This is a genomic window from Pseudomonas sp. I8001 (assembly GCF_013385345.1).
Classification (GTDB): Bacteria; Pseudomonadota; Gammaproteobacteria; order Pseudomonadales; family Pseudomonadaceae; genus Aquipseudomonas.
In genome coordinates, this window is the sequence record NZ_JACAQC010000038.1 from 38,416 (window position 1) to 95,565 (window position 57,150).

At 62.0% G+C, this 57,150-nt stretch carries 51 protein-coding genes (1 of these 51 only partly in view); 13 read left to right on the forward strand and 38 right to left on the reverse strand.

From position 1 onward, the window contains the following. Positions 1-5: 5 nt before the first annotated feature. The 8 genes from HX839_RS24355 to HX839_RS24390 all read right to left on the reverse strand — a co-directional run bounded on the left by HX839_RS24355 (position 6) and on the right by HX839_RS24390 (position 12,417). Positions 6-2,963, reverse strand: coding sequence for an autotransporter serine protease (locus HX839_RS24355; RefSeq protein WP_177067811.1), 2,958 nt, complete (start codon positions 2,961-2,963; stop codon positions 6-8). A gap of 196 nt (positions 2,964-3,159) precedes the next feature. Then, on the reverse strand, positions 3,160-4,497 hold the full coding sequence (locus HX839_RS24360) for a TolC family outer membrane protein (protein ID WP_003217106.1): 1,338 nt from the start codon (positions 4,495-4,497) through the stop codon (positions 3,160-3,162). 2 nt (positions 4,498-4,499) lie between these two features. Further along, positions 4,500-5,834, reverse strand: a complete 1,335-nt coding sequence (locus HX839_RS24365; RefSeq protein WP_177067812.1) for an HlyD family type I secretion periplasmic adaptor subunit — start codon at positions 5,832-5,834, stop codon at positions 4,500-4,502. Further along, positions 5,831-7,582, reverse strand: a complete 1,752-nt coding sequence (locus HX839_RS24370; protein ID WP_003217110.1) for a type I secretion system permease/ATPase — start codon at positions 7,580-7,582, stop codon at positions 5,831-5,833. Before HX839_RS24370 ends, HX839_RS24365 begins: the two co-directional genes overlap by 4 nt. 104 nt (positions 7,583-7,686) lie before the next feature. Further along, positions 7,687-8,055 (reverse strand): AprI/Inh family metalloprotease inhibitor, encoded by a 369-nt coding sequence (locus HX839_RS24375; RefSeq protein WP_158213549.1) that lies wholly within the window; start codon positions 8,053-8,055, stop codon positions 7,687-7,689. Between the two features lie 74 nt (positions 8,056-8,129). Continuing rightward, positions 8,130-9,578 (reverse strand): serralysin family metalloprotease, encoded by a 1,449-nt coding sequence (locus HX839_RS24380; protein WP_003217113.1) that lies wholly within the window; start codon positions 9,576-9,578, stop codon positions 8,130-8,132. A gap of 364 nt (positions 9,579-9,942) precedes the next feature. Continuing rightward, the gene (locus tag HX839_RS24385; RefSeq protein ID WP_003217115.1) at positions 9,943-11,043 is read right to left on the reverse strand and encodes a P1 family peptidase; all 1,101 of its coding nucleotides are present in this window, start codon (positions 11,041-11,043) and stop codon (positions 9,943-9,945) included. 9 nt (positions 11,044-11,052) lie between these two features. Then, positions 11,053-12,417: an APC family permease gene (locus HX839_RS24390; RefSeq protein ID WP_177021716.1), complete on the reverse strand. Its 1,365-nt coding sequence runs from the start codon at positions 12,415-12,417 to the stop codon at positions 11,053-11,055. A 197-nt stretch (positions 12,418-12,614) separates the two neighbouring features. Between HX839_RS24390 and HX839_RS24395 the strand changes: the two genes are divergently transcribed. After that, positions 12,615-13,409 (forward strand): helix-turn-helix transcriptional regulator, encoded by a 795-nt coding sequence (locus HX839_RS24395; protein WP_008433783.1) that lies wholly within the window; start codon positions 12,615-12,617, stop codon positions 13,407-13,409. Positions 13,410-13,513: 104 nt separating this feature from the next. Here HX839_RS24395 and HX839_RS24400 read toward each other — a convergent pair whose 3' ends face one another. The 4 genes from HX839_RS24400 to HX839_RS24415 are packed head-to-tail and all read right to left on the reverse strand — an operon-like array spanning position 13,514 to position 17,294. After that, positions 13,514-14,593 carry a polyamine ABC transporter substrate-binding protein gene (locus tag HX839_RS24400; protein WP_003217120.1) on the reverse strand — a complete coding sequence of 360 codons (1,080 nt, stop codon included), beginning with the start codon at positions 14,591-14,593 and terminating at the stop codon, positions 13,514-13,516. Positions 14,594-14,653: 60 nt separating this feature from the next. Further along, positions 14,654-14,995, reverse strand: coding sequence for a cupin domain-containing protein (locus HX839_RS24405; RefSeq protein ID WP_003217122.1), 342 nt, complete (start codon positions 14,993-14,995; stop codon positions 14,654-14,656). A 27-nt stretch (positions 14,996-15,022) separates the two neighbouring features. Continuing rightward, entirely contained in the window at positions 15,023-16,429 is a 1,407-nt protein-coding gene (locus tag HX839_RS24410; protein WP_177067813.1) for an FAD-binding oxidoreductase, read from the reverse strand. Between the two features lie 49 nt (positions 16,430-16,478). Then, complete coding sequence (locus tag HX839_RS24415; protein WP_003217127.1) at positions 16,479-17,294, reverse strand: AraC family transcriptional regulator; 816 nt, start codon at positions 17,292-17,294, stop codon at positions 16,479-16,481. A 261-nt stretch (positions 17,295-17,555) separates the two neighbouring features. On the opposite strand from HX839_RS24415, the gene HX839_RS24420 reads away from it, so the two are divergent. Next, positions 17,556-17,828: a DUF1652 domain-containing protein gene (locus tag HX839_RS24420; RefSeq protein ID WP_003217129.1), complete on the forward strand. Its 273-nt coding sequence runs from the start codon at positions 17,556-17,558 to the stop codon at positions 17,826-17,828. A gap of 148 nt (positions 17,829-17,976) precedes the next feature. Here the strand turns inward: HX839_RS24420 and HX839_RS24425 are convergent, their stop codons facing one another. Beyond that, positions 17,977-20,445: a UvrD-helicase domain-containing protein gene (locus HX839_RS24425; RefSeq protein ID WP_177067814.1), complete on the reverse strand. Its 2,469-nt coding sequence runs from the start codon at positions 20,443-20,445 to the stop codon at positions 17,977-17,979. Between the two features lie 218 nt (positions 20,446-20,663). Between HX839_RS24425 and HX839_RS24430 the strand changes: the two genes are divergently transcribed. Beyond that, on the forward strand, positions 20,664-21,359 hold the full coding sequence (locus HX839_RS24430; RefSeq protein WP_003217133.1) for a pirin family protein: 696 nt from the start codon (positions 20,664-20,666) through the stop codon (positions 21,357-21,359). A gap of 124 nt (positions 21,360-21,483) precedes the next feature. Here HX839_RS24430 and pgm read toward each other — a convergent pair whose 3' ends face one another. The 4 genes from pgm to HX839_RS24450 all read right to left on the reverse strand — a co-directional run bounded on the left by pgm (position 21,484) and on the right by HX839_RS24450 (position 27,762). Next, positions 21,484-23,130, reverse strand: coding sequence for a phosphoglucomutase (alpha-D-glucose-1,6-bisphosphate-dependent) (gene pgm / locus HX839_RS24435; RefSeq protein ID WP_087694418.1), 1,647 nt, complete (start codon positions 23,128-23,130; stop codon positions 21,484-21,486). A 99-nt stretch (positions 23,131-23,229) separates the two neighbouring features. Then, positions 23,230-24,642 (reverse strand): PLP-dependent aminotransferase family protein, encoded by a 1,413-nt coding sequence (locus tag HX839_RS24440; protein WP_177067815.1) that lies wholly within the window; start codon positions 24,640-24,642, stop codon positions 23,230-23,232. 24 nt (positions 24,643-24,666) lie between these two features. Further along, on the reverse strand, positions 24,667-26,088 hold the full coding sequence (locus tag HX839_RS24445; RefSeq protein WP_177067816.1) for a hypothetical protein: 1,422 nt from the start codon (positions 26,086-26,088) through the stop codon (positions 24,667-24,669). Between the two features lie 651 nt (positions 26,089-26,739). Continuing rightward, positions 26,740-27,762 carry a zinc-dependent alcohol dehydrogenase family protein gene (locus HX839_RS24450; protein WP_003217140.1) on the reverse strand — a complete coding sequence of 341 codons (1,023 nt, stop codon included), beginning with the start codon at positions 27,760-27,762 and terminating at the stop codon, positions 26,740-26,742. A 248-nt stretch (positions 27,763-28,010) separates the two neighbouring features. On the opposite strand from HX839_RS24450, the gene HX839_RS24455 reads away from it, so the two are divergent. Further along, entirely contained in the window at positions 28,011-28,925 is a 915-nt protein-coding gene (locus HX839_RS24455) for a LysR family transcriptional regulator (RefSeq protein WP_003217142.1), read from the forward strand. A gap of 75 nt (positions 28,926-29,000) precedes the next feature. On the opposite strand, the gene HX839_RS24460 is transcribed toward HX839_RS24455, so the two are convergent. Genes HX839_RS24460 through HX839_RS31920 form a run of 4 tightly spaced genes read right to left on the reverse strand, consistent with a single transcriptional unit; the run spans position 29,001 to position 32,182 of the window. Then, a complete protein-coding gene (locus tag HX839_RS24460) occupies positions 29,001-29,186 on the reverse strand; it encodes a hypothetical protein (RefSeq protein ID WP_003217145.1) in 186 nt (61 codons plus the stop codon). Further along, positions 29,183-31,075: an FUSC family protein gene (locus HX839_RS24465; protein ID WP_177067817.1), complete on the reverse strand. Its 1,893-nt coding sequence runs from the start codon at positions 31,073-31,075 to the stop codon at positions 29,183-29,185. Before HX839_RS24465 ends, HX839_RS24460 begins: the two co-directional genes overlap by 4 nt. Beyond that, on the reverse strand, positions 31,075-31,983 hold the full coding sequence (locus HX839_RS24470; protein WP_177067818.1) for an HlyD family secretion protein: 909 nt from the start codon (positions 31,981-31,983) through the stop codon (positions 31,075-31,077). Before HX839_RS24470 ends, HX839_RS24465 begins: the two co-directional genes overlap by 1 nt. 10 nt (positions 31,984-31,993) lie before the next feature. Further along, positions 31,994-32,182: a DUF1656 domain-containing protein gene (locus HX839_RS31920; protein ID WP_032899212.1), complete on the reverse strand. Its 189-nt coding sequence runs from the start codon at positions 32,180-32,182 to the stop codon at positions 31,994-31,996. 127 nt (positions 32,183-32,309) lie between these two features. On the opposite strand from HX839_RS31920, the gene HX839_RS24480 reads away from it, so the two are divergent. Beyond that, a complete protein-coding gene (locus HX839_RS24480; protein WP_003217152.1) occupies positions 32,310-33,104 on the forward strand; it encodes a helix-turn-helix domain-containing protein in 795 nt (264 codons plus the stop codon). 2 nt (positions 33,105-33,106) lie between these two features. On the opposite strand, the gene HX839_RS24485 is transcribed toward HX839_RS24480, so the two are convergent. Then, positions 33,107-34,024 carry a LysR family transcriptional regulator gene (locus HX839_RS24485; RefSeq protein WP_177067819.1) on the reverse strand — a complete coding sequence of 306 codons (918 nt, stop codon included), beginning with the start codon at positions 34,022-34,024 and terminating at the stop codon, positions 33,107-33,109. Positions 34,025-34,134: 110 nt separating this feature from the next. Here HX839_RS24485 and HX839_RS24490 point away from each other — a divergent pair, with 110 nt between their 5' ends. Further along, on the forward strand, positions 34,135-34,353 hold the full coding sequence (locus HX839_RS24490; RefSeq protein WP_177067820.1) for a DUF2790 domain-containing protein: 219 nt from the start codon (positions 34,135-34,137) through the stop codon (positions 34,351-34,353). Here HX839_RS24490 and HX839_RS24495 read toward each other — a convergent pair. The 8 genes from HX839_RS24495 to HX839_RS24530 all read right to left on the reverse strand — a co-directional run bounded on the left by HX839_RS24495 (position 34,350) and on the right by HX839_RS24530 (position 43,248). After that, positions 34,350-35,597, reverse strand: coding sequence for an OprD family porin (locus tag HX839_RS24495; protein WP_177067821.1), 1,248 nt, complete (start codon positions 35,595-35,597; stop codon positions 34,350-34,352). The genes HX839_RS24490 and HX839_RS24495 overlap by 4 nt on opposite strands. 30 nt (positions 35,598-35,627) lie before the next feature. Continuing rightward, positions 35,628-36,962 carry an MFS transporter gene (locus HX839_RS24500; RefSeq protein WP_008433830.1) on the reverse strand — a complete coding sequence of 445 codons (1,335 nt, stop codon included), beginning with the start codon at positions 36,960-36,962 and terminating at the stop codon, positions 35,628-35,630. A 55-nt stretch (positions 36,963-37,017) separates the two neighbouring features. Continuing rightward, positions 37,018-37,779 carry a 1,6-dihydroxycyclohexa-2,4-diene-1-carboxylate dehydrogenase gene (locus HX839_RS24505; protein ID WP_177067822.1) on the reverse strand — a complete coding sequence of 254 codons (762 nt, stop codon included), beginning with the start codon at positions 37,777-37,779 and terminating at the stop codon, positions 37,018-37,020. Between the two features lie 10 nt (positions 37,780-37,789). Further along, complete coding sequence (gene benC / locus HX839_RS24510; protein WP_177067823.1) at positions 37,790-38,812, reverse strand: benzoate 1,2-dioxygenase electron transfer component BenC; 1,023 nt, start codon at positions 38,810-38,812, stop codon at positions 37,790-37,792. Positions 38,813-38,822: 10 nt separating this feature from the next. Next, positions 38,823-39,311 (reverse strand): benzoate 1,2-dioxygenase small subunit, encoded by a 489-nt coding sequence (gene benB / locus HX839_RS24515; protein ID WP_102604627.1) that lies wholly within the window; start codon positions 39,309-39,311, stop codon positions 38,823-38,825. Beyond that, positions 39,308-40,684: a Rieske 2Fe-2S domain-containing protein gene (locus HX839_RS24520; RefSeq protein WP_177067824.1), complete on the reverse strand. Its 1,377-nt coding sequence runs from the start codon at positions 40,682-40,684 to the stop codon at positions 39,308-39,310. Before HX839_RS24520 ends, benB begins: the two co-directional genes overlap by 4 nt. A gap of 85 nt (positions 40,685-40,769) precedes the next feature. Then, entirely contained in the window at positions 40,770-41,729 is a 960-nt protein-coding gene (locus HX839_RS24525; RefSeq protein WP_008433834.1) for an AraC family transcriptional regulator, read from the reverse strand. A 118-nt stretch (positions 41,730-41,847) separates the two neighbouring features. Beyond that, entirely contained in the window at positions 41,848-43,248 is a 1,401-nt protein-coding gene (locus tag HX839_RS24530; RefSeq protein WP_177067825.1) for a DHA2 family efflux MFS transporter permease subunit, read from the reverse strand. A gap of 263 nt (positions 43,249-43,511) precedes the next feature. Between HX839_RS24530 and HX839_RS24535 the strand changes: the two genes are divergently transcribed. Genes HX839_RS24535 through HX839_RS24550 form a run of 4 tightly spaced genes read left to right on the forward strand, consistent with a single transcriptional unit; the run spans position 43,512 to position 47,431 of the window. After that, entirely contained in the window at positions 43,512-44,357 is an 846-nt protein-coding gene (locus HX839_RS24535) for an ABC transporter substrate-binding protein (protein WP_177067826.1), read from the forward strand. A 16-nt stretch (positions 44,358-44,373) separates the two neighbouring features. After that, a complete protein-coding gene (locus HX839_RS24540; RefSeq protein ID WP_177020814.1) occupies positions 44,374-45,882 on the forward strand; it encodes an amino acid ABC transporter permease/ATP-binding protein in 1,509 nt (502 codons plus the stop codon). Positions 45,883-45,899: 17 nt separating this feature from the next. Further along, positions 45,900-46,565, forward strand: a complete 666-nt coding sequence (locus HX839_RS24545) for a GntR family transcriptional regulator (RefSeq protein ID WP_003210850.1) — start codon at positions 45,900-45,902, stop codon at positions 46,563-46,565. A gap of 14 nt (positions 46,566-46,579) precedes the next feature. Further along, complete coding sequence (locus HX839_RS24550; protein WP_008433843.1) at positions 46,580-47,431, forward strand: DUF1989 domain-containing protein; 852 nt, start codon at positions 46,580-46,582, stop codon at positions 47,429-47,431. A 30-nt stretch (positions 47,432-47,461) separates the two neighbouring features. On the opposite strand, the gene HX839_RS24555 is transcribed toward HX839_RS24550, so the two are convergent. The 8 genes from HX839_RS24555 to HX839_RS24590 form a co-directional block, all read right to left on the reverse strand. Beyond that, positions 47,462-48,436 (reverse strand): ABC transporter permease, encoded by a 975-nt coding sequence (locus tag HX839_RS24555; protein ID WP_177021728.1) that lies wholly within the window; start codon positions 48,434-48,436, stop codon positions 47,462-47,464. Beyond that, entirely contained in the window at positions 48,433-49,425 is a 993-nt protein-coding gene (locus HX839_RS24560) for an ABC transporter permease (protein WP_177067827.1), read from the reverse strand. Before HX839_RS24560 ends, HX839_RS24555 begins: the two co-directional genes overlap by 4 nt. Then, positions 49,412-50,947 (reverse strand): sugar ABC transporter ATP-binding protein, encoded by a 1,536-nt coding sequence (locus HX839_RS24565; RefSeq protein WP_177067828.1) that lies wholly within the window; start codon positions 50,945-50,947, stop codon positions 49,412-49,414. The genes HX839_RS24560 and HX839_RS24565 overlap by 14 nt, the downstream gene beginning before the upstream one ends. Further along, entirely contained in the window at positions 50,947-51,933 is a 987-nt protein-coding gene (locus tag HX839_RS24570; protein WP_003210861.1) for a sugar ABC transporter substrate-binding protein, read from the reverse strand. Before HX839_RS24570 ends, HX839_RS24565 begins: the two co-directional genes overlap by 1 nt. Positions 51,934-52,121: 188 nt before the next feature. Beyond that, positions 52,122-52,532: a VOC family protein gene (locus tag HX839_RS24575; RefSeq protein ID WP_177021731.1), complete on the reverse strand. Its 411-nt coding sequence runs from the start codon at positions 52,530-52,532 to the stop codon at positions 52,122-52,124. Between the two features lie 16 nt (positions 52,533-52,548). Then, positions 52,549-53,079, reverse strand: a complete 531-nt coding sequence (locus HX839_RS24580; RefSeq protein ID WP_177021732.1) for an ester cyclase — start codon at positions 53,077-53,079, stop codon at positions 52,549-52,551. Positions 53,080-53,113: 34 nt separating this feature from the next. After that, positions 53,114-54,130, reverse strand: coding sequence for a polysaccharide deacetylase family protein (locus HX839_RS24585; RefSeq protein WP_177021733.1), 1,017 nt, complete (start codon positions 54,128-54,130; stop codon positions 53,114-53,116). A 30-nt stretch (positions 54,131-54,160) separates the two neighbouring features. Then, on the reverse strand, positions 54,161-55,345 hold the full coding sequence (locus HX839_RS24590) for an MFS transporter (protein ID WP_177067829.1): 1,185 nt from the start codon (positions 55,343-55,345) through the stop codon (positions 54,161-54,163). 101 nt (positions 55,346-55,446) lie between these two features. Here HX839_RS24590 and HX839_RS24595 point away from each other — a divergent pair, with 101 nt between their 5' ends. The 3 genes from HX839_RS24595 to HX839_RS24605 form a co-directional block, all read left to right on the forward strand. Beyond that, positions 55,447-56,370 carry a LysR family transcriptional regulator gene (locus HX839_RS24595; RefSeq protein WP_177009927.1) on the forward strand — a complete coding sequence of 308 codons (924 nt, stop codon included), beginning with the start codon at positions 55,447-55,449 and terminating at the stop codon, positions 56,368-56,370. Between the two features lie 32 nt (positions 56,371-56,402). Continuing rightward, positions 56,403-56,789, forward strand: a complete 387-nt coding sequence (locus HX839_RS24600) for a cupin domain-containing protein (protein ID WP_177067830.1) — start codon at positions 56,403-56,405, stop codon at positions 56,787-56,789. A gap of 68 nt (positions 56,790-56,857) precedes the next feature. After that, a protein-coding gene (locus HX839_RS24605; protein ID WP_177067831.1) for a DUF3757 domain-containing protein crosses the window boundary here: on the forward strand, positions 56,858-57,150 show its 5' portion. The gene runs 118 nt beyond the window's last position; 293 of the gene's 411 nt are visible here — the first part of the coding sequence; the start codon lies at positions 56,858-56,860; its stop codon lies off the right edge, out of view.

The window sequence follows — 57,150 nt, forward strand, 5'->3', positions numbered from 1 at the left end:
CTTGCTCAGAACTGCCAGTTCAGGCTCAACCCCACGCCCTGGATTTTTTCCCGGCCAGCCAATTGGCCGGTGTAGTCGAGGTTGACCCGTGTGCTTTTGCTCAACGCCAGGCTCGCCTGCACGCCCACCAATGCCGCGTCGCGCATCAACGGCGAGCTTTGCACCGCAAACGACGGCCCTCCGGCGACAAACGCCAGGTGCTCTTCGGATTCAACGGCACTCAGGCTGTGCTGCCAGCCCAGCGAGCCGGAAACGTCCAGTTGCTGGCGGTCGTTGAGAGGGAACGTTTTTGCCGCCCGCAGGCCCAGGGTGCTCAGCACTGCATCGCGGCTATCGCTGCCACGCTCCAGCGCGGCGGCGTCGCCTTTCTCGTGAAAGCGCTCGTTGTCCAGATGCACGTAAGCCAGGTTGGCGAACGGCTCCAGCGCCACCGAGGACACGTTCAAACGGTAGGCCGCTTCGGTAAATACCTGGGCACTGCGCGCATCCAGCTTGGTCTTCTGCTTGCCGCTGACTTCGCCGTACTGCAAGTCGCGTTTCACGTCGCCGCGATGCGAGCTGTAGGCACCGCCGACGCTCAAGCGCCAATTGCCCAGCTCATGCCCGGCGTAGGCGCCGAGGTGGTAGCTGTCGATGGACGCCGATGAATGCGTGCCGCTGCCCATGTTCAGCGAGCTGTCGCTGTAACCGGCCACGAGACCGGCACGGGTCTGCTCGTCCAGCGCGCCGTCGACACCGGCCAGCATGCCGCCCAGTGAGCTGGTGTAGCCTGCCGTGTCGCTGCGGCTGTCGGTCTTGCCCCAACTGCCGAGCGCCTTGACCCACACGTTGCTCTCACCGGTAACCGGCGTATGGCGCAGGCGCTCGCCCACGGCATCGCGTAGCTGGCGGCTGTCATTGATCAGCATTGTGCCGATGGCCGGGTAGATTTCTCCCGATAGCTGCTGGAAACCCGACTGCGCCGTGGCTGCCGAGTCTGACCGCAGGATGCTTTCGTACACCGGATTACCGGCGTCCAACTGCTCGGCGGCCGCCGCCACCGAACGCTGGTTACGAGTGGCACCGACACTGGCGAAACTCGCATCACTGCGGGCAATGCCCAGTTGCACACCGTTGGCGGCATAGTCGAGGGTACCGCCGAGGAACAGGTAGTTGGGCAACACGGCACCGAACTGGCCCTGGATCCCGCCAGCCGCCTGGAGGATGTTGTACTGGCGCCCCACCAGGCTTTCCGCCTGTTGCAGGCTGAGCAGGGTCGGGCTGTTTTCCAGGGCCAGGGTCACGGTGCCGCCGCCGAGGATTGCCTTGCCCGTGGCGACAATCCGGTCGCTGGTGGTGGGGGTGAGTTCGACCGCATAGGTGGAGCCGGCGGCGAGGTTTACATCCCCGGCCACCTGCAAGGTGCCCACGGAATTGCCCGGCGCCACGGTGCCGCCGCTATTGACCTGTAACGCCGCGATGCGACCGGAGCCGCCCAACGTGCCGCTGTCATTGACCGTCACCGCGGACGTCAGCGAGCCATTCACCGCCAACCGGCCGCCATTCACGGTAGTCGGGCCACGGTAGGTGTTGTCGCCCGCCAGGATCAGGCTGCCCGCACCGGATTTGGTCAGGCTGCCTTCGTAGATACGCTGGGCCGCGGCTGCAGCGCGGGCAGTGCCAACGGCATAGTCCGTCTGGTCCTGCTGACTCGCGCCGGCGCCCACGCCGTTCTCCCAGCCCTTGTCGCGCAGGGTTTGCTGCCAGGCCAGGGTTTCGGCGCTGTCTTCGGCCTGACGCTGGATCAGCGCCTTGTCGGAGATCGCATTGCTCCACACATCGCCCTGCCCGGCCGCCAACGTGACATTCATCGGCCCGAGCAATTGCCCGGGCCCGTGCATTGCTCGGCCAAGGTCCGGCACGCCCCAGCCCACCTGGGTGGTCGGTGCATCGGTGACCGCGCCATTGAGCTGGGTGGCCGTGGTCAACAGCACCTGCAAGGCCTGTTCGTTGTTCAGGTATGGATAGCGTTCCATCACCAGCGCCAGTGCGCCGGTGGCATGGGGCGCCGACATCGAGGTGCCGGATTTCACCCCATAACCGCCATCGGGAATGGTGCTGTTGATCAACGCCCCGGGGGTGGAAATGCACCAGTACTTGGCGATGCCGCACTGGTTGTATTTCTGGTTGTTCGCCTTGTCCAGGCCCGATACCGCCAGCCAGTGGCCTTCCAGCTCCGGCTGGAAATAAGGCAAGGCCGAACGCACGCTGGCGTTGGCGTAGCCGCTGTTGCCAGCACTGAACACGTTGATCACCCCGGCCTTGGCCACCTCCGCAGCGGCATCCAGCCAGGTGTTCTGGTTGTAGTGCTGGGCATAGGCAGCGTGCAGGTCGCCAATGGTCTGGTAGCTGACATCCTTGGGTTGGCTGCCCCAACTGTTATTGATCGCGCGCACGCCGGAATCCACCAGCGCGCTGTACACTGCCTTGAAGTACTTGGGGTCTGGCGTGGGGCCGAACAGGAAGCTGTCGCTGGCGTTGGTGTTGCCGACGTAGATCTGCGCGTTGTACGCCACGCCGTGCATGCCCACGCCATCGCGGGCCGCGCCCATGGTGCCGGTGACGTGGGTGCCGTGGGCGTCATTGTTTGGGTTGAGCGCGCCGGTGGTCGTGAAGGGGCTGCCATCGACATAGGTGCCACTGGCGGTGACCGCGTGATAGCGGTCTTTTGAGGCTTCGGGATGGTTGGGGTCGAAACCCGAGTCCAGGGCGCCGATCTTCACGCCACTGCCGGTGATGCCGCTCGCATAGGCCTCGTTGGCTTTCATCCGCTCCAGGCCCCAGTCGCTCTGGAACTCGGCGGTGCGCCAACTGCCGGGGTCGCCGACTTTTCCGGCTTCGATGTACTGCCCGTGGGCCGCCACTGACAGCAGCAGCAAGGAGCCTGCGGTGAGAGGTTTGAAGCGAGGTGAACCAGTGATCATGAAGAGTCCCTTTTCTTATTGTTGAGATACCTGTGGCGAGGGAGCTTGCTCCCGCTGGAGTGCGCAGCGCTCCCAAGATCTTGGGGCCGCTACGTAGCCCAGCGGGAGCAAGCTCCCTCGCCACAACAAGCGCCCTTGCCAAAACAAGCGCCCATGCCACCAAGCTCCCTTGCACCAAGTACCACTCGTCCAGGCATCAGCGGCTCTCAGGACCAAACGCCTCGTCCACCTTGGCCAGGTCGGTGTCACGCAAGTTGCCCGCGTAGTAATGCAATTTGGTCCAGGCCATCAGGTAGTCGTACCGTGCCTGGGCCAGGTCGCGACGGGTGCTGTACAGCTGCTGCTCGGCGTTCAGCGCATCGAGGTTGACCCGCTCGCCGCCGAGGATGCTTTGCTTGGTCGAGACCACCAGCGCTTCAGCCGAAGTCAGCGCCTTTTGATACGCCCGCAACTTGCTGACGCCCGACAGGCAAGCACTGAACTGGCGTCGCAGTTCGATCAGGGTTTCGCGAGTCTTGCCTTCCAGTTCGTACTCGGCCTGCTCCATGGCGCGGCTGGCCTGGCGGGTGGAAGCCGAGACGCCGCCACCGGCATACAACGGCATGCTGACTTCGATGCCGATGGTGTTGGTGTCGTAGCGCTGGTTGTAGGTGTTGCCGCTGTCGGATTCCTGCTGGCGCGAGCTGGCATACGCCGTGATGCGTGGCAGGTGCCCCGAACGGTTGCGCTCCACTTCATAACGCGCCACTTCCACGGACTGGCGTTGCGAGGCCAGGTTGGGGTTGTTGGTCAGCGCCAGTTCGTGCCAGGTGTCGTAATTGGCCGGGGTCAGGGTGAAGGCGGCAAACCCCGGGTTCAGCGGCGCCAGGTCGTTGATATTGACGCTCTGCACGCCAATCAGCGCCCCGAGTTCGCGCAGCGAGGCGTCCTGTTCATCCAGCGCCTGGATTTCCTCGGCAGTCGCCAGCTCATAACGCGACTCGGCTTCCAGGATGTCGGTGCGGGTGCCCTCACCCTGCTGGAACAGATGCTGGTTCTGCTGGAACTGCTGCTCGTAGGCCTTTTTCTTGGCGCGGGCAATGTCGATCTGGTCCTGGGCAAACAACGCCTGGGTGTAATAGGTCAGCACCCGCACCAGCAGCGCCTGGCTCTTGTCGCGGAAACTCTCGTCGGCAAACAGTGCCTGGGCCACGCCCTTGCGGTAGTTGGCATAGGCTTCGTAGTCGAACAGCGGCTGTTGCAGGGTGAACGTGGAGCCATAGCTGTTGTAGTTGCGGTCATCGTGATAATTGCCGCCGCGCCCGTCGGGCAAGGTGGCCTGGGAGTTGTTGCGGCCCTTGTTGTAGTTGTACGAGAGCTTGGGCAGCAGGCCGGCGCGGCCGATGGTGCGGTTTTCCAGGCCGGCGTCGCGCTCCTTGATGGCACCAAGGAATACCGGGTCGTTGCGCAGGGCCTGTTCGTAGACATCGAACGGGCCCATGGCGGCCTGGGCGCTGCCGCAGGCGAGCAGCAAGGCGATGAACATCGGCTTCATGCTCATTCCTCGGTCAACGCCGAGCCGGCGCGGTCCAGCAGCGGCTTGAACAGGTAATTGAGCAAGGAGCGCTCGCCGGTGCGGATGAACATCTCGGCGGGCATCCCCGGCTTGATCACCAGGCCATGGAGTTTCTCCAGGGCGCTGCTGCTGACGGTGGTGCGCAGCACGTAGTAAGGCATGCCGGTTTTTTCGTCGAGCATCTGGTCGGCGGAGATCAGGCTCACCTCCCCCGGCACCCGCGGCGTGCGGCTCTGATTGAAGGCGGTGAAGAGAATGTCCACCGGCAAGTGCGCACCGACCTTGTCCACCAGGTGCACCGGCAGGCGCCCTTCGACTTCCAGGCGGGTGTCCTGGGGCACGATTTCCAGCAGGGTTTCACCGGCACGCACCACGGCGCCTTCGGTGTGCACGCCCAGGTTGACCGCGATGCCATCGGCGGGCGCGTTGATCTCGCTGTGCTGCAGGTCGAAACCGGCGGAGGTCAGTTGTTGTTCCAGGGTCAGGCTGCGCAGCTGCGCGTCGGCCAGTTGGCTGCGCACTTCCTTCTGGTACTCCTCGCTGTGCTGCTGCAACTTGAGGCGCGACTCGAGGATGCCCTGCTCCACCCGCCCGCTTTCGCCGGTGTTCTGCGCCAGGTCCTGTTGCACCTGGGACAGTTGCCGCTGGTATTCCATCAGCCGGTTGCGCGGGATGTAGCCGTTGTCGGCCAGGGGTTGCAGGTTGTTCAACTGGTCTCGCAGGGATTGCGCCTGGGCGGTCAGGTCACTGCGGGCGCGGCGCATGCCGTTCAGTTGCGCCATAGCGCCTTCGATACTGGCGCGAATCCCGGCCTGTTCCCGGGCAAAGGCTTCGCGGCGGCTGCTGAACAGTTGACGCTGGCCTTCGAGGACCAGTGCCAGGGCTTGGTCCGGGTTGCCGCTCAATTGCGCCGGAAAGGTGATCGTCGACTGGTTATCCCGCTCGCTCTGCCACCGTGCCACGCTGGCCCACGCCATGCGGTACTGGGCTTGCAGCGAGTGCACGTCGGCCTGGTTCTGCGTCTGGTCGAGACGGAACAGCGGCTGGCCCTGCTTCACCGCCTCGCCCTCACGCACCAGGATCCGGCTGACCACGCCGGGGCTCAGGGTTTGCACCGCCTTGCGCTTGCCCGATACCACCACCGTGCCTTGTACCGGGATCCCCTGGTCCAGCGGCGCCAGACTGGCCCAGAGGAAAAACCCGCCGGCGCCGACCACCGTCAGCAGCCAGCCCATGCGGGCGAAGAAACGCGCGTCGTGCTCGGGGTGGGTCTGTTCGTAATCGCGGTTGATTTGAATGCTGCTGTCGCTGCTCATGCGCCTGGATTCCTTCCGGCTTGATACTGACGGCTGAGGCTGACCCCGGCCTTTTCTCGTGGTGCTTCCTGCTGGCCGGACAGTGCGCGCAGCACGTCCTGGCTCGGACCAAATGCCTGCAAACGACCTTCGTTCAGCACCAGCAGCTTGTCGGCCTGGGCCAACGCCGAGGAACGGTGAGTCACCAGCACCACCGTGCTGCCCTGGGCTTTCATCTGCATGATCGCGCTGGCCAGGGCGGCTTCACCCACGGTGTCGAGGTTGGAGTTGGGCTCGTCGAGCACGATCAGGCGTGGCCCGCCGTACAGCGCGCGGGCCAGGGCGACCCGTTGTTTCTGTCCACCGGACAGGCCGCTGCCCTCGTCACCGAGCACGGTGTCGTAGCCGTGGGGCAAGCGCAGGATCAATTCGTGCACGCCTGCCTGTTGGGCGGCCTGCACCACCAAATCCGGGTCGGCTTCGCGAAAGCGCGCGATGTTGTCGGCGATGCTGCCGCTGAACAGTTCGATGTCCTGGGGCAGATAACCGATATGCGGTCCGAGGTCGTCGCGGTCCCAGCGATGAATGTCGGCTCCGTCCAGGCGCACGGTGCCTGCCAGGGTTGGCCATACGCCCACGAGCACGCGGGCCAGGGTTGATTTGCCGGAGCCGGAAGCACCCAGCACGCCGAGCACTTCGCCCGCAGTCAGGTTGAAGCTGACTTGATGCAAGGTCGGCACACGTCGCCCCGGCGGGCCTGCGCTGACTTGCTCGAAACTCACATTGCCCTTGGGCGCCGGCAAGGCCATCTGCTCGCCCTGGGGCGGAAACTCGCGCATCAGGTTGTCCAGGCGCTGGTAGGCCAGCTTGGCCGAACTCCATTGCTTCCACACGGCAATCAACTGGTCGATGGGGCTCAACACCCGGCCCATCAAAATGGAGCCTGCGATCATCATCCCGGCGGTCATGTCGCCCTTGATCACCAATAGCGCACCCAGGCCCAGCACCAACGATTGCAGGCACAGGCGCAGGGATTTACTCAGGGAACTGATGATCGAGCCGGTGTCGCTGGCCTTGTTCTGCAGGCCCAGGAACTGCGAATGCACCTTGAACCAGCGCTTGCGCAATGCACCCAGCATGCCCATGGCCTGGATGGTTTCGGCGTTGTGCAGGTGGCTGGTGGCCAATTGGGTGGATTGCTGGGAATAACCGCTGGCTTCACCCAGAGGCTTTTTGGTCAGGTATTCGTTAAGGCACGCCAGGGCTATCAGCAGCACGGCACCGGCACTGGCCAGCACCCCAAGCCATACGTTGAACAGGAAAATCACGAACAGATAGATCGGAAACCACGGCGCGTCAAAAAACGCGAACAGCGCAGGCCCGGTGATGAATTGGCGGATGTGGGTCAGGTCCCCCAGGGATTGCCCGCCATGGCCTTCGCCCCGTTGCAGGTTGCGCTCGAAAGCGGCCTTGTAGACCCGCAGGTTGAAACGCCGCTCCAGCTGGCTGCCGATGCGAATCACGATAAAGCTGCGGATCACCTCCAGCACACCGATAAAGGCGAAGAACCCCACCACCATCAGCGTCAGCATCACCAGGGTGGTTTCGTTCTGTGAAGACAGCACGCGGTCGTAGACTTGCAACATATAAATCGACGGCACCAACATCAATACGTTAATCAATGCCGTGAAACAGCCAATACTGATCAGAATACTTTTGTAGTCGCCGAGTGCCTTGAACAGTGGTGCAACGGGAGTGGTCTTCGCCATGTTGCCTGATCTTCCCTGAGCCGAATGACGCGCAATAGTTTACCGAGCGCCCCAATAAGGGGCGGGCAAACATTAAAATCGGGTTATATCGTTATAACGAACTATTACGGTGCACGTTGCAATATCAATACCGCGCCGGTTTTTGCGCGACCTTCATATTCGCCTTCTTTCTGGCGATTCAAATGGGTTATGCCGGTGCCTTCGGCATTCATCAGCCAAATACCATCGGGAGTAGGCGTCCAACTAACGGGGGCTTCCCCCAGCCATTGTCCGGCGCACTCCACATCGCCCCCTAACGCGTTAGCCTGCTCAATCAAGTCCAGTGCGCACACCTGCTCTTGCTGGTGCAGCGCCCAATGCCCGGCCAACTGCGCGGAAGTAGGTAAAACCAGACTGCTTGCCATTGCTGTGGCTCCTGCCGACATAAGCAACACCTGGAAACTCCAGGCCACGGTACTGCGAAATAGCGTCATCACCTTCGCCCGTTCATGGGGTGGATGCAAGGGCAGAGGGCGGCGCGTGTGCGCCACCCTCCTTTACGCGTGTATCAGGCCACGATGTCGCTGACGGCTGCCTGGCCAACGGTGGTGACGAGGAAATCCGCCACGCCGTGCCCGGAGAAGTCCACGGCCAATGTGCCCAGGTTGGTACCCGAAGCGTAGGACAGCACCGCGTCGCCGGCATGACCGGTAAACGCGTTGACGAAGGTCAGGCCTGCACCTTTGGTGATGCCGGTGAGGTCGATCTTGTCGGAACCCGAGGTGAAGTCGAAGATCTTGTCCGCCGCACCCGGCTTGGAGTCGGAGCTGGCGCCGAACACGAAGGTGTCGTTGCCTGAGCCGCCCCACAGCTGGTCTGCACCGCCGCCGCCGAAGATGATGTCGTTGCCGGCACCGCCCTTGAGGACGTTGGCGGCTGCGTTACCGATCAGCAGGTCGTTGCCCGAACCGCCGATGGCGTTCTCCACGGTCACACCCTTGGCGATGGAAACGTTGCCCACCAGGCCGCCAACGTCGGAGAACGAGGTTTCATTGAGGTTGATCTTCTGGTTCTGGGTAAAACCGGAGAAGTCCAGGGTGTCGTTGCCGCCACCGTCCCACACCGAGAACACCAGCTTGTCGGCCGATGAAGTGGCGCTGAGGAAATCACGCCCGGTGTTGGAGTTGAAGCCATAGGTGGTGTCACCGGCACGGGTGTTGTAGTTGGCGCCGTAGAGCTTCTGGATCGCGGCGATGTCGTCGATCAGCGGGCCGGACGAGTAGGCTTCTACCCCGCCTTTGCTGAAGTTCTGGTTGGTGTTGCTCTCGCTCCAGTAACTCATGACGCTGTAGCCACGCGTGTCCTGTCCATAGTCCGCGTCTTTGTACGAAGGGTTGCCGGTCCCGGCGTTGTAGTCGCCAGGGTGGTCCAGGCCCAGGGTGTGGCCGATTTCGTGGGTCAGGGTCTGCCGGCCATAGTTGTTCAGGTCCGGGGTCTTGTTCGGCGTGTAACTGTTGTTCGTCAGGTACCAGGAAGTGCCGTCAAGGCCGCTTTCGTTGTACTTGGCGTTGGTGCCTGGCAGGTAGGCAAAGGCCGCTGCGCCGTCCTGGCCGCCGCTGTAGTTGCCGAAGGTCATGTGGAAGTCACCGCCCGAGGCTTTCTCGGTGAAGGTGACATTGGCCACATCGGCCCAGGATTGCATGGCCAGTACGGCCTGTGCTTTCTGCTGGGTGTTGAACTGGCTGAACCCGGTGATCCCATGCTTGTTCATGGTCGCGTTCGAAGCCGAAGTCAGGAAGGTGTAGGTGAGATCGATCTTGCCGTTGCCATCCACGTCCCGGTACGCGGCGTTCTCACGCAGCAGGTGGTCGGCGGCCTGGTCAACGGTGAACGAGGGTTTGCCATTGACCGTGAGGTTGCCACCGCGGTCGTATTGATGGCTAAAGCTATCGATCTGGGTGTAAGCGGTACTTGCTTGAGCCGCCGACACAATAGCTTTGTCTTTTACTTTTGACATAAACGTACTTCCTTGTTTGCAAGTGGAACAGTTTTTGTCCGACCGGACCCACTCTGGCGAGTAAGTCCGATCACTCGCCCCTTTTGAAGGCGAAAGAAAACTGACACAACCTGAAATCATTCGTCCAGCGGTTTTTATCCAAGGATAAAGTTGGGCCGGTGAACAAAACCTGCAAACACTGGTAAATAGCGCGTTATTAAAATCCAGCTATTTAAATATTAAATACTCCTAAAGACATTTAGCCACGAATGGATCCAAAGTATTGACTGAGGTGCACTAAGAAAGTGTCACCGTGTCATTGTTAGTATTGATTGGCCACTATTTAAGTGTTTGTCCCGTATTACCGGGACAAGACTTAGTTTACTTACTGGCCGCGCCAGCCGGTTTGGCGCAATGCCTGCAGGAGCGTGTGGGCATCCAGCGCGGGCACCCGCACACCCTGGTCGGTGGTCATGTCTTCGCCGGCCACTATGGCATTAATGATCGCCTCTTCCACGGCCTCCGCCGCCGCGCTGAACAGCGGTGAAATGTGGTCGTTATTGACCATTTGCAGGGCTGTGCTGAGGGGCGAGCCCTTGCGCCCGTAGTCGGCCACCGGCAAATCCTGATTGCCGGTGGCGAACGCCAGGAACAGGTCCCCGCTGGAGTCCTCGGTACCGCCACCCGTGCGCGCGATCCCGATGGACGCGCGTTGTGCCAGGCGCTGGCATTGATGGGGCAGCAACGGCGCATCGGTGGCGATGATCACCACGATGGAGCCCATGCCGGGTGTGCCGCGATCGGCAAAGGGTGACGGGATGTCCATCAATTGCCGGCCTACCGGGTAACCATCCACGCGCAGTTCCTGGCGCTTGCCATGGTTGGCCTGCACCAGCACACCGACGGTCCATCCACCCTGCTCCGCCGGCAAGCGCCGTGACGCGGTACCGATGCCCCCCTTGAACTCATGGCAGATCATCCCGGTGCCGCCGCCCACGGCGCCCTCCGCCACCGGCCCGGATTCGGCGTTGGCCAGCGCCTCGCGCACATGCTCCGGGCCGACGTGCTGGCCCCAGATATCGTTGAGCAAGCCGTCGTAGGTTTCCATCACCACCGGCATGCACCAGTACACGGCGGGGTCTTCGAGGCTTTCGCGCTCCAGGGCGATCAGCGTGTCGCGCACAATCCCGATGCTGTGGGTGTTGGTGATCGCCAGCGGCGTGGTCAGCAACCCCGATTCGCTGATCCACTCAAGGCCCGTGGCGTCGCCATTGCCGTTGAGCACGTGGTAGCCGGCAAAACACGGCTGATACCGCGCGGCACCGGCCCGGGGCTGGATCGCCGTCACGCCGGTACGTACCTGTTTGCCGTCGATGCGGGTCTTGATCGTACTGTGGCCGACCCGAACCCCTGGAACGTCGGTGATGGCATTCAACTCACCGGGCGTACCCAGTCCCAAGGTGATGCCCAATTGACGTGCACGCATAACCACTCCTTACAATTTCTGAAACGCCGGACTCAACCGGCCACTGATGCAATACAGGATCACCGACAGTGCCAACAGGCCGATGATAATCATGATGTCGCGAACCGAGGCGGCAATCGCCAGGGTCACCAACAGGTAGCCGGCGCCCAGCACCGCCAGCAAGGCCGGCACCGGCCACAACGGCATGCGATACGGGTGCTCGCGGTCACGCAGCAACACCCGGCTCATCAACGCGCTCAACGCCACGATCAGGTACACCAGCATGATCAGCAGCACGCTGAAAGACGTCAGGTCCGCCAGGTTGGAGCTGAAGCTGAGCAATGCCGAAGGGACCGCCAGGAACAGCGTAGCCAACCACGGGGAATCCCAGCGTGGATGAATCCGGGTGAAGAGTTTGTTGATGGTGGGTGTCCACAGCGCATCGCGGCCGCTGCTGAACACCACCCGGCCAATCTGGATGACGATGGCGACGATGGCGTTGAATACCGACAGGAAGATCCCGGCGCTGACCAGCCGCGACAGGGTTTCGTTACCGTGGCTGGTCAGCAGGTAGCCGATCGGGTCGGGGCTGCTGATCATCGCGCTGAGGGATGGCGCACCGATCAGCAAGGCGGTGATCGGCACCAGCTCGATGACCACCACCAGGCCCAGGGACCACAACACCGCCTTGTGCACGCCCTTGCCGCCGCATTTCATGTCTTCGGCCAGCAAGACGGCGGGACCGTAGCCATTGAACGAGAACAGGCCGATGCCCACCGCGCCGATGACCAGCGCCCAGGGCGCCAGGTGCAGCACGCCGTTCTCGACGATTTGCGGTTGCAACAGCACGCTGACCGGCTGCACCGGGTTGCCGAAGCCGATAAACACGATCACCAGCAACGCCGCCACTTCCAGCAGCAGGCAGGTGCCGGTGATCCAGGCATTCAGCTTGATATTGAGGATACCCAGGGCGTAGCTGCACACCACAATCACCAGGGCCACGGTTTGCGAATCGAATTGGGTGCCGAGGGCGTTATTCAGGTAAGTCGCCGCCCCGGTGGCCAGTACCGGCGGGATAAACAGCAGCATCACCAGTACCGTGAGGAACGTCGCGTAGCCGGCCATGCCGCCGAACACCCGCTTGGCATACACGTATTCGCCGCCGGCGCTGTTGTGGGCACGCCCGAGTTCGGCGTAGCAAAAGGCGAACATCAGCGCGAGCAAGGCGGCCATCACAAAGGCCAGGAACACCCCGCTGCCGGCCTGCTGGATGGCAAACGGCGCAATCACGAACACTGAACTGGCCGGGGTGACCGCCGAGACGGTGATGGCCACTACATCGAATACGCTCAGGGTGGGTTTCAGCACGCCGTCGGGCGTGGAAGGAGCACTCATATCGTTATCCTCTTGATTGTTCTTGGTTTGAGGCAGAAACGAAAAGGTGAAGCGGCGCAGGGTATGTTCCCCACTGACTGACGGCCAACTTAAACACTCTGTGTAGATCGGCCAATTCCCCTATTGGAGTACTCCCCTTGACGCCGCCGGGCAAAAGTCGAACCCTTGCGGCCTGAATCCTTAGCGTGGAGCTGCACATGAGCCTGTTCAGGGAAGTCGGCATGCACGCGGGCCTGGGGCGTACCGTCGCACAGATCGGCACCGGGCGTTTCTGGAAGCAACTGGTGCTGTTGCTGCACCAATGCCTGCCCTTCGACAATGCCCTGGCGATCTTCTACCCCGCCGATGGCCCGCCCGAAGCGCTGGAAGAATACGACGCACAACCGAGCAGCAAACCGGCGTCGATGCTGGTTTATCTGAATGGCTTGTACCTGTTGGACCCGTTTTTCCAGGCGTGTCGCGAGGGGTATGCCAGTGGCGTGTACCGCCTTGAGGAAGTGGCGCCGGATCATTTTCGCCAGAGTGAATACTTCCTCAATTACTTCCACGACAACGTGCTGGAAGACGAGGTGCAATTCATCCTGCAATTGCCGGGTGCGGGGACGTTATCGCTGTCGTTGGGAATGCAGCGGTTGTTTACCGGCGAGGAAACGGGGTTGATGACCATGCTCGCGGCCTGGGTGTTGCCGTTGATGCAGCAGCATTGGCAGCAAAGCACCCAGCGAGTGGCCGCGCCGGCGGAAATGGCCAGCCAGATACGGGACGCGTTGAGTCATTTCGGCTGTGGCGTGTTGTCGGAACGGGAGCTGGAAATAGCGCGATTGGTGTTGCGCGGGTTTTCGTCAAAAGCCATGGCCGAACGGCTGAATATCTCGCCGGATACGGTCAAGGTTCACCGCCGGCACCTGTATGCCAAGCTGGATATCTCGTCGCAGCCGGAGCTGTTTTCGTTGTTTATCCAGTCGTTGGGGCATGACTTGGAGAATCCTTGATTCCGCGGCGTGGGAACGCCGCTCTGGACGCTCCGCATGCGCTTTTGAAGTCGTGACGCGGAGCGTCACAGGATGCATTCCCACGCGGAGCGTGGGAACGATCATCAACGCCCGGTACGAATGGTGTTCCACACCCGCGTACGAATCCGGTCGATGTTCAGTGGCATTGCTTCCAGTGCGAACAACTTGCCCATCATTTCCGGACTTGGGTACACCTTGGTGTCGCTCTTGATTGCCGGGTCCACCAGGCTGTCCGCCGCGGCATTGCCGTTGGCGTAGTGCACGTAGTTGGTGATGCTGGCCATCACTTCCGGGCGTAGCAGGTAGTTCATGAAGGCATAGCCGGCTTTTTCATCCGGGGCATCGGCGGGCATGGCGACCATGTCGAACCAGATCGCGGCGCCTTCCTTGGGAATGTTGTAGCCGATATTCACGCCATTCTTGGCTTCCTTGGCGCGGCTTTCGGCCTGGAGGATGTCGCCGGAGAAGCCGACGGCCACGCAGATGTCGCCGTTGGCCAGGTCGGCGGTGTATTTCGAGGAGTGGAAATACGCCACGTACGGCCGCACTTTCATCAGCAGGTCCTCGGCCTTTTTGTAGTCTTCCGCCTTTTTGCTGTGGTGCGGCAGGCCCAGGTAGTTGAGCGCCGCCGGCAGCAGCTCCGGGCCGTTGTCGAGGATGGCGACGCCACACTTCTGCAGTTTTTGCATGTTCTCGGGCTTGAAGATCAGGTCCCAGGAATCCACTGGGGCGTTGTCGCCGAGTACCGCCTTGACCTTGTCGATGTTGTAGCCGATACCGGTGCTGCCCCACAGGTACGGAAAGCCGTGGGCATTGCCCGGGTCGTTGTTTTCCAGGGCCTTGAGCAGCACCGGGTTGAGGTTCTTCCAGTTGGGCAACTGGCTCTTGTCGAGTTTCTTCAGCGCCCCGCCCTGGATCTGCCGGGCCATGAAGTGGTTGGAGGGGAACACCACGTCATAGCCGGATTTGCCGGTCATCAACTTGCCGTCGAGGGTTTCGTTGCTGTCGTACACGTCGTAGGTGAAACCGATGCCGGTTTCTTTCTGGAAGTTCCTGGTGGTGTCGGGGGCGATATAGTCCGACCAGTTGTAGATCTTCACCGTCTCGGCGGCTTGGCTGAGGGTGGCGACGAATACCAGCGGCAACAGGGCAATGGGTCTCATGGTTCGATTTCCTGGCGGTTTTAGGGCTGTTTTTATGGCAGGCGATCAAAGATCAAAGAATCAGAGGATCAGTACATAGGTCTTGCGCACGGTTTCCTGGATGTCCCAGATACCGGTGCTGTTGGCCGGCAACATCAGTGCGTCGCCGGCTTCTATGTGGAGCATTTCCCCGTTGTCGGGGGTGAAGGTGCACCGTCCCTGGATAAAGTGGCAAAACTCCTGGGCTTTGATCTGCCGGCGCCAGCGCCCGGGCGTGCATTCCCAGATGCCGGTTTCGACGCCGTCGCTACGTTCCACGCTCAAGGTCGAGGCCACCGCGACCGGTGTGCCCAGCGGCACGGCGACGGGCGAGGAATCCGGCAAATGGGCGCTGAGTGTGTCTTTGAACTGGGTAATGCTCATGTTCATACCTGTGGTGATTGAAACGACTTAGTGCATGAAACCTTCCATGAACCCGGCAACCCCGCTGGCCAGTTTGCGGCGCCACGGGGCGGTATTGGGGTTGGCCAACACCTGGTCCTCATGCACAAAACTGCGGATGATCGCGTTGTAGCCCAGCCAGCGGCAGGGTTCCGGTTCCCAGGCCTTGAGCCCGTCCAGCCGGCCCGGCTGAATCACCCATGGCTGGAGAACCAACGGCGTATCGAGTCCCAGGATCAAGTCCGCCAGGGTGCGGCCACCGAGGTTGCTGGCGCCTACACCCTCGCCGCCGTAACCACCGGCCAGGGCGATGCCTGCCGCGTGATCGCAGAGCATGTGCGGCTTGAAGCGCCGGGACATGCCCAGGTTGCCGCCCCAGGCGTGGGTGATCCGGACTTTCTTGAGCTGCGGGAACAGTTCGCCGAACAGGTAGCGACGCAGTTCGACTTCGCTGTCGGTGAGCTCGAAGTTGTGCCGCAACTTGCCGGCAAACTGATAACCCCCGCGAGCGCCGAACACCAGGCGGTTGTCCGCCGAACGCTGGCCGTAAGTCACTTGCCGGCTGCTCTCGCCGAACGCCTGGCCACGATTCAGGCCGATCTCGTCCCAAGTGCTGGCCGGCAACGGCTCGGTGGCAACGATCAGGCTTTGCACCGGCAACTGATAGCGCCCCAGCGGAGCCAGCGTGGTGGCATACCCTTCCACTGCCGGCACCACCCAGGAGGCGCGCACCGAAGCTTTGTCCGTGCGCAGGCTGCCGGACTGCCAATGAGTGACGGGACTGTTTTCGTAGATCTTGACGCCCATCCGCTCCACCAACCGCGCCAGGCCGCGCACCAGCTTGGCCGGGTGAATCGTGGCAACGTGGGGTGCATAGATGCCGCCATAAGACTTGGCGATACGGATCTGCTCGGCCAGTTGTTGCGGGCCAAGCCAACGGTAATCGTCGTCGGTCAGGCCCTGGCTGTGAAGTTTGGCCAGGTACGCACGCAGGGTGGCTTCCTGTTCGGGGTAGCGCGCGGCGCAATACAGCACACCACCCTTGCGGTAGTCGCAGTCAATGCCTTCGCGCTCGATCACTTGCGCGACTTCGTCGGGGATGGCGTGCAGCAGGTCGAACGAGGCCCGGCGCTGTTCCGGGGTCAGGCCGGCCAACAGGCGGTCCTCTCCCAGCAGGTTGCCCATCAGCCAGCCGCCGTTACGGCCCGAGGCACCGAACCCGGCGGTTTGCGCCTCGATGATTGCGATTTTCAGCTCGGGCGCCTGGCGCTTCAGGTAATACGCGGTCCAGAGCCCGGTGTAGCCGGCGCCGATGATGGCCACGTTGACGTCCAGGTCCTGCTCCAGGGACGCGCGTGCCAGCAGCGGCTCGTCCAGCTGGTCCATCCATAAACTGATATTGCGCCATGCAGGCATGCCAAGCTCCACCACCACACTTCGATGGCAGTGATCCTAGAGCCTGGCCTCAGGGGCTGTCTTGCGCGCGTGCACGCAGGGAAATTTGTTTGACGTAGGCCTTGGGCGACTGGCCGGTGTGCTGGCGGAAGCTGCTGTAGAACGCCGACGTCGAATTGAAGCCGGCGGCAAACGCCAGTTCGTCGATGCGGATCGGCGGCGCGGCCATTTCCAGTGCAGCCAGCAGATGCTGGAGGCGTGCCTGGTTGACGTAGCGATAAAAACTTTGCCCCAGCACCTGGTTCAACAGGTAGGAAATCTGGTTGCGGCTATACCCGCACTCCTTCGCCACCCGTTGCAGGTCCAGCTCGGGGTCCAGATAGGGTTGCTGGCGCTCGAAGTACTGTTGCAGGTCGTTGGCCATGTAGCTCAGTTGCTGCGGCGACAAACCCAGGCGGCTGACGGTCGGGCGTGTGGTCTCGCGGCGGCTGGCAGACTGCTCGTGGACCAGGGAGGCGTACTCGTTGACCCGCCAGATCAAGCCATCGCGCACGGTAATCGCTTCGCTGGTGCGAAACGACACCAGGCCCTGGCCGCCACGCAAGGTGATGCGGTATTGGATGAACGCGGTGTCGCCGTCGGCGCGGATGCGGTCGGTGTGTTCGATCGCTTCGTCGGCGCCACGGGGCATGCTGGCTTGCAGGTATTCGCGCAGCTCGCCGGCACCCACCACGCGGTTCTGGAAGAAATCGTGGTACTGGATGTCCGGATGGTAGTACGACATCACTCCATCCAGGTCCCGATCCCGCCAGCACAGATGGTGACGCAGTACCAGCTTGGCCGTAGCTTGGGTTTTCTGGGAGTCATCCGGAATGATGTCTTGCATTGAGCGCTCTACGCCGGTGAAAAAAGAGGCAGCTTGCCCAACTGCCCGTACCCGCTCAACGGCCATTTGATATTTCCGACTAATGGCCTTTCGCTTAATACCACGCAGCACGTGACCCATATCAACGTTATTGAAAACAACTGCCGGACGGGACGAAAAAACTCCCATGCCCGATGCGAACGAATGCTATTTTTAGTGCTCACGACGGCCAGGACCAGTGACGGTCATGGCGCCCCTGCAGCGAGCTAAAGGAAGCGCTCAATGAACAAGGTGGGCAACATGAACAAAGTGACATTCCCCAATGCCTGCCAGTTGATGCGCTGGCACTTTCATCCCATGGGCTTTGAGGCGAGCATGGATGCTCCCGGCAGTATGATCGCCCGCCTGTTCGACCGCGCCAGCGGGGAAACCCTGATTGCAATTGCCGGTATCCCTTGCGCCACGGTGATGAACGCTGCTGACGTGGAGCGGATCATCGAGGCGGTTGAGGATGAACTGGAGTCGTTTGTGCCGCCGCTGTCGCTACGGGCTTGATCTGGCAACGCAGGTATCCTGTGGCGAGGGAGCTTGCTCCCGCTGGGTTGCGTAGCAGCCCCAAAATCCTGGGAGCGCTGCGCACTCCAGCGGGAGCAAGCTCCCTCGCCACAGCAAGCTCCCTCACCACAGGATTCAACGTCACCCCTTATGATTTGCTGATGCGCTGGTCGTCAAAAAACGGTTTGTCCCCGGCAACCCGGTCCGAAGCCTTTGGCACATTCACCCCTTGGCCATCCTGGCCGTCGACATACCAATAGCAATGGCTCACCGCCCGGGTAATGCCCACGTAGGCCAGGCGCAGCACTTCGTCTTTCTGCGCGCTGTCGTAAGCTTCGGTATCGCCGTCCTTGCCCAGTCCTGCCATGCGGTAGACCTGGTTCTTGTACGGCGAACTGGTCAAGTGCTGGCAGTCGCCCAGCAGGAATACCGCATCCGCCTGCAGGCCCTTGGCGCTGTGATAAGTCAGTTGCTTGAGCCGGCGGCTGTCGTACGGCAAACTAGAATCCACATTAACTACCGACTGAATATGCTCTTGCATCAATGACTTATCGCTGCTTTTTCGATACAGCATTAACACCGAATCACCCTTTTGATAGTGCGCCAGCAGTTGTTGGCCCAGCGCCGCATCGTCACGGTCACGCACCGTGACCGGCACCAACTCCTTCGCGGTTCCACTGGCCTTGGCTTTCTTGCCGCTGATGGCCGGGGCCGCCCGCACAATGTGCTCGGCAGCATCGATCACGTGCTGATGGCTGCGGTAGTTCTCGCCCAGCATCACCCGGGTGGTCGTGGGTGACGGGAACTCCTTGTTGAACTCCATGAAATACTTGGGCGAACTGCCACGCCAGCCATAGATCGACTGCCAGTCATCGCCCACGCACAACAGCGAAGAGCGCTGGGCCCCACGCCCCACGTGCATGGCCGGCCCGCGGCTGCGGATCTCCCGCAGGCTGGCCCGGATCCACGAGACGATCTGCGGCGATACGTCCTGGAATTCGTCGATCATCAGGTGCGACATCGGCCGTAGCAGCGGGTCGCTGAGCAACTTCAGGTTCTCCGGGGTGTTTTCGCCAAACAGCGAGAACATCCGGTTGTAGGTCATGACCGGTGGCGACTGGTCCAGCAAGTGATCTTCGAGGGCCTTCCAGAAAATGCTCAGTGCCTCGAAGTAAAAACGGTCTGGATCATCCTTGGCAAAACTCATCTTGCCCACGGCGGTGGGCACATCCAGCCCGAGGTTCTCGATGAACCCGGCGGCGGCAACAAAGCTGTCCAGCAACGGTGCCGAACCCAGCTCGCCCTTGACCTTGTAATCGAAGCCCGGGCCCGATGTTGCGTCACCTGCCAGGCTGCTTAAAAGCCGCTTGGAGGACTCGTAGCTTTCTAGCCATATCAATGGCTTACGGCAGAAAGCTTGAAATAGGGTTCGCTTTACCGCCCATTCGGCACGTACTGACAGCTTGGACCCGGGTCGACTGACCTGGGCATTTTCCCGCGGGTCGAAGCCCAGTACGACCCAGGCATCCAGTTCGGCAATGTAGCCATGGCAGTGAAACTTCGCGCCGTTGATATCGAACGTCTGGCGATTGGGCTCGATGCCCTTGATCGGCCAGGCGCCGGCACGAAACCACAGGTCTTCGATCACATCGCAGAGTTCTTCATCGCGCTTGGCCGCCAGTTCGGTCACCGCCACGCGTTTTTGCACGTCCGGGTGATCGCGCTCCAGCTCCTTGAGTTGCAGGGCATGGCGCGCCAGCGGGGCGATCAGTTCGCGGAAGCGTTCATGGCGGCCATGCAGCCGGTGATAGCAGGCATTCAGTTGCTGGCGCTGGGCGTCGTTGATCCGCAATTCGAAGGGGTTGCTGTCGGCCTCATCAAAGCCCGCTTCGGTCCGCGCATTGAGGTTCTCGAACGCCTGCAGCCGTTCAAGGCCCGGCAGGCTGCGCACCATTGGCAGGATGCGTGAGTGAAAGGTCCGCACCACCGCTTGCGCGTCTTTCATACCAAGGGGTTGGCCCCACAAGGCGAGAATTTCCATGAGCTTGTTGATGAAGTCCTTGCGCGACTCACGGGTGAAGGTCACCACCGTCATCGAGCTCAGCTCGAAGCCCAGGTAATGGGTCAGCAGCAGGATACGCAGCACCAGCGAGGTGGATTTACCCGCGCCGGCGCCGGCGATCACCGAGGTGGACGGCGTATCGCTGAAAATCATCTTCCATTGCGCCGCACTCGGCTGGGCATGGGCCGGCAGCAGGCGCGCCACATCAGCCTTGATGCGTTTTTTCAACTCGGCGGTCAGCGGCAGGCGCCAATCATCGAACAGATTGTCGTCAACACCCGGCGCAGTGTGCTCATCCGGCCGGAAGTCACGAATCAGCAGGACCTGGCGGCCTTCTTCGATACCATCCGCCTTGCCTTCCTTATAGCCATACTCCACGCCGGCCGTGTGGCCACTGCGAAAGCCGTCGGCCTGGCCATGCAGCCATGAGAAACGGTGCTGTGCCCGCAGGCGCGTCAGGCCGTGACCGAATAATCGGGCGGCGAGCCGTTTCAACAGGGGCATTTCGGCCAGTGGCCGCAGTTCGGGAGGCAGATCGGGGGTGTGTTGCGGCACGCGGACTCCTGCGATGCTTTAACTCGGACAAGAGCCCTATGGTCGCCGCAAATGCCCCACAGTTCCAGCCAATTGCTTTGCGCTCATGCAGTTAGGCGATGAAGTGAAGACAAGTCCTGAGCATCGGCATCGAAGCATTCGATAGGAATCCAGCATTTTTTACGCTTTTTATCGATCTGGCGCTGCTGGATGATGGCTCCCATCCACAGGAGACGATCATGCTTGAACTTCGACCTTTCAACACCCTGGGCGGCGCCAATCACGGTTGGCTGGACGCTCACCACCACTTCTCGTTTGCCGAATACCATGACCCCAAGCGCATGCACTGGGGCAACCTGCGGGTGTGGAACGATGACCTCATCGCACCGGGCACCGGCTTCCCGCAGCACCCGCACCGGGACATGGAAATCATCACCTATGTGCGTGAAGGCGCCATCAGCCATGCCGACAACCTGGGCAACCAGGGCCGCACCGAGGCCGGCGACGTCCAGGTAATGAGCGCCGGCACCGGGATCGCCCACAGCGAGTACAACCTGGAAGCTACGCCGACCAAGATTTTCCAGATCTGGATCATTCCCAATGAGGCCGGTTTGCCGCCGTCGTGGGGCGCTAAGCCGTTTCCGAAGGGTGACCGCGAAGGGTTTGTGACCCTGGCCAGTGGCAAGGCCGGAGACAGCGAAAGCCTGCGGATTCGGGCCGATGCACGCTTGGTAGCGGCAAACCTGAAAGCCGGTGAAAGTGCCGAGTATCGGCTGGACAACGGACGCCGGGCGTACCTGGTACCGGCCACCGGGGTGATTGAAGTCAATGGCTTGCGTGCACAAGCTCGAGACGGTGTGGCGGTTGAGGATGAGCAGGTACTGCGGGTGACAGCGGTTGAGGACAGCGAGATCGTCTTGGTCGACCTCGCCTGACCGAGCTTGAATGTGGTGAGGGAGCTTGCTCCCGCTGGGGTGCGAAGCGCGCCCAAAAATGGGACTGCTGCGCAGTCCGGCGGGAGCAAGCTCCCTCGCCACAGGTTAATCAGTCACTTTGGTATCAGTTAGCCGAGATCGCCCCGTCCACCAACACCTGGGCCTCTTCCACCAGTTGCTTGAGGTGATCTTCGCCGATAAAGCTCTCTGCGTAGATCTTGTAGATGTCCTCGGTGCCCGATGGCCGTGCGGCGAACCAGCCGTTTTCAGTCATGACTTTCAGCCCGCCGATCGCCTGGTCATTGCCCGGCGCGTGGCTGAGGATCTGCTGGATGCTTTCCCCCGCCAACTGCGTGGACGTCACCTGGTCTGGCGACAGCTTGCCCAACAAGGCCTTCTGCGCCGGAGTCGCCTTGGCATCCACCCGAATGGCGAACGGCTCGCCCAGTGCATCGGTCAGCCCGCGATAAATCTGGCTTGGGTCCTGGCCTTTGCGCGAGGTCATTTCCGCCGCCAGCAGCGCCGGGATCAAACCGTCCTTGTCAGTGCTCCACACGCTGCCGTCCTTGCGCAGGAACGAGGCGCCGGCACTTTCTTCGCCACCAAAACCCAGCGAACCGTCAAACAGGCCATCGGCAAACCACTTGAAGCCCACCGGCACTTCGTACAGGCGACGGCCAATGCGCTTGGCCACGCGATCAATCAAGCCGCTGCTGACCACGGTCTTGCCCACCGCAGCATCAGCGCGCCATTCGGGGCGGTTCTGGAACAGGTAGTCGATGGACACGGCCAAGTAGTTGTTCGGCGCCAGCAAGCCACCGGACGGCGTCACGATGCCATGGCGGTCGTGGTCCGGGTCGCAGGCGAATGCCACGTCATAACGGTCCTTGAGGCCGATCAACCCCTGCATGGCGTAGCTGGAGGACGGGTCCATGCGGATCTGGCCGTCCCAGTCGACGCTCATGAAGCGGAAGGTCGAATCCACTTCGGTGTTCACCACGTCGAGGTTCAGGCGGTGATGCTCGGCGATGGCCGACCAGTAGCGCACCCCTGCTCCGCCCAGCGGATCGACGCCCAGGCGCAAGCCAGCGTTGCGGATGGCATCGAAGTCGATGACGTTGACCAGGTCGGCCACGTAGGTGTTGAGGTAGTCGTGGCGATGAGTGGTGTCGGCCTTCAGCGCCTGGGCATGGGTGATGCGCTTGACCCCGGCCAGCTTATTGGCCAGCAGTTCGTTAGCCTTGGCTTCGATCCACTTGGTGATGTGGGTGTCGGCCGGGCCGCCGTTGGGCGGGTTGTACTTGTAGCCGCCGCTTTGTGGCGGGTTGTGGGACGGCGTGATCACGATGCCGTCGGCCAAACCACTGGTGCGGCCGCGGTTGTAGCAAATGATGGCGTGGGAAATCGCCGGTGTCGGGGTGTACTCATCGCCTTCGGCGAGCATCACGTGCACGCCATTGGCGGCCAGCACTTCCAGCGCACTGGCGCCGGCCGGGGTGGACAACGCGTGGGTGTCGAGGCCGACAAACAGCGGGCCGTTGATGCCCTGGGCTTCACGGTACAGGCAAATGGCCTGGCTGATGGCAAGCACGTGCCATTCATTGAAGCTGAGGTCGAACGAGCTGCCGCGGTGCCCGGAGGTACCAAAGGCGACGCGCTGGGTGGAGATCGCTGCATCAGGCTGGCCGGTGTAATAGGCCGTTACCAGTCGCGGGATGTCTACCAGCAATTGAGCTGGTGCCGGCTTGCCCGCAAAAGGACTGAGAGTCATGCATAAACCTCGGAAAGAGAAGGATTCGGAAAAAAGTGCAGTTTACTGGGACTTGGACTGCTCCGCGACGTTATAAATCCTACAGCAATCAGCGAAATTTCATTCAGCGCCGGTCTGTGCCTGCCTGAGCGCCAGAGCCAGTTCATCCAGGGCGTTCTCCAGGTTATGGGCGCCGTCAACGGCATGGCTCAGCCGCAGATGCTGGCAGTGCAGGCCACTGAGGCTGAACAACTCCCCCGGCGCAATCACCACCTGCCGGGTGAGCAGGCGCTGGAACACCTGGCGCATATCCACCGGGGCCTCTGAGCGCAACCAGAAGGTCGCGCCAGCGGCGGGCATTCGGTAGCTCACCTGGTTGCCCAGATGCGTGTCCAGCCGCAGGCCCATGAGCCGGGCCTGCTCTTTGAGTTGCGGTCGCAACTCCCGCAGATGCTGGTCGATGCGCCCGCTTTGATAGAGCCGCGCAATCGCGCGCTGGCGGATAGAGGACAACCGGAATGCGCGCAACAGGAACTGGCGCTGCAGCTCGCCGCTGAGGTGGCGCGACAGCAAATAGCCAAACGGCGCTTCCGGCCCGAGCATCTTCTCGAACGTGGAAAACACCATCAGCCGCTCGGGATTGGCCAGGTCCCGTAACGCGGTGATTGGCTGCCCGAAGCCGAGGTCACCATGGCTGTCATTTTCTAACAACCAACAGCCATGCTGGTCCAGCAATCGCACTAGCTGCAGGCGGTCATGGGTGGACAGGACTACGCCGGACGGCAGGCTGACACCGGATGACAGCAACGCCAGCTGCACCGGCTCGGTGCTGAGCAATTGCTCGAACAACGCCAGGTCCAGGCCGTCGTCCGCCGTGAATGGCAATTCGAGAACCCTCACGCCTGCCCCCTGCAACAACCGCAGGATCAGCCAGTCACACGGGGATTCGACGATGATCGCAGCGCCCTTGAGACCCAGCACCTCGATCAGGATTTCCAGTACCCCGCGCAAGTCGGCGCCGATGTATACCTCGTCCGCCTGCCAGCAACGGGTCGGCGACGAGGTATAGCGCGCCGCGAGCGTCGCCCGCAGTTCCCACACGCCACAGGGCTGCGACCATGGCTGCAGATGATGCGGGTAATGCCGCAACAGTTCGCGCTCGAGCAGCAACAGCGCTGCGTCCAGTGACGCCGCAAGTGCCGGCTCATCGGCGCTGAGCACGCGCATTCCCGGACGTCGCGCACTGGCATAGAGGCGCTCCAGCAGGTCGCCACCGCTGCTGCCTGGCGGTTTATTCAACACCGGCCAGGCGTAGTAGCCCGACTTGGGCACCGAGTACACCCGGCCCTCCTTCTCGAGCAACGAATAAGCGTATTGAATGGTCGAAATCGACACATTCAGGCGCTCCGCCAGCTGCCGCAATGATGGCAGTTTTACCCGGGCATCCGTGCCCACCTCGCCGATGAGGTTGATCATGTAGCGATACACCGCCTGGTAGGCGAAGTCGGTTTGCCGGTCGTCCCTGAGGTTCATCGCTGGTCACCCGCCGCCACCCGCTTAACGCCCCGCCAGTTGGTAGGCTGCCAGGGCGGGAGCATCTTGCTGTGGCGTCTCGGCCATGCCCGGCACGCCGGTGGCTGGCCGCTTGCGATAGAGATGTTGCAGCAGGTCGATCGGCAACCCGCTGATGTCGATGGCCCATTGCACCAGCATCTCGGCCACCGGCTTACCTTGCAGCGCCTTGTGCAGCTCGGGGAGCGCCACCAGCATGCCGGGGTGGCATTGGCGCAAAAAGCTTTCGAGACGCTCGCCGTGACGGATAAACGGCGAAAACATCAGGCAGTTCAGTTGGCTTTCATCCAATCGGAACATCGCCTGGGCGTAGTCGGCCGCCAGCGCTCGGCCATCCTGGGTCGCTGCCTGGGCAATCAGGTGTTCGGGAATCTGCTTGCGCCGCATGAACAGCGCGGCCTGCTGCATGAAGCCCTGTGCGCCCTCCTCGTAATCCAGTTCCCGCAGGCACTCGGCCTGCAAGCCCCGCAGATGGGCCATCAGCAACGGGTTCGCATAGCTCGCGTGGCTGAAATGAAAGCCAAACTCGTCCGGTTCATAGCCCATGAACTGACGCAACAGCGGCCCGGAGGAGTATTCGGCCGCGTCCTTAAGGTCGGCAGCGCCGATATAGGCCAAGTGGCGATGGTTGTCCGTGTCGGACTTATCGGCGACGGCGTAACGCTCGCCGTAAAGGTCGCAGTAATAGGCGTTGCTCCACTCATCCATGCGCGCGAACAGTCCGCTGAGCACCAGAGGCTGGCGCGGCGGGACCTCTGCACCGCTCGCCAGCGCAGCCTTCTTCAGCCACGCCAGGTACTCCCGCTGCTTGCGCGCGGAGTCACCACTGACCAGCGCGTGCACGCCGCCATTGCAGGTGGTGACGCGCTGGTAAAAGTCACCGAGGGCCAGGTAGGCGTCGTTGCACAGGGTTTGGCGAAGATCTCCCGAAGTCAGGTGCCCCACCATCAGCATATTGCGCCGGCTGGTATCGCGCGCCGCACTGGAGGCCGGCCGCAGGTGGTTGAACGGCAAGACTTCCTGATTCTCGACCATCAGCAATTCGACACGCGCATCGTCATGCAGGAACAGCGCGCTGTAGCCGCGATGCAGCGTGTCCAGGGCATTTTGCGACATGCCGGCATGGCGCAAGGTCGCGACCCGCAGTTGAAACGTCCGCGGCGCCCGGCCTGCAAGCGTCAGCTGGGCTGCCCGCAACAACGCCAGGACATAGCTGCTGCCGGCGCCTGCGCCGTGAGCGACCAGCACCTTGTATTCACCGATCCGCTCCATGCCGCCTGCCGCTACCACGATTCGTTGAATCAATAACTGGAGCGAGGTACGTTCTGTTCGAGAGAAATGCCCTATCAAGCGTTGCAATACTTGTTGATAGACATAGTTCATGGCTTGTTCGTGAATAGCGCTCATAGTTCTACTACCTGAGTTGAAATATCAGTTTCGGGCAATCGTTGACGGCATTTGCCTGACCTGTTGTTTCTGTAGGGGCGTTACAACATGTGACATTAAATGGAGATTAGCACCGGGCCCTACCTGCCAAGCCTGCCTTTGGGGGCTTCCAGTCCCGAAAAGGCGCCATGCCAAGGGGCACGCAGCCCAAACCGAAAGTCTTAGGAACGCTCTGACAACTTCCTACGCTGCTTTAACTTACAAACTAGAGAAGCATCCGACATAACCCACTTCAATATTGATGTTCCGGCAAAACAGCCATGGGAAACATTATTGGGCTTGACGGATGTACGGGGTGATTTCATATATTCAATCATTGCTCAATCCTTGAGATAAAAGTGACGGGGCAATTATCGGCACTTGAATAATGATTAACAGATACAGAACGCCGGCTAAAACCGGTTCAGATGGGGGCTTGCATGGGGTATCGAGTGTGCAGACACGACAACGCCGCGCTGGGATTCAGGGCGGCGTCAGGGGCATACATCTGGTTTATCGGGCTGAAGTGCTGAAATCCCGATTCAAGCGGTGGGCAGGTTAAGTCCTGTCAAATGGCGCATTTGCCCCATGCGCCCGGGGGCAGGAATACTCGCTTGAGAATATTCCCACAGATCAAACAGTTTCTACCTGCAAGGCAACCCGTTCACGACACGGACATTCGTCCATATAGCGGTGCGCTTCAACGAACTGGCTGAAAGGAAATACCGTGGTTTTCAGCGGTACCAGCACCTTGTCGGCGGTCAGTTGGTTGATGTCACGCAAGGCTCGCTGCAAGGCCACCTGGTCCTGGATGATGCCCAGTTCCGGTTTGCCGGTGAAGTTGCCGATGCAGTGCACAAAGAACTGAATGTTCTTCTGGAACGCCGCACAGGCCGGGAATGGCGTCTGGTTGCCACCTTGCAGGCCGTACAGCACCAGGCTGCCACGCGGCGCCAGCACATCACCCAGCAACGACATCTGCGGGCCACCCAAGCCATCGAACACCACGTCTACGCCGCGGTTGTCGGTGAACTTGTTGACTTGCATCAGCAGGTCCTGCTCTTCGGTGACGATGACCTTCTCGGCCCCGAGGGACAGCAGGTATTCGCGCTCATCACTGGTCTTGGTGGCGGCAATCACCCGCACCCCCAGGGCTTTGCCCAGCTGCACAAACGATGGGCCGGCACAGTGGCTGGCGTCCGTTACCAGGGCGAATTGCCCGGGTTTGACCCGCGCCAGGTCCATGTACGCAAAGTAGGCAATCAGCAACGGCGTGTAGTGCACGCTGGCTTCGATCGGGCTCAGGACATCCGGGTAGCGGGTCAGGGCCGAGCGCGGCAGGACGATCTGTTCGCCGTACACCGGGTAGTCATTCGGGCTCTCGGCCGGGAAGCTGGCGACCTTGTCACCCACCGCCAGGTCGTCGACACCCTCGCCAACGGCCACAACCACGCCGGCCATTTCATGGCCAAGGCCGGAAGGCAAGCGGGCATGGGACGACGCCAGGTTCTGGCGCCACAGAATGTCGTACCAGCTGATGCCAATCGCCTCGACGCGCACCTGCACTTCGCCCGGTGCGGGCTTAGCGGCTGCATGCTCTTCGCATTTGAGCACCTCGGCCGGACCAAACTTGTGAAAACGGATCGTGCGGGACATCGCAAACCTCGTCAAAGTAACCTCTATTGCCATGAACTCTATCTGGGCTTTCGGGGCAAGACCACCGGTCGCCGTTAATAGTCGACATGCCTGTCATTGATTCCGCACATACGGAAAAGGTGCCAAGCCATGTAGGAAAACTGAATTAGCCGGTGCAGAGTACCAGCCTTTCCCCGTAAGATTCATGCCGGTCATTGTTCTTATATGACCGCTCCCGTCAAGTTTACTGACGCCGCCTGGGACACAAGATGAACCGTAACGACCTGCGTCGTGTCGACCTCAACCTGTTGATCGTATTCGAAACCTTGATGCATGAGCGCAGTGTGACCCGCGCTGCCGAGAAACTGTTCCTTGGCCAGCCGGCCATCAGCGCAGCCCTGTCACGCCTGCGCGGCCTGTTCGACGACCCGTTGTTCGTGCGTACCGGACGCAGCATGGAGCCCTCGGCCCGTGCGGTAGAAATCTTCGCCCTGCTCTCCCCGGCCCTGGACTCGATTTCCACGGCCGTCAGCCGCGCCTCCGAATTCGACCCGGCCACCAGCACCGCGGTATTCCGCATCGGCCTGTCGGACGACGTCGAATTCGCCCTGCTGCCGCTGCTGCTCAAGCGCCTGCGGGCCGAAGCCCCCGGCATCGTGCTGGTAGTGCGCCGCGTCAACTACATCCTGATGCCCGGCCTGCTGGCCTCCGGCGAAATCTCCATCGGCGTGAGCTACACCACCGATTTGCCGGCCAACGCCAAACGCAAAGTCCTGCGCCGCAGCAAGCCGATGCTGTTGCGAGCCGACAGCATGCCGGGCTCCATGAGCCTGGATGACTTCTGCGCCCGGCCCCATGCTCTGGTGTCGTTTGCCGGGGATTTGAGCGGGTTTCTGGATGAAGAACTGGAAAAACTGGGCCGCAAGCGCCATGTCGTGCTGGCTGTGCCGCAGTTCAATGGGCTGGGGACGTTGCTGGCGGGCACCGATATTGTCGCGACCGTGCCGGACTATGCCGCTGAAGCGTTGACTTCAGCGGGTGGCTTGCGGGCTGAGGAGCCGCCACTGCCGGTGCGCACATTTGAATTGCACATGGCGTGGCGTGGGTCCCAGGACAATGATCCGGGGGAACGGTGGTTAAGGTCGCGGATTCAGATGTTCTTTGGCGACCCGGACAGCCTATAAAGCAACAGCACCGCCGGGCATCACACCGAACTCGTCACTTCGCTCCGAATAGATTGCAATTCCCCGGGAACCGGCTCATCGCTGGCGATCGGCCTTGGGCCTTGAATCACGGCCAGGCGCCCGGTGCTCGGCGAGCTTTTTTTGCTCTTGTTTGAATTGCTGTTGCCAGCGGGCCAGCGCCTCAGCCCCGTCCGATGCCTGCACCGCCATTGGCACAGACACGATCATCCCGAAAAGCGTCCAGATAAGGAGTTGCTTCATTTCATCTCACCTTCGTTGTTGTAGCTGAAACTGGTTCGGATATCGGCACGCTGGTATTGGTCGAGCAACCCCGCCAAATCCCGGTAACAAGCAGCCAGGTCGAGGGCACCAAGGCGGAACAGTGATCTCGACGTACGCCGGGCCTGGGCCGCGCTGATCGCTGAATCGAAGGCATATCTGGCAATACGCCGATCGCCCGCTTGCAAACACCTGGCGATTGATGAATCAGGCTTCAGGTCGCGTGTCTTGCGGTGCAGCAACCTTAACTGTCGACCCAGTTGAAGCGAGACGGCACCGGCCTCATCGGCGCCCGACAGCGCTTGCAGGGCAACCATCCGGTGCTGTTGCGTGGCCTGCCACTTCAGAAGATCCATGCGGTGCCAGCGACGCAGTAACCGGCGCGTGTCTTTGCGCAGCGCGGTCCTCAGGACGTCGGCGTGGCTGGCGGGTTTCCCCGGCAGCAACTGGAAGGCCAGCAGGCAGATAGCAAGCGTCACCATCCAGGCCAGGGCTTGATTCACGAAGTCAGCGAAGTCGTATTGGGCGGTCCCGGCGGTGCCGACCAGGGTGTTGAACGTAATCAGGTAGGCGACGCCTTGCAGGGCATGGCGCGGCCGGGTCGTGGCATGAATCCCGACCGCCCAGAACGCAACCAGCACCACCGTGAGCAACCCGAACCCGCTGATGTGCGGCAACAGCAGGAACTTGCACCCCGCCGCTGCCAGGATTGCGTAGAAGGTTCCCCTGGCAAGGCTCGCAATGCCTTGCTCGGGCGCCGCGCTGGTGGCCAGCAAGGTGCAGAACGGACCCAGTACGGCCAGCAAGGTTGGCCCCTGGTCCCAGCCGGTGAGGTACCAGACAGCACCGGTCGCCAGCGTGGCCAGCAACGCTCGCACACCGTTACGCAGTGCAGCGCCGTAGTGTCGGTGAAACCCCACGGCGCGGGCCGGCGGCAGGGGCGCGCGCTCAAGGCAGGCAAAACTCGACAAGGCGCTGGCCAGTTCGGCCAATGGTTCATTCAGACGCCGCTGGCTCGCGCCTGGTTCAAGGCTGGCTTGCAGCTCCCGGACACGATCGGCCGCCACGCAAAACCCGGGCATGGCTTCAGCCAGCTGGCGCAACTGTGCGCCGATTCCAGCGTGCGAAGGTATCGCGCATTCGTCGAGCACCACGGCATGCAGATACGCAAGTCCTGCCTGCAGGGTCGCCAGCCTGGCGCGGATCAGCACCGACTCGCCCCGACCAATCCCGAGAAGGTCGTCCACTTTGCTGATATCGATGGCCAGCGGGTCCTGCGCACGCGCCGGCCCGCCGTCAAACCGCACGGCCAATAACCGCAGGGTGCGCGACGAGACGTCGCGAAGTGCCATGGTCAGTGTGCGCTCGACGGTCTTGCGGCTGAATAATGTGGCCACCAGGCTCAGGCTCAACACCCCCAGAACAACGGCCGTGCCCCGCCCGACGATATGTTCGAAACCTTGCTGCGGCGCGACGATGGCGGGCCCCAGGGCCAGGCAAACGGTGTAGCCGGCGACCACCGCCGCCGTGGCCTGGTAGTGCCGAAGCACGGTCATGGCGCCGACACAAAGGCCCAGCCATACCCCGATCCCGAGGATAAACAGCAGCATTTGCTGGGCGAACAGGCTGGTCAGGACCAATGCCACAGCCAACCCCACCAGGGTGCCCAGTGCCCGGTGGAAGCCCTTGCCAACCACTGCCCCCTGCAGCGGATGGATCAGCAACAACACGGTTGAGGCGGCCGAGAACGGCGAATCCAAGTGTAATTGGAACCCCAGCCACAGGGCCAATGAGGCCGCCAAAAGACTACGCAGCACATAGCCCGAGGTAGCAGCTTCCCATGCCCCCAGCATGCGCAGTGCACGGACCATTACATGAACTCCTGAAGCCATTGCACCAGCCTCCAGCGCGGCGCCGTGCCCTCCTCGGCAACCTCGATGCTGGCGGTCATCCCCGCCGCCAGCTCCACACCGGGCGGCACCTTGTCCAGTTCAATCCGCACGGGCACGCGCTGGGCCAGGCGTATCCAGCTGAACGTAGGCGCCACCTGGGGCAAACCACTGTTACTGCGCAGCTCGTTACCGTCGGCAATGCCCCGACCAATGCTCGCCACATGCCCTTCGAGCAGCGGTGAAAAACCCATCAGCTTGATGGACGTCGCAGCCCCCACCCGAACACCGGCCAGCTTGGTCTCCTCGAAGTAACCGGTGACCCAGAAGCTATGGCTATCGACCACAAAGATATTGGTCTCGCCCGCTGCCGCGTAGTCACCCGGCTGCAGCCGCAACTGGGTCACATAGCCGTCGACCGGCGAACGAATCGTCGTGCGGTCCAGATCCAGCCGCGCATGGGCCAGTTGGCTGCGGGCCGCATCCAGGCGCGCCCTGGCCACCGCCAGGTCCCGGGCTGCGTTGTCGGTTTCCTCCCGCGCAATCGCATCGCCGAGCTGGTTGCGGCGTTTGAGCTGTGCACTGCGCTGCTCGAAAACACTGCGCGCCTCGGCAAGCTCGGCCGTGCGCTGTTGCTGGGCAAGCAAGTAGCTGCTGCGATCGATCTGGTACAGCAACGCGCCCTTGGCGACCCATTGGTTGTCGCCCACCAGCAGGTGTTCGACCTGGCCGGACACCTCGGGGGCGATACGGATGACTTGCGCGCTGACACGCCCGTCCCGCGTCCAGGGGGCCAACTCATAGGCACGCCACAGTTGCGTGCAGAACAGCAATGCGGCCAGCCCGAGCACCAGGGTGACGAGGGTCTTGAGGATGTGTTTGATGATCATCGCGCTGCCCTCAAAAGCTCAGAACCAAGGTCGAGAGCACGATCAGCGACACAAAGAAACGCGCCAGGCTGGGGTGCCAGGCCCAATCCAGCCAGCGCCGCAGGGCCCGCTCCAGTAGCCCGTACACCAGGGCTGCAACGCCGACGTAGAGCAAGAACGGAGGAATGTAGAGGTGGGCAATCGTGATTTCGCTGAGCATCGGTTGAATCTCGCAGTCGGCAATCACCTTGATCGCCTTGATGAAGATGGTAGGGACTGCAAGGTCGTGCCGATATTGAGTATGCTGCCAGGATATAATCAATTTCAGACAATCGAGGCGGTGCAACATGGGCGAGATGAAGCTCCAGGGCGTTGATCAATTCGAACTGGACAGTTTTGATCAGCCCGCCGTCGCGTTGATGCTCGGCAGCCAGCGCAACGACACCGAATTCCCCGTGCACAGCCACCGCAAAGGCCAACTGGTGGTGGCGTATCACGGCGGTATCGTGTGTACCGTAGAGGATGGCGTGTGGATGGTGCCGTCGGGCTTCGGCGTGTGGATTCCGGGCGGTATCGCCCACAGCAACCGGGTGACCGCCAACGGCAGGATCGGCTATCTGTTTGTCGAGCCCGGCGCCGCCGCGCTACCGGAGAAATGCTGCACGCTGGTGCTTTCGCCGCTGGTCCTGGCGTTGATCCTGCACCTGAGCGCCCAGCCCCAGGATTATCCGCCTGCCTCTGCCAATTCGCGCGTGGCGAGCGTGCTCCTTGAACAACTGGAACTGGCTCCTTCGGAGCAGTTGTACCTGCCGCTCCCCGCTGCTACGCAGTTGCGCTTCATCGCCCGCGGCCTGGCCCAGGACCCGTCAAACCGTTGCACCATGGCCCAGTGGGCACGCCAGGTCGCCATGAGCGAGCGGTCCCTGGCGCGGCTGGTCAAGAGTGAGACCGGCCTGACATTTGGCCAATGGCGCAAGCAATGGCAAATCATCGTGGCCTTGCAGAGCCTGGCCGAGGGCGAATCGGTGCAACGGACCGCCGAGGCGCTGGGGTACGAGTCGGTCAGTTCGTTCATCAGCATGTTTCGCAAGACACTGGGCTCGTCGCCGGCGCGCTACATTCGCCGTACGGCAACGCGCTAGCCTCAAGGTGCCTCAATCACTGCCAACTGCTCCGCCAACAACCCCGGCAATCGCGCCTGCAAAAACCCGACCCACGTCCGCACCTTGGCATCCAGAAAGCGCCTTGATGGATACACCGCGAAAATGCTCCGCTCCCGTAGCCGATATCCGGGCAACAGCCGCACCAGCGAGCCCTCGCGCAGCGCCGGGTTGGCGCTGAAGAACGGCAACAAGCTGATGCCCATTCCTTCCTGCGTCGCCTTGACCATCGCATCCGCGACATTGGTCCTGAAGGTGTCACCCGGCGAAATCGCAATCTCGCCCTCTTGCCCCTTGAACAACCACGCATCCTCCTGGAAATCCTGCAGATGCAACCGTCGATGCTGCATCAACTGCTGCGGATGCTCGGGCACGCCGTACCGGGCCAGATACCCCGGTGCCGCACAGGGCACACTGAACAACTGCCCGATCGTCTGACTGACCAGCGCCGAATCCGGCAACGAATGGGCGATGGAGATCACCACGTCGTGACCCTCTTCAAGCGGGTCCGGGTTGTGCTGGGACAGGGTCAACTCGATGGACACGTCCGGGTATTGCTCGATGTAGCGGGCAATCAGCGGCGTGATCAGCACCCCCAACCCGCTCATGCAATGCACCCGCAATCGCCCGCGCGGGTTAAGGTGCGCGCCGCTGGCTTCTGCCGAGGCTTCCCTGACGTCTTCAAGAATGTCGCGACAGCGCAACAGAAAGCGCTCGCCCGAATCGGTAAGGCCCAGGCGCCGGGTGGTGCGTTGCAACAGGCGGGTCTGCAGGTGTTTTTCCAGCTCGCAGATCAACCGTGATACGTGTGCCCCGGACAGGTCCAGCGCCTCGGCCGCTGCGGCAAAGCTGCCAGTGTCGACAACCCGGGCAAACACCTGCATGCCATTGAGCAAATCCATCAACATTGCCCCTCGATTGCTACGTGATACGTACGAGTCATTCACCTGTTCCTGTCTTTATCCCGCTGCGGCAATCACTAAAATGAACCCTACTCACAGAGGAACTCATCATGAATATCAAATGGCTCAGCCTGCTCCTGTTTTTCACCGCCGCCGGCGCCATGGCGGCCGGCAGCAATGAAGCGCTGGATATCCAACACGTTGTTTCAATCACGCCCGTGCCGGGCAGCTGCCAGGTAGAACCGGCGACCATGGTGTATATCGACAGCCAGGGCGCCAGCCATACCGTCCACTACCAGGTCATGGGCACGTGCCAGGGCGGGGTTTAAAGCAGCTTCCAGGTGTAACTGAGGATCAGCCGGTTCTCGTCGATGTCGCTGCGGTAGTTTGAACGGGCCATGACATTGCGCACCCGAATGCCCAGGCCGCTCAATGTGCCGCTTTGCACCACATAGCCGATATCCAGGTCGCGCTCGCGATCCTTGCCTTCATAACCCGCGCCGGTGGTCACGTTGTTGCCGGTGATATAACGCACGGTGGTGGTCAGCCCCGGAATGCCCAGCGCCACGAAGTCATAGTCGTACCGCACTTGCCAGGAGCGCTCGTCGGTGTAGGCAAACTCGTAGGTGGGTACTTCGTTGCCCAGCGGCGTGATGTTGGCGAAGACCCGCGGGAAGGCACTGTCGCCATACATGGCTTGATAACCGACGTAGAAGATATGGCCGCCATGCTTGGCCGACAGCAGCGAGAAAAACGCCTGGTTGTCGATCTTGCCGAGCAGTTTGTCGCCGTCTTCCCGGGCATCGTAGTAGCCGAGGTTGGCGCCGAGCGTCCACTCGCCCATTGGCTGGCTGTGCTTGAGGCCGACAAAGTCCTGGCGGTAGATGTCCTTGAGTTGGCCATGCCAGTAGCTGACGCTGGTGCGGTTGGTGTTGAAGGCGTAGTCGCCGCCGACGTAGTTGAACCCATCACCTTCAGCGCCGCGTTGCGGCACATGGCCGAGCATGGCGATCATTTTCTCGTCGCCGGCTTCGTTGCGCAGGCTGGTGGTGGTCAAGTGCCCGGCCTGCAGCGCAAGGCCGGCGATTTCGCCGGAGCTGACACTCACGCCCTGATAGCTCGGCGGCAGCAAGCGGATATCGCTGAAGGCCAGCACTGGCAGGTTCGGTTGCAGTTCGCCGACCTTCAATTCGGTCCTGGAAAACCTGGCCTTGAAGGTCAGGCCCAAACGGCTGTAATCATTCGGGGCGCTGCCGTCGCCCTTGACCGGGAGCAGGCCGGTATTGGTGCGGTCCGGGCTGCTGTCGAGCTTGAGGCCGAGGGTGCCCAGGGCATCCAGGCCAAAGCCCATGGGCCCCGGCGTGTAGCCGGATTTATAGGTCAGGATAAAACCCTGGCCCCACTCCTCTGCCTTTGATTGCTTGTTGGCGCCGACGATGTCCGAGAAATCGCGGCTGAAGTAATAGTTGCGCGCCTGCAAGGTGGCGGTGGAGTCCTCGAAAAACCCGCCCTCGGCCGCCGTCGCCGCAAGGGGCACGCCCAACAGGGATAGCCAGATACGTTGTATGTTCATGTCGTTGCTCTTAGTTATTGTTATCGACAGTTACTGCGCCGGGGCGGCGATCACCTCCTGCCGGCCCCGACGTTCATTCAGCGCATACGCCGTCATTGCCAGCACGGCGATGGCCCCGGGGATGGCAAAGGCCATGAAGTTCAGGTGCAGCGGCAGTTCAATCCCCATCAGCGCGCCGCCCAGCAGCGGGCCGACGATGGCGCCGGTACGACCGATACCGGAAGCCCAGCCCAGGCCGGTGGCTCGAATGTTCAAGCCATAGAGTTGTGCGGCGCCGGCGTACAGCAGGATTTGCGTGCCGATGGTGGTGGCGCCGGCAAAAAAGATCAGCAGGTACAGGACCGGCATCGGGCTCTTGATACCCAGCAGGCTGATGGAGAGCAGCGCGGCGATAAAGAAACCGATCACCACCTTCACCAGGTTAAGCCGGTCACACAGCCAGCCACCGACAAGCGCCCCGGCGATGCCGCCAAAATTCAGCGCCAGCAGGAACGACAGGCTCGATCCCAGGCTGTAACCGGCACCCGCCATCAGTTTGGGCAGCCAGGAACTCAGGGCGTAGACCATCAACAGGCAGCAGAAAAACGCGACCCAGATCGCCGCCGTCCTCAAGGCCAGGCCGTGTCGGAACAACTCCAGCACCGAAGCGCCCTTGCCTTTACCGGCGCTGACGAGCAGTTGGTCTTGCGGGTCGATCCGGGTCTGCGGCGACAGGCGCTTGAGCAGCTCACGCGCCTGTTCCTTGCGGCCCTGGCGAATCAGGAACCCGATGGACTCAGGCAGCCAGTACACAATCAACGGCATCAGCAGCAGCGGGATCGCCGCGGCGAAGAACATGGACGACCAGCCAAAACGCGGCAGCATGAAAATCCCCACGCCGGCCGACAGCATGCCGCCCAGCGAGTACCCGCCAAACATCACCGCCATCAGGATGCTGCGCATTTTCTTCGGTGCGTATTCGGTAATCAGTGCGGCCGCATTGGGCATCAGGCCGCCACAGCCGAGCCCGGCAATAAACCGGCAGATTCCGAACTCAGTCGGGTTGCTGGCAAAACCGTTAATCACCGTGGCGACGCTGAACAAGGCAAAGCAGATGGCGATGCCTTTGCGGCGACCGAACTTGTCGGCCAGGCTGCCGAAGACCAGCGCGCCGAACATCATCCCGAACAGCGCATAACTGCCCAGAGCGCCGGCCTGCAGGGGCGATAGTCCCCATTCCTTCATGATCGACGGCAAGACCACGCCGTAGATGAACAAGTCATAACCGTCAAAGATCAACAGCACAGCACACAGGCTGACCACCAGCCAGTGGAAACGATTGAAATGGGCATTATCGATAATCGAATTGACGTCATGGGTACGCATGGCAGTGCTCTCATTATTGTTGTTGTGAGTCAGTGTCTGCAGGTACGGCGCTGGGTCAGCCGAGGTCGCCGCCTCCTACCGGCAAGGTGACGCCCGTGATGTAGGAGGCCTCATCAGAGGCCAGAAACAGAATCGCGCCGGCTTGTTCGTCGATGCTGCCGTAGCGCTTCATCGGGCTGCTGTCGAGGGTCTGGTCGACGATCTGCTGGTACCAGACGAGCTCCTGGTCGCTCTGGGGCTGGCTGTTGCGCGGGATCCGCCGCGGTGGCGCCTCGGTGCCACCGGGTGCGGTGCCGTTGACCCGAATGCCGCTGCCGGCGGTCTCCAGGGCCAGGCACGCGGTCAAGGCGTTGACGCCGCCCTTGGCCGCGCCATACGGCACACGGTTCACTCCGCGCGTGGCCACGGACGAGACATTGACGATGGCACCGCTGCCCTGCTCCAGCATGTAGGGCAACACGCAATGGCAGCACCACAGGGTCGGGAACAGCGAGCGGCGCACCTCGGCTTCGATTTCGTTCTCGGCGTAGTGCTCGAAGGGCTTGGCCCAGATAGTCCCGCCGACGTTGTTGACAAGGATGTCGATACGCCCGAACCGCGCCTTGGCAGCGGCCATCACACGGGCACATTCGGCATGCTGCTCCAGGTCGGCGGTGAGGATCAGCGCCCGCTCATGCTGCAATTCATGCACGAGTTCCGAGCGATCGACGGCCACCAGCCAGGCGCCCTCTTCCAGCAAACGCTCGGCAACCCGCCGACCGATGCCCTGGGCGGCGCCGGTCACCAGCGCAACCTGGGTGTTGAAACGTGGAGTCATGGGGGATTCCTCAGGCGGCGTCGCCGGTGACGATGGCGTTGGGGGTGAACTTCTCGTAGTGGAAGCTGGCGGGGATGACGCCCTGGTTCTTGAAGTGCTGGCGTACCGCGTCGACCATCGGTGGCGGCCCGCACAGGTACACATCCACGTCGCCATCGTTCAGCACGTCAGCGGCCATGTGCTGGGTGACATACCCCTGCCGGGGGTGCGCGGTCTGGGGGTCGGCCACGCAGGTGACAAAACCGAAGTTGGGCAGGCGTTGGGCGAACGCCTCCAGCGCCTCGACCATCACCAGGTCCTGGTCCCGCGTCACGCCGTAGATCAGCGTGACCGGCCGGGTTTCCTCGCGCTCGGCCAACACTTCAAGCATCGACAGGAACGGCGCAAGCCCCGTACCACCTGCCAGCAACAGCAGTGGCCGCGCCACTTCGCGCAGGTAGAAACTGCCCAGCGGCCCGGTCATCGGCACCGCGTCGCCCGGCTGGGCACGCTCCAGCCAGCCACTCATCAACCCGCCGGGCACATGCTTGATCAGGAAGCTCGCGCGTTTGTCGCCGGGGCGACTGCTGAAGGAGTACGCGCGGGTCTGCCCACTGTCGGGCACGCCGATATTCACGTATTGCCCCGGCAGGAACACCGGCGCCTGATCCAGTTCGAAGCTGACTTCCAACGCTGCATCGGCATGCCGGGTAATACTCGCCACCGTCGCGGCAAATTGCGCGGTGCCGGTCTTGCAGGCAACGGACGGCACCGGCACGGCAATCACGCAGTCCGACTGCGGCACCATCTGGCAGGTGAGCACCTGGCGCTCAGCGGCTTCATCCTCGCTCAGAGCGTCTTCGATGTAGTCGTCGCCCAAATCATAGGCGCCGGTTTCACAGCGGCATTTGCAGGTGCCGCACACACCGTCGGAGCAGTCCATGGGCAGGTTGATACGTTGGCGAAAGGCCGCGTCGAGGACCTTTTCACCCACCTTGCAGTCGATGAAACGGGTTACCCCGTCCTCGAAGTTCAGGGCAATGGAGTACGTCATGGGCGTGTCCTCAGATGTGGTAGATATCGATGACCTGATGGATGTAGTCGTTTTTCAGCACCACCTTCTTGCGCGTGATCAGCGGCTGTTCGGCGCGGATGTCGAGGCGATAGAACGAGGTACCGAAGTACGTATCCGTGGTCTTGTAGCGATGGCTGAGGGTTTGCCAGTTGAAACGCAACTCCACGTGCTGCCCGTCGTCGGCCAGCACTTCGAGGTTGGTGATCAGGTGCGCGGTGCGCGGCTCCGGGGTGCTGGCGCTGGAGCGCTCGGTCTTGATCCGGAACACCCGGTCTTCCAGGCCGTCGCGGCTGGGGTAATAGATCAGCGAGATTTCTCTCTGGGGGTCTTCGGTCAGCGTGTCGTGGTCGTCCCAGGCCGGCATCCAGTACTCGACCTTGGGTGAATAGCATTCGAGCCACTCATCCCACTGGCGGTCATCCAGCAGGCGGGCTTCGCGGTACAGAAAGTCCAGCAGGCGGTCACGGGAAGCACTCATGCCAGCACCTCCTTGTCCGTCGCGATCAAGCCTTGCTGCTCCCGTTCGATAGCGCGTTGCAGGCTCTGGGCCCAGTGGGCGTGCTGGCGCACGAACAGGCCTTCGTCCTCGGTCTTGACGCCACTGAGCTGCGGATTCATGCCCATGGCCCGGGCGTTTTCGTCAGGGCCTTCGACCCACTGTTTGGCGCCGCGGCTGAGGTCATTCCACAAGGTGGTCGCACCCTGGTAGCCGGTCTGGCAGGCGCGGAACTCTTCCAGATCGTCCGGTGTACCCATGCCGCTGACGTTGAAGAAATCTTCGTACTGGCGGATGCGCGTGGTGCGTTCCTCGGCACTTTCGCCCTTGGGCGCCATGCAATAGATCGTGACTTCGGTCTTGTCGACCGCGATTGGCCGTACCACGCGGATCTGCGTGGAGAACTGGTCCATCAGGTACACATTCGGGTAGAGGCACAGGTTGCGGGTTTGGTCGACGATAAAATCGGCGCGTTCCTGGCCCAGGCGCTCGGCCAGCGCCTCGCGATGGGCATGCACCGGACGCACTTCGGGGTTGAGCAGGCGCGTCCACAGCAGGATATGGCCATGCTCGTAGGCGTACACGCCGCCCAGGCTTTTCGACCAGCCATTGGCATCCACGGTGCGCGTGCCTTCGGCTTCGTAATTGCGCCGGCCCATGGTCGCCGAGTAGTTCCAGTGCACGGAGCTGACGTGATAACCGTCGGCGCCGTTTTCGATCTGCAGCTTCCAGTTGCCGTCATACACATACGACGAGCTGCCCCGCAGCACCTCCAGGCCCAGTGGTGCCTGGTCGACCATCTGGTCGATGATCACCCGGGTCTCGCCCAGGTAGTCGCTCAGCTCCGGCACCGTCTCGCTGAGGCTGCCGAACAGGAAGCCGCGATAGCTTTCAAAGCGGCCAAGGCGTTTCAAGTCGTGGGAGCCGTCACAGTCGAAGCTGTCGGGGTAGGCGCCGGTCTTGGCGTCCTTCACTTTGAGCAGCTTGCCGGCGTTGCTGAAGGTCCAGCCGTGGAAAGGGCAGGTAAACGAGCCTTTGTTGCCTTGCTTACGGCGGCAGAGCATCGCGCCACGGTGGGCGCAGGCGTTGACCAGGCCGTGCAGCGTGCCGTGTTTGTCGCGGGTGATGACCACGGGCTGGCGGCCGATCCAGGTGGTGAAGTAGTCGTTGATCTCCGGCACCTGGCTTTCGTGCGCCAGGTAGACCCAACCGCCTTCGAAAATATGCTTCATTTCCAGGGCAAACAGGTCGGGGTCGGTGAAGATGTCGCGGCGGCAGCGGAACACCCCGGTGGCGGGATCTTCCTGGACGGAGTCGCGCAATTGTCGGGCGAGTCGGTCGAATGTGCTGATCATGGGGTAGGCCCTCGGTTGTTCTTGTATCAGGCCCCCCCACCTTATGTGCTTGCCCTACCCCTCAATATCCGCTGACTGCAATTCGTTATCCGCCTGGCGCGAGCCGGCGCTTCCAGGTTTGCGAAGGCAGCTCGCCAAAGCGTTTGCGATAGGCCTCGGAAAACCGCCCCAAATGCACAAACCCATGATCCAGCGCCACCTCCGTCACGCTGCGCGCCGTGGCCAGTTGCAGCATGGCGTGCACCCGCTCCAGCTTGCGCTGGCGCATGTAGTCACGGGGTGACAGGCCGACCTGGCGTTCAAACAAGGTATACAACGAACGCTCGCTGACCCTGGCGATGGCCATCAGTTGTTCGACGCTGATGTCGTCGGCCAGGTGCTCCTCGATGAACTGACGCACGGCTTCAAAGCCCCCACCCTGATCCGGTCGCGGAATCACCCGCAGGACGTTGCTGGCCAGCAGCGCCAACAGCTTGTTCGCCACAATGCGCTCGTACAGGCCCTGCACTTCGGGTTCGGCGGCGTTTTCGGCCTCATGGCAGATCAGCCCCAACAATTGCAGGAACCCACCCATTTCGGCAAGTGCGTGGCGCGGCGCCGCAAAACGGATGCCCGGCTGCGGCAACGTCCAGTGCTGCTCAAGGCAGGCGTTTTCCAGCAGGCGCACGGGCACCTTGACGATGAATTTTTCGCAGTCGGCGGAATAGGTCAGGTCTACCGGGTCATCCGGGTTGATCAGCAGCACTTCGCCGGGGCCCAACACCTGTTCTTCGCCACGGGAGCTCGAGCGGCAGTGGCCGTGCAGCAGGATCTGCAGGTGGTAGATGGTTTCCAGCGCCACCGAGGTCACCCGCACCGGCGCGCCGTAGCTGATGCGGCACAGGTCCAGGCTGGAAAAGGTCCGGTGGCTGATGCTTGCCTGCGGGCGGCCCTTGGGCGGCAGGCGGATGCAGTGGCTGCCGACATGCTGGTTGACGTAGTCGGACACGGCATAGGCATCTGCACGGTCGAAAATCTGGCTGCGCTCACTCAATAGCACGGTCATGGTTGCGCCTTTTATTGTTATGGGCCCTGCGTATGTACTTCACCGCAGAGTGATGCGGGGGACGCAAGCCGTCCAATATTCAATAGGTGTTGCTTCATACCCCGAAGGTATCGTGGGTTCACTTTCGCTGCAAAACCGACTCACCGGCCTGGGGCGGCAGCCGCAGGTTATCCAGCAGCGCCACGCCGGCGATCACCGCCACTAGAAGAAACGTCAGCTGGAAATCGGCGGTGGCGGCCTGCCCGGTATTGCCGTGAAAATTCATGGCAAAACGTAACAACAGCGCGCCAATCGCCACGCCCATGGCCATGCTCAGCTGGAAGAACATGCTGAACAAGGTTGAGGCGTCGCTCATCTGCGCCTTGGGTATATCAGCGAACCCCAGGGTGTTGAACAAGGTGAACTGCATGGAGCGTGACAGGCCACCCACGAACAGAATGAACAGGATCAGCGCCCAGCTCATGCGCTCGTCCAGCAGCGCACAGGCCGCAATCGCGAGCACGCCAAGGATGCCGTTGATCATCAGCACCGAGCGAAAGCCCCAGCGCTGCATCACCGCCGTGGTGAACGGCTTCATCGCCAGGTTGCCGGCAAATACCGCGAGCACCAGCAACCCCGCATCGAATGCAGAAAGGCCGAACGCCAGTTGAAACATCAGCGGCAGCAGGAACGGCAAGGTGCTGATGGCCACCCGAAAAATCGACCCGCCACACAGGCACACACTGAAGGTGCGCACACTCACCACACCCAGCGCCAGCAATGGTTGGGCATGCCGGCGCATATGGCGCCAGGCAAAGGCGCCGAGCATTACGCCTGCAGCGCTGAGTAACAGGCCCTGCAACAAGCTGCCACGGCTTTGCCCGAGCAGTTCCACGCCGTACAACAGCGCCGCGCTGGCGACACCCACCAGCAGGAAGCCGCTGAAATCGAATGAGCGGGACGTGACCTCGTCGTGTTTGGGGATCAGTACCAGCGTGGCGATCAGCGCCAGCAGGCCCAGCGGCAGGTTGAGGTAGAAAATCCACGGCCAGGACGCGTGGGTAACGATAAACCCGCCCACCGGCGGCCCGAGTATCGGCGCCACCAGGCCGGGCCAGGTGATGAATGAAATCGCCCGCACCAGGTCTTTTTTCTCGGTAGCCCGCAGCACCGCCAGGCGCCCCACCGGCACCATCATCGCGCCGCTGATGCCCTGCAACACGCGCGCGGCGACGAAGGCCTGCAGGCTGTCGCTCCACCCGCACAGCAGTGACGACAGGCTGAACAGCACGATTGCCCAACCGAATACCCGCCGCGAGCCAAAGCGGTCGGCCAGCCAGCCGCTGATCGGAATGAACACCGCGACGGCGAGCATGTAGGCGCTCATACCGATGTTCACGTCCACCGCGCCCACGCCGAAGGTTTTGGCGATGTCCGGCAACGCGGTCGCGATCACGGTGGCATCGAGGTTCTCCATGAAGAAGGTGACGGCGACCAACAAGGCAATCAGGGTTGAGCGGCGTTGGGAGGTCGACGTCATTGCTGTTCACTCATGGTTTCGAACCGGCACTTTATCAATAAGTGCGTCCTTTATGGTCCGCGAAATGCCTGCCTCACAACGTGGCGCCCGGTAACGAATTGCCCCGAATTGGGGTGCGCGCTTACAAAAAATGGCTGTCTCACGCGTCAAAACCCATCAAAAACCTGGAAAAGTCATTAGTTGGCACGATAACCGCTTATTAGCTAATGCAGAATTGTTGAACAATCCAAATCTCCCTGCATCCAGCAACCGAGGCGACGAACATGCAAAAAGGTCTGACGGGCAAGAACACCCTGCGCACATTGGCGCTAGCGATCACCCTGGCGTGCGTGACGCCGCTGCTGTCGGCTGCCGAAATCAAGGGCACCCTGAAACCGGGCGAGCTGTCCATCGGCTCTGACCTCACCTACCCGCCTTACACCTACCTTGAGCAAAAGACCCCGGCCGGTTTCGACCCGGAGTTCATGCAACTGATGGGCAAGCAACTGGGGCTCAAACCACGTTTTCTCGACACCCGTTTCGCCAACCTGATCCTCGGCGTCAACGCCCGGCGTTTCGACGTGGTGGCCTCGGCGCTGTACGTCACCCCCGAGCGCGCCAAACAGGTGGATTTCCTCAGCTACTTGAAGACCGGTTCTTCGCTGATGGTGCTCAGTGCCGGCGACTTCAAGCCCCAGCGCCCGGAAGACCTGTGCGGCAAGCGCGTCGGGTCGATCAAGGGCGCGTCGTGGGTGCCAAAGCTGAACAAGGTTTCGGCGGACTACTGCCTTCCTGCGGGCAAGCCGGCGATCGAGTCGCGTGAGTTCCCGACGTCTCCGGAAGCCGCCCAGGCCCTGCTCGCCCAGGCGGTGGACGTGCAGATGGAAGACGCGGCGGTTGCCAAGATCACCGTGGAAAAACTGCAAGGCAAAACCGTGATCAGCTCCAGCGAGTTGATCTACCCGGTGGTGGTCGGCCTGGCGGTGCGCAAGGAAAACCCTGCACTGCTCCAGGCGCTGACCGGTGCCCTGAGCCAGATCAAGCAGGACGGCAGCTACGGCAAGCTGCTGGCGCGCTACAACCTGGCCGAGCCGAACGCCGCCGAGATCAGTGCGGCACTGGGTAACTGAAACGCGGAGCACCTTTATGCAATTCGATTGGCACTACACCCTGGGCTTGTTATGGAACGGCGACTTCTGGCGAGCCGTCGGCACCGTGGTCGAACTGAGCCTGGAAACCTGGCTGCTGGGCATTGTGCTGGGGTTTTTCCTGGCCCTGGCGCGGCAGTCGGAGCGCCGCTGGCTGCGGGACTCCGCCGGCGTCTACATCTGGTTCTTCCGCAGCCTGCCGTTGCTGGTGCTGTTGATCTTCGTCTACAACCTGCCGCAGGTGTTTCCGTCCACCAGCGTGGTGTTGTCCAGCCCCTACTCCGCGGGCCTGATCGCCCTGGTGCTGAGTGAGGCGGCCTACATCGCCGAGATCCATCGGGGCGGCCTGCTGGCGGTGGTCAAGGGGCAGCGCGAAGCCGGCAAGGCGCTGGGTGTTGGTTATCGCGGCGTGCAGCGGTTGATTGTGGTGCCGCAGGCGCTGCGGGTTGCGTTGCCCACACTGGCCAACGAATACATCACCATCGTCAAACTCACCTCGCTGGTGTCGGTGATTTCGCTTTCGGAAATCCTGCTGGTGGGCCAACAACTCTACACCCAGAACTTCCTGGTGATGGAGACCATGCTGGCCGTGGCGTTCTATTACGTGTTCATCGTGACGGTGTTCAGTTGGCTGTTGCGGGTGCTGGAGAACCACCTGGACGTGACCCGGCGCAAACCCAAGGCCATCGCCCCCGCCGTGCTCGACCAGGTGGCCACGCGTCGTGCCCCCGGCCAGGCCGAGCCCGGTGAGTTTGCCTTGCAGGCTCGCGGGGTGCGCAAGGCCTATGGCGAGCTGGAAGTGCTCAAGGGCGTCGAACTGAATGTGCGCTGGGGCGAGGTGGTGTCGATCATCGGCCCGTCAGGCTCGGGCAAGACTACGCTGATTCGTACCATGAACGGCCTCGAAAGCCTCGACCGTGGCGAAATCACCCTGCAAGGCCAGCCGTTCCTGCGTGGCAGCCAGGAGCCGCAAGGCGCGCTGGGGCACAAGGTGCATATGCGCGGCATCGTGCATGTCGGCATGGTGTTCCAGGGGTTCAACCTGTTCCCGCATAAAACCGCCCTTGAGAACGTGATGCTCGCGCCGGTCTACCATGCCCATGGTAGCGGCGAAGAACTGCGCCTGTTGAGCCTGGCCCTGTTGCGCAAGGTCGGCATGCTGGAGCACGCCGGCAAATACCCGCACCAGCTATCCGGCGGCCAACAGCAACGGGTGGCGATTGCCCGCGCCCTGGCGATGCGGCCTTCGGTGATGCTGTTCGATGAACCCACCTCAGCCCTCGACCCGGAACTGGTGGGCGACGTACTGGCGGTAATCGAGGAATTGGCTCGCGAGGGCATGACCATGGTCATCGTCACCCATGAAATGAACTTCGCGTTCAAGCTTTCCGATCGTGTGGTGTTCATGGAAGGCGGCGAGATTATCCAGGACGCCGCACCGCGTGACATGCTCGAGCAACGCAGCGAACGCATGACCAAGTTCCTCAAAGACGTCCAACTGGCGTGAGCCCAAGGAGCCCCGACGTGAGCCAAGCCAAGGAACCCAGCCTGTCGCTGGCCGACCAGGTTGCCATCGAACTGCGCGAAGACATCATCGGCGGCCGCCTGCTGCCCGGCATGCCGCTGGTGGAAAGCGAACTGGTGAACGCCTACAACGCCTCGCGCAACACGGTGCGTGAAGCCTTGCACCACCTGGGCCGCGAAGGCCTGACCAGCTACGTGCGCAACAAAGGCGTGATCGTGCGCCGCCTGGGGGTGGAGGAAGTGCGTGACATCTTCAAGGTGCGACGCACCCTGGAGCTGCAGGCCATCGCCGCCAGCAAGCCGCTGCGCGAATACCAGTCCGACCTGATGCTGGAGTCCATCGAGGCTGCGCAACTGGCCCAGGACCGCGAGAACTGGCAAGCCTTCGGCACCCACAGCCTGCGCTTTCATCAACACATTGTCGGGCTGATGCGCAGCCCGTTGCTGGACGAGTTTTTTACCCATATTGCAGCCCAGATGCGCCTGGTGTTTTCCAACGCGCCCAGCGAGGAAACCTTCCAGAAGCCCTGGCTGGAGCGCGACCGGCAGATTCACGACTTGCTGGTTGACGGCCACAAGCAAGCCGCCGGCGAAGCCCTGGCCAGCTACCTCAATGACTCCGAATCGCTGCTGCTGGACATCCTGAGCAGCATTCCAAAACCCTGAAGCGAGGACCCACCATGTACAAGGACTACCCAGCGGCCTACCAAGTCAGCAAAGGCGCTGCCTTGCAGGTCGACAAAGCCTTCTATGACCGCGTGCGCGAGTCCCGGGACGGGCGCACCCTGATCGAGCAATTCGAAGTGCCGATCCGCACCGGCCGAGCCTGGAAAGTACCGGCAGGCCATGTGTTCCGCGTGACCACGCCGGTTGGCCCGCAGGTTGGCGACTTCAACGTGTGGAGCGCCAACGACCCCCGCGAACGCATGTGGGCGGCACGCACCCGCCAGCTGCAAGGCGCGCACGTCACCACCTACGACCGCCTGTGGTCGAACCTGCCGTTTTTGCGGCCGATGGTCACCATCACCGATGACAGCCTGGCCGACTATGGCATCGACGAACACGGCGGGCGCCTGCATGATTTGCTGGGCACGCGCTGCGACCCTTACGTGAACAAGATGCTCACGGGCGAAGACTTCCACCACCACTGCCACTCCAACCTGACCCGCGCCGTGCTGCCCCATGGCCTGACCGAGTTCGACGTGCACGACGTGCTGAACATTTTCCAGTGCACCGGCCTCAATCACGACGACATGTACTTCATGAAAGCCTGCCCGGCCAAGCAGGGCGACTATCTGGAGTTCTTCGCCGAAATCGACCTGCTGTGTGCCCTCTCCACCTGCCCCGGTGGCGACCTGTCGCTGCCGATGTGGGGCCCGGATGCGGAAGACCCGTTGAAGGTCTGCCGTCCGCTGGGGGTGGAAATCTACCGCCTCGACGACGCGCTGCTGGAGGGCTGGAAACAACCCGAGCGCGCCGCCTATAACGGCAACCATGGCCTGTTGATTGCCAAGGCCGACTGGGAAAAGTAAAGGGCAGGCCCGCACCTGGGGCGCCGCGCCTCAGGTGTTCTGCGCAATCCTGCGGCTGACAAAACTGAAGGCCAGCACGATAAAAATCAGCACGCCGGTTGCCACCTGCTGCCAGTAGAAGTTCCAGCCGATCAACAGCAAGCCATTGGCGATGACGTTGATGAACAGCACCCCCAGCAACGTGCCCGGAATATTCGCGCGGCCCTGGCGGTTCAATGTGGTGCCGATAAACACCGCACCAATCGCATTCAGCAGGAACGCATTGCCCGACAGCGGCACGTAGGCGCTCACCGTCGAACTGAGCAGGATCCCCGCCACCGCGCACGCCAGCGCCGCCGCCAGCACCGTGGTGGTGACGATGCGCCGCACCGACAACCCCGAGTAATACGCCAGCAGCGGCTGGGTACCCTGGGCCAGCAGTTCGCGCCCCAGGCGTCCACGGGCCAGCAACAGGCCGTAGACCACGGCCAATACCAGCACGATCAACAGCGGCAAGGGCACGCCCAAAGGGCTGAAGCTCGCCAGTTCCGGCTTGAAACCCTGGGCGATATAAATTGGCTGGCCGCCGTCCGAGAGCAGTTGCTGGGCACTGGTGCCGATAAACAAGGTGCCGAGGGTGGCCAGGAACGGGCTGATCCGCAGCCCCGCGATCAAGCCGGCATTGAACAGTCCTACCAGCAGACCGGCGGCCAACGCACCGGCAATCGCCACACCCAGCCCGTGCCCGGCGTTAAGCAACACCACGAAGCTGAAGCTGGCGAAATCCAGTGCGGTGCCTACCGACAGATCGATGCCACCGGCCGCCACCGCATAGGTCATGCCGATCGCAACAATCGCCAGCAGCACGAAGTTATTCAGCACCAGGCTTTTCAGGTTGCCGCCACTGAGAAACCCCGGGGCCTGCCAGGCAAACACCACCACGATGGCCACGAACACCAGCGGCAACGTCAGGGGCAACAGCGAACGCCAGCCGCCATGGGCTTGCAGGATGGATACCTGACTCATGAATGTTCTCCCCGGTTCAATGCGCTGGAAGCGGCGACCACCAGCAGAATCAGCACGCCCTGGACACCGCTGACCCAGAAGCTCGATACGTTGAGCAACTGAAACCCGTTGATCAAAAAGCCGATCAACAGCGTCGCGAGCAAGGTGCCGGGGATGCTTGCTACCAGTCGCCGGGAAAACACCACGCCAAGAAAGGCTATGGCGACCACCGACAACAGCATGTCACCGGAGCCGGTGGTGCTGCCGCTGAAAAATGCCGCTGAACACAAAGCCGCCACCGCGGCACACAGCCCAGACAGCAAATAACTGGAGAGTACGTAGGCCGGCACTCGAATCCCGGCGGCCTCGGCAGCGTGCGGGTACTCGCCGACGGCATGCAGGCGCAGCCCATAGGCGGTGTGCTGGATCAGCAGCGTCAACACAAAGGCCGTCACCAGCAACACCCAGGCGAGTGCCGGCACGCCCAGCCAGGTCCCGCCACTGAGCAGGTCGAGCAACGGTGAGTCAGTCGAGACCACGGTGTTTTCGGTGAGGACCAGCTCCAGCCCGGCCAGTACATTCATGCTTGCCAGCGTTGCGAGCAACGGTGGCAAGCGCAGCACCACCACGGCCAGGCCATTGAGCAGGCCCACCGCCAGGCCGCAACCCAAGGTCAGCAGCAGGCTTGCCCACAGGTCGAGGCCTGCGTTGTTGAGTCGACTGAACACCGCCGCGCACAAGCCCAAATTGGCCGCCAGCGACAGATCAAGCCCGCCCGCCACCACGTTGGAGCCGCCGCCGATAATCACGCAGGTCAGGCCGAAGGCAAGTACGCCGAGGATCGCCGACTGGCTGAACACATTCGCGATATTGCCGACTGAAAAGAAGTTCGGCGCGGCGACGGCAAAGCCCAGCAAAATCGCGAGGAATACGCCCACCGAGCCGCGCCGCAACAGCAGTACCCATAACCGTTGGGACAAGCCAGGAGTAGCAGCTTCAAGCAGGGACATGCACCACCTCCGGTTTCACCTGCACAGCCACTGTGGACTGCACCGCACCCGTGGCACACGCCAACAGTTGATCACTGTCCGCCTCACCGGCATGGAACTCCCCGGCTATTTCGCCTCGATGGAGCACCAGGATGCGGTCGCAGATCCCCAACAGCTCGGGCAAATCCGAAGACAGCACCAGCACCGCTGCGCCCTCTTCCACCAGCCGCCCGATCACGCGATAAATCTCGACCTTGGCGCCGACGTCCACACCTACGCACGGTTCGTCCAACAGGTACACCGCCGAGCGCCGGCTCAGCCATTTGCCCAGGGCGACTTTCTGCTGGTTGCCGCCGCTGAGCTGGCTGACGGCAGCCTGCGGGCCCGGCGTCTTGATCGCCAACTCGTCGATCAGCCGCAGGCTTTCGGCCTGCTCCTTACGCTGGCTCAGTAACCCCCAGCGACTGAAACGCCCAAGCCCGGCGAGCGTGAGGTTTTCCAGCACCGACAGCAGCGGTGAAATCCCCTGGCTGCGGCGTTCTTCCGGCACCAGTGCAATCCCTTGGGCAATGGCTTCTCCGGGTGAACGCAGGCGCAACAAACGCCCCTCCAGATGAATGCTGCCGCTGTCGGCGCGCACCAGACCGAACAGGGTCTTGAGCAGGTCCTTGGCGCCCGACCCGACCAGCCCGGTGAGGCCGACGATCTCGCCCCGACGCAATTCCAGGTCGATCTGCCGGTAGCGCCGGGCCAGGTTCAGCCCACGCACCTGCAGCAATGGTTCGCCAAGCTCGACCTGCGCCTTGGGGTACATCTCCTGGACCTCGCGGTTGACCATCAACCGCGCAATCTGCGCGCTGGAGGTGTGCCGTGGCTCAACCACGGCCACATCTCGACCATTGCGCAACACCGTCACTTCATCGCACAGGCTGTCGATTTCCTGCAGGTAATGGGAGATGTAGAGAATCGACAAACCCTGGTCCCGTAGGCGCTTGACGATCCGCAGCAGTTGGTCGACTTCGCGCTTGACCAGCGCCACGCTGGGCTCGTCGAACACCAGGATCTTCGGCTGGCGAATCAACGCCCGGGTGATTTGCAGCACCTGGCGCTCGGCGCTGTTCAGCTCGCCTACCAACGCGTCGGCGGGCAGTTGCAGCTCAAAATATTCCGCCAGCAAACGTTCGGCCTCGCGCTGCTGCCGGCGCCGGTCGACAAACGGACCACGGCGTAATTCATGGCCGAAAAACAACGCCTCGCCCACGGTAAAACTCGCCGGCAACAGCCGCTCCTGATGGATGAACTGCACGCCCAGCGCGTCCACCTGGCGCGGCGACAGTGCGGCATACGGCTGGCCGTCAATGCTCACCTGCCCCGAGTCCGCTTTGTGGATCCCCGCCAGGACCTTGATCAAGGTCGACTTGCCTGCACCGTTCTCGCCCACCAGGCCGTGAATGGTGCCGCGCTCGACCTTCAGGCTCGCATCATCCAGCGCCAGGGTGGCGCCGAAGCGTTTGCGCAGGTGCTGCAAGTGCAACGCGGCCATCAATCACCCCGCAGTTGCTGGACCTGCGCCAGGTTGGCGGCGGTGGTCAGCAGCGTCGGCACATGGGTTTCCTTGGGCAGGTCGCGCTGCCCGGCCAGGTAGCGGGCCACGTTCTGCACAGCAGTCTTGCCGATCAGCGCCGGTTGCTGGGCGACTACCGCGCCCACCGGCGAATTGGCCTGGCCGAGCAGCTCCAGTACCTCCGGCGTACCGTCCACGCCGTAGGTCTTGATCTCGGTGCGCTTGGCGTCGATCAACGCCTTGCTTGCCCCCAGTTGCGGAATGTCCCACGCCGCCCAGATCGCCGAGACACTGCCGGCCGGGTACTTGTTGAGCAATGCGGACACCTGGGAATAGGCATCCTGCACGGTGTTGGGGATCACATCCCGCAGCTCCGGCTCGATGATTTCCAGTTGCGGGTGATCCTTGAGCGCCAGCTTCAACTGGTCGTAGCGAATCGCGCACACCGGCACGCCGTAGAAGCCGTTGAACACCAGGATCTTGCCCTTGCCGCCGGCATCCTTGATCAACTGATCGGCCAGGGCCTTGCCGGTGGCGACATTATCCGAGGTGGTGTTGTTGAGGCTGTACTGCGACGGCGCGTCGATGGTGAACAGCGGGATGCCGGCCTTGCTGATGCGCTTGAGCCACGGGTCGATCACGCTCAGGGTGCCGAGGGTCTGGATCACCGCATCGGGTTTCTGGGTGACCACGGTTTGCAGTTGGGTCACCAGGTTCTTGTCATTGCGCCCGGCGTCGAGGGTGATGGGCGTGCCGCCGAGGCGCTTGATCTCGTCGACCTGGGCCTGGAAGGCCTTGATATCGAAGTAGTGACTGGTGCCGGTCATGCTCACGGCAATGCGCTTGCCGGCCAGGGACGGCACCGCGTCATCGCCCTCGGCGGCCTGGGACACGGCGGCGTGGCCCAGCAACAACGCTGCGCCGAGCAAGATGTAACGTGAACGCGAGAAAAAGGTGCAAGGCATACAGGGCTCCGCTGAGCAACGGGTGAAAGGGTTCACCTGTGTGCATTGCAGAGCCCATGCCATAAATTATTTCGAATAAAATCAAGCAGATGAAAACATTGGATGACGTTGCGCTGTCCCGCCCAAACCACAACTGTCCGACTGCTGTTGCCCAGCCAACAGTTGGCCGGGAAATCCGGCCAGCCACCTCAGGCCGCCGGGTAAGCAAAGATCAGCTCGACCCTGATCCCGTTGGGGTCTTCGACAAACAATTGGTGCTCGAACAGCTCCGGCACCACCCGCTCGGTAAAAGGCAGCCCTAGCGTGTGCAGGCGTTGCCGGTGAGTTTCAAGGTCATTGCAGCGCAATGCAATGTGATCGAGCGCACTTGAGCCGTCGCCGGCAGCACGCACCCCAAGATACGTTTCAAGCTGCGCGGCGCTGCCCTGCAGGCTGGCGATATGCAGCAGCGGGCGACCTGCTGAATAAAGCCAACTGCCCGGAAAAGGAAACGCCGGGCGCCAGCCCTCCTCCAGGCCGAGGGCGTCACGATAGAAACTCACCGTCGCGTCGACATGCTCCGTGCGGAGCGTGAAGTGATCAAGGTAGTGAACGGTCATGTGCAGAGCCCTCCCGTCAGAGCGCACCCAACTGCTTCATCAGCGTCAGGTTGTCTTCGATGTGCCAGTTGGCGACGATCTTGCCCTTGCCGATCTGGTAAATGTCGGTGGCAATAAAGTCTACGACCTGCCCAGTGCCCTTGATCTGACCAAAGGAACCGGTGAAGTGCCCGCGAAAATGCAAATGTGCCACCACGCGGTCGCCGGCAATGATCATTTGCTCTACTTCACAGCTCAGGTCCGGCACCGCGCCGCGAAACGCACGGGAGGCCAGCAGCGGTCCCTCCGGCCCTTGTTTGCGCCCGGCGGGCGGTGTTTTATCGATGAAGTTGAGCGCCAGCGCTTCACGGGCCAGGCTCTCGTCACCGGTATTCCAGAAAGTGTCGTAACGCCGGGCGACAGTTTCCATGATCTTCAGTTGCGCGGCGGTCAGGCTCTTGTCCACCACCAGGACACCCGGCGTCACCAGTTCGGTGGTGGCAAACGCCACGCCGGAGAGGGTCAGGGCCAGGAATCCGGCGGCGATAAGGGGAATGGAACGTTGCATACGGGCACATCCTTTAAAGGCGAAGAGAACGAACTCAGATGGTTTCGCTTTCCCTGAGGCTGAGGGGGCTTTTCAAGGTGTATTGAGCGATGGCGTCCTTGCGCATGAACGCCACGCCGGGATGGCTGTTGGCGTACCGCAGAAACTCGTCCCAGACCCTGACCATTTGCGGCGTACCGCTGATGCGATCGTGGGCACTGATCGCCATCATGCGGCGTCGGCTTCCGGCTTCCAGGTAGAGCTGGTCGAACTCCAGCTTGACCTGTTGAAGGAATTTCGAGGGCGAGTAATTGCGCCCCTCAATCAACACGATGTCGTTGTTGCGCAGGGTATACGGGACCACGACAAAGTCCTTGCCATTGACCTGCTCGATAAACGGCTCATCGCGACTCACATCATCAATGTGATAGACGTAGCCCAGCTCCTGCAACAACGACAAGGTATTGGGCCCGCGCCGCAGCCAGTTGCAGTTGTAGCCGGTGACCGGCTGACCGGTGACGTCCTGCAACATGCTCGCGGCCTGGCGCAGGAAAGTGCGCTCTTCATCCCGGCTCATGGCAAATTGCGAGCTCCAGTGCGGGCCATGCCCCGAGGCTTCGTGCCCACGGGCGACGATCTCCCGGGCCAGCGCTGGGTTGCGCTTTACGGCGTCGCCGATCATGTGGCAGGTGACTTTCACCCCATGCCGGTCCCAGAGATCAAGCATCCGCGGAATACCTTCACGGTAGCCATAGGCAAACCAGGTATTGGTGGCCACATCCTCCGGAACACTGTCGGGAAAATCCACGTGGGGAAACGGACTGTCAGTGCCCTTGAGCGGTTGGCCGCCTGCCTCGAATTGCATGGAAATGGACACCACCAGCCGGGTGTCCCCTGGCCAGAAACGCCCGATTGCCTTGCCGGCAGTCGCCGCGGGGGCAGCGTTGCCCGGCCCTGTCACCGCAGCTTTGGCAGCGGCCGGGCCGAGCAGCGATCCTGCGGCCAGAACAGCAGCACCTGCGCCGGCCTGGGCGAGGAAAGTACGACGATGCGGGTTATCGGTTTTGTCCATGTTGGTTCACCTCATACTGAATTCAGGGGATCAGGCAATCGCTGCAGGCCGGGTGGCTTTACCCGCGCCTTCCTGGGAAACAATGAACAGCACACCGAGCAATGGAATCGCCGCAGCCGCAAACGGAATCGCCGCCGAGCCCCAGTGGCTGTCCACCACGATGCCGCCGATGATGCCGCCCAGGGCGTTGGCCAGGTTGAAGGCCGAGATATTCGCCGTGGCAGCCAGCTCCGGGGCCTTGCCGCCGTGCTTCATCACGCGCATTTGCATGGATGGCACGTTGGCGAACGAGGCGATACCGAAGAGGAACGCGGTCACCAGGAACGGCCACTTGTAGGGCGCCACAAGGCCTGCGGCGATCAGTGTCACGATCATCGCCGCCGGCCAGAACATCAGCGAAAAGCGCAAGTTGGCGTCTGCGGTACGCGCCCCGAGACTGTTGCCGACTACCAGGCCAATGCCGACCACGACCAGCACAGCGGTCAGCATCGTCGAATCAAACCCGGCCACCTGTTCGGCGATCGGCGCGATATAGCCATAAAAGGCCATGAACCCGGCCCAGCCGAGCACCGTGAACATCAGACTGGCCAGCAGGTTGCGGTTACGGAACACCGCCAACTGGTTGATCAACGACACTGACTGCTCGGTGCCCTGGCGCTTGATCGACACAATGATTGCCAGCAACGCGAGCACGCCCAACGCGGCGACTATCAGGAATGCGGTGCTCCAGCCATATTGATTGCCAATCCACGAGCCGGCGGGAACGCCCAGCACGTTGGCCAACGTCAGCCCGGCAAACATCTGGCCGACGGCGCGGCCTTCCATGCCGCTGGCCACCAGGCGCGTCGCGACCACCGCGCCGATCCCGTAGAACGGCCCCTGGGTCAGCCCGGCAATCGCCCGGCTGACCAGCAACACGCTGTAGTCGCTGCTGAGGGCAGTCATTACGTTGGCGCCGACGAACACCGCCATCAACAACCACAGCACCGTGCGTTTTTCGTAGCGCGAGAGCCAGATGGTCAGCACCGGGCCTCCGACCACGATGGCCAGCGCGTAGGCGGTAATCAGGCTGCCAGCCTGCCCTTCGCTGATGTTCAAGCTGTGGGAGACCTGGGTCAGTAATCCGGCAATCACGAACTCGGCGGTGCCGATGGCGAAAGCCGCCAGGGTCAGCACCCAGACCTGGATGGGCATTTTCGAAGAATTGGATGACATGTCAGTCACTCCGATGGTTAACGATGGATGCAAAACTAGTTCTTTTGGCTTAACTTGATAATTGAGTCGAAATCAAAAACCACTTTCGGAAATACCGAACAATGCTGCTGAAGAACCTTGAGTTGTTTTTGCTGATTGTGGAAAAAGGCGGGTTGTCGGCAGCGGGTAGAGAGCTGGGACTGTCACCCGCCTCTGTCTCGGAAAGGCTCGCGCAGTTGGAGGGTTTCTATGGCGCCAGCCTGCTCAACCGCACCACCCGGGCGATCAACCTGACGGACGAAGGCCGCTTGCTGGTGGAAGGCGCCCGCCGCTTGCTGGCAGAGGCCAACGAGCTGCACAGCAGCATTCGCCATGGCACCCACACCCTGTCCGGGCCGATTCGCCTCAGCGCCCCGGAAGACCTCGGGCGCCAATACATCGAACCGATCCTCGCCGCATTCATGCTGGAGCATCCCGAGATCAGCATTGACCTGAACCTGAGCGACGGCTACGCCGATCCGGTGAGCCAGGGCATCGATTTCGCGGTGCGCTACGGCGAGCTGGCGGACAGCACCCTGCATGCCAGGCCGATTGGCGAAAACCGTCGCGTGCTGTGTGCGTCACCCCACTACCTGGCGCTCAATGGTACGCCCCGACACCCCGAGGATCTGGCGCGCCACGAGTGCCTGGTGATGCGCTTCGGCATCAATATTTCGCGGGAATGGACCTTCAAGCGGCACGGGCACGCCCATCGGGTGCTGGTCCAGGGCCGGCGGGTGGCGAACGACGGTGCGCTGGTACGCCAGTGGTGCCTGGCGGGCCATGGCATTTGCCTGAAATCGGTGTGGGACGTGCGCGCCGACCTTGAGGCCGGGCGATTGGTCGAGCTGCTGGCTGACTATGATTTGGGTAGTACCGCGCTGAACATCATCTATCCGCCGACACGGGTTCAACCGCGCCGTGTCAGGGTGTTGATCGAGCGGATAGTGGATGAGCTGTCGCTGCACGATCATTCAATATCCGGCCAGCCGTTAGGCCTAACTTAAGGCTCCAATGTCCTGAAACCCTGGAACCTAAAATGCCCGCCTCCCACGCTTCGACGAATTACGCCTCGATCAACTTCGCCCAGAAATACGCCCTGTTCAGCGAGCAATGGGCGCCCAAGGTCGTCGCGCAGATGAACGACTACCAGTTCAAGGTGGTGAAGATCGAAGGTGACTTCATCTGGCACGACCATGCCGACACCGATGAAACCTTTATCGTCCTCGAAGGCACCCTGCGCATCGACTTCCGCGACGGCGTGGTGATCATCAGCCAAGGGGAAATGTACGTGGTGCCCAAGGGCGTCGAGCACAAGCCGCACGCATTGGGTGAGGTGAAGTTGCTGTTGATCGAACCCTGCGGCGTGCTGAACACCGGCAGCGAGGGTGGCGAGCGCACGGCAATCAACGACGTGTGGATTTAGCGCCTTCCGGCGTTGCCCGTTTGGGCTAGTCTTTACCTCACAGTTACTCCAGACCAGGAGCACGCGTGATGAACAGGCAGCTCAGGAAAACCTCAGCCCTCGTGATTGCCCTGATGGCGTTGATGGGCAACGTCTACGCTGGCACTGGCGCCTGCCCGCCCACCGATGCCCTTAAAGATACGTACAAAAAGACGCCGACCGGCGAAGTGGTCGCCTACACCGCGTCCGGCACGGACGGTCGGCAATGGACCGGGCAAAACCCGATGACAGAGCAGAAGGACCTGCACCAGGTCCACTTTGAAAAGGCGGTGATCCAAAGCAGCCAGGGCCAGTCGTCTGTGGCATGCCACTACCTGGATCA

Excerpts from the sequence above, each read along its gene's own strand:
- HX839_RS24500 (WP_008433830.1), bottom strand. The coding sequence starts at position 36,962 with ATGCGTACCCATGACGTCAATTCGATTATCGATAATGCCCATTTCAAT.
- HX839_RS24465 (WP_177067817.1), bottom strand. The coding sequence starts at position 31,075 with ATGGTCCGTGCACTGCGCATGCTGGGGGCATGGGAAGCTGCTACCTCG.
- HX839_RS24570 (WP_003210861.1), bottom strand. The coding sequence starts at position 51,933 with ATGCCTTGCACCTTTTTCTCGCGTTCACGTTACATCTTGCTCGGCGCA.
- HX839_RS24380 (WP_003217113.1), bottom strand. The coding sequence starts at position 9,578 with ATGTCAAAAGTAAAAGACAAAGCTATTGTGTCGGCGGCTCAAGCAAGT.
- HX839_RS24535 (WP_177067826.1), top strand. The coding sequence starts at position 43,512 with ATGCAAAAAGGTCTGACGGGCAAGAACACCCTGCGCACATTGGCGCTA.
- HX839_RS24540 (WP_177020814.1), top strand. The coding sequence starts at position 44,374 with ATGCAATTCGATTGGCACTACACCCTGGGCTTGTTATGGAACGGCGAC.
- HX839_RS24385 (WP_003217115.1), bottom strand. The coding sequence starts at position 11,043 with ATGCGTGCACGTCAATTGGGCATCACCTTGGGACTGGGTACGCCCGGT.
- HX839_RS24480 (WP_003217152.1), top strand. The coding sequence starts at position 32,310 with ATGGGCGAGATGAAGCTCCAGGGCGTTGATCAATTCGAACTGGACAGT.
- HX839_RS24600 (WP_177067830.1), top strand. The coding sequence starts at position 56,403 with ATGCCCGCCTCCCACGCTTCGACGAATTACGCCTCGATCAACTTCGCC.
- HX839_RS24495 (WP_177067821.1), bottom strand. The coding sequence starts at position 35,597 with ATGAACATACAACGTATCTGGCTATCCCTGTTGGGCGTGCCCCTTGCG.
- HX839_RS24575 (WP_177021731.1), bottom strand. The coding sequence starts at position 52,532 with ATGACCGTTCACTACCTTGATCACTTCACGCTCCGCACGGAGCATGTC.
- HX839_RS24375 (WP_158213549.1), bottom strand. The coding sequence starts at position 8,055 with ATGACGCTATTTCGCAGTACCGTGGCCTGGAGTTTCCAGGTGTTGCTT.
- HX839_RS24415 (WP_003217127.1), bottom strand. The coding sequence starts at position 17,294 with ATGCAAGACATCATTCCGGATGACTCCCAGAAAACCCAAGCTACGGCC.
- HX839_RS24360 (WP_003217106.1), bottom strand. The coding sequence starts at position 4,497 with ATGAAGCCGATGTTCATCGCCTTGCTGCTCGCCTGCGGCAGCGCCCAG.
- HX839_RS31920 (WP_032899212.1), bottom strand. The coding sequence starts at position 32,182 with ATGCTCAGCGAAATCACGATTGCCCACCTCTACATTCCTCCGTTCTTG.
- HX839_RS24460 (WP_003217145.1), bottom strand. The coding sequence starts at position 29,186 with ATGAAGCAACTCCTTATCTGGACGCTTTTCGGGATGATCGTGTCTGTG.
- HX839_RS24395 (WP_008433783.1), top strand. The coding sequence starts at position 12,615 with ATGAGCCTGTTCAGGGAAGTCGGCATGCACGCGGGCCTGGGGCGTACC.
- HX839_RS24585 (WP_177021733.1), bottom strand. The coding sequence starts at position 54,130 with ATGGACAAAACCGATAACCCGCATCGTCGTACTTTCCTCGCCCAGGCC.
- benC (WP_177067823.1), bottom strand. The coding sequence starts at position 38,812 with ATGACGTACTCCATTGCCCTGAACTTCGAGGACGGGGTAACCCGTTTC.
- HX839_RS24565 (WP_177067828.1), bottom strand. The coding sequence starts at position 50,947 with ATGGCCGCGTTGCACTTGCAGCACCTGCGCAAACGCTTCGGCGCCACC.
- HX839_RS24365 (WP_177067812.1), bottom strand. The coding sequence starts at position 5,834 with ATGAGCAGCGACAGCAGCATTCAAATCAACCGCGATTACGAACAGACC.
- HX839_RS24440 (WP_177067815.1), bottom strand. The coding sequence starts at position 24,642 with ATGAACCTCAGGGACGACCGGCAAACCGACTTCGCCTACCAGGCGGTG.
- HX839_RS24430 (WP_003217133.1), top strand. The coding sequence starts at position 20,664 with ATGCTTGAACTTCGACCTTTCAACACCCTGGGCGGCGCCAATCACGGT.
- HX839_RS24485 (WP_177067819.1), bottom strand. The coding sequence starts at position 34,024 with ATGGATTTGCTCAATGGCATGCAGGTGTTTGCCCGGGTTGTCGACACT.
- pgm (WP_087694418.1), bottom strand. The coding sequence starts at position 23,130 with ATGACTCTCAGTCCTTTTGCGGGCAAGCCGGCACCAGCTCAATTGCTG.
- benB (WP_102604627.1), bottom strand. The coding sequence starts at position 39,311 with ATGAGTGCTTCCCGTGACCGCCTGCTGGACTTTCTGTACCGCGAAGCC.
- HX839_RS24445 (WP_177067816.1), bottom strand. The coding sequence starts at position 26,088 with ATGAGCGCTATTCACGAACAAGCCATGAACTATGTCTATCAACAAGTA.
- HX839_RS24490 (WP_177067820.1), top strand. The coding sequence starts at position 34,135 with ATGAATATCAAATGGCTCAGCCTGCTCCTGTTTTTCACCGCCGCCGGC.
- HX839_RS24355 (WP_177067811.1), bottom strand. The coding sequence starts at position 2,963 with ATGATCACTGGTTCACCTCGCTTCAAACCTCTCACCGCAGGCTCCTTG.
- HX839_RS24420 (WP_003217129.1), top strand. The coding sequence starts at position 17,556 with ATGAACAAGGTGGGCAACATGAACAAAGTGACATTCCCCAATGCCTGC.
- HX839_RS24525 (WP_008433834.1), bottom strand. The coding sequence starts at position 41,729 with ATGACCGTGCTATTGAGTGAGCGCAGCCAGATTTTCGACCGTGCAGAT.
- HX839_RS24530 (WP_177067825.1), bottom strand. The coding sequence starts at position 43,248 with ATGACGTCGACCTCCCAACGCCGCTCAACCCTGATTGCCTTGTTGGTC.
- HX839_RS24580 (WP_177021732.1), bottom strand. The coding sequence starts at position 53,079 with ATGCAACGTTCCATTCCCCTTATCGCCGCCGGATTCCTGGCCCTGACC.
- HX839_RS24455 (WP_003217142.1), top strand. The coding sequence starts at position 28,011 with ATGAACCGTAACGACCTGCGTCGTGTCGACCTCAACCTGTTGATCGTA.
- HX839_RS24555 (WP_177021728.1), bottom strand. The coding sequence starts at position 48,436 with ATGAGTCAGGTATCCATCCTGCAAGCCCATGGCGGCTGGCGTTCGCTG.
- HX839_RS24450 (WP_003217140.1), bottom strand. The coding sequence starts at position 27,762 with ATGTCCCGCACGATCCGTTTTCACAAGTTTGGTCCGGCCGAGGTGCTC.
- HX839_RS24410 (WP_177067813.1), bottom strand. The coding sequence starts at position 16,429 with ATGCCTGCATGGCGCAATATCAGTTTATGGATGGACCAGCTGGACGAG.
- HX839_RS24520 (WP_177067824.1), bottom strand. The coding sequence starts at position 40,684 with ATGATCAGCACATTCGACCGACTCGCCCGACAATTGCGCGACTCCGTC.
- HX839_RS24370 (WP_003217110.1), bottom strand. The coding sequence starts at position 7,582 with ATGGCGAAGACCACTCCCGTTGCACCACTGTTCAAGGCACTCGGCGAC.
- HX839_RS24590 (WP_177067829.1), bottom strand. The coding sequence starts at position 55,345 with ATGTCATCCAATTCTTCGAAAATGCCCATCCAGGTCTGGGTGCTGACC.
- HX839_RS24400 (WP_003217120.1), bottom strand. The coding sequence starts at position 14,593 with ATGAGACCCATTGCCCTGTTGCCGCTGGTATTCGTCGCCACCCTCAGC.
- HX839_RS24405 (WP_003217122.1), bottom strand. The coding sequence starts at position 14,995 with ATGAGCATTACCCAGTTCAAAGACACACTCAGCGCCCATTTGCCGGAT.
- HX839_RS24505 (WP_177067822.1), bottom strand. The coding sequence starts at position 37,779 with ATGACTCCACGTTTCAACACCCAGGTTGCGCTGGTGACCGGCGCCGCC.
- HX839_RS24595 (WP_177009927.1), top strand. The coding sequence starts at position 55,447 with ATGCTGCTGAAGAACCTTGAGTTGTTTTTGCTGATTGTGGAAAAAGGC.
- HX839_RS24550 (WP_008433843.1), top strand. The coding sequence starts at position 46,580 with ATGTACAAGGACTACCCAGCGGCCTACCAAGTCAGCAAAGGCGCTGCC.
- HX839_RS24390 (WP_177021716.1), bottom strand. The coding sequence starts at position 12,417 with ATGAGTGCTCCTTCCACGCCCGACGGCGTGCTGAAACCCACCCTGAGC.
- HX839_RS24470 (WP_177067818.1), bottom strand. The coding sequence starts at position 31,983 with ATGATCATCAAACACATCCTCAAGACCCTCGTCACCCTGGTGCTCGGG.
- HX839_RS24560 (WP_177067827.1), bottom strand. The coding sequence starts at position 49,425 with ATGTCCCTGCTTGAAGCTGCTACTCCTGGCTTGTCCCAACGGTTATGG.